Raw genomic sequence first — 54842 nt, 5'->3', positions numbered from 1 at the left:
CGTCTCCGGGACCGCCGTCGCGGCGATCTTGTCGTCGACCGGGGTGACGACGCGGCCGATGGCGGCCTTCACCCAGCGGGTCTCGACCCCAGGAGAGACCTCCAGGATGACATCCTCGTTGTCAATGGCGACCACGGTGGCGAACAGGCCGGTGGTGGTCATGACGCGGGCGCCAGGCGCGAGCGAGTTCTGCATCTGGAGCGCCTCCTGCTGCCGCTTGCGCTGCGGCCTGATGAGCAGGAAGTAGAACACCACCACCAACAGGATGAGCGGCAGGATGTTCATGAGCGTTGAGTTCACGAGGGCGACCTTCCATCTTCTATACAAGATGATGACACCGGCTTCGAGCCGGAAATTCCATACGTTGCGTCGAGGGCCGCGCCGCTCAGCCCGTCAGCTTACACAGCCAGCCAAGCCACGGAGTGTAGGCGGTTGTTGCGAAACCCGGCAACGAGGCAGCGTTTCGGCGCGCGGGGAAGTTCCCAATTTGCAACGCTTGCAACCGTTCTGTGACCGCCCTTTCGAGAGCGTGTGCGGACCGCGCCGTGACGGCGGGTCAGCGGTGAGCCCGGTGAGCGTCTCCCTGGACGGGCGCCCGCCGGTGACCGGGGTGGCGCTCGGCGGGCTTGCCGCCGGGGATCAGAACGGGGCGTCGGGCGGCGGGGTCAGCCCCAGGTGAAGCCAGGCGGCCGAGGTCGCCACCCGCCCGCGCGGAGTGCGGGCGAGCAGACCCTGGCGCACCAGGAAGGGCTCGGCCACCACCTCCACCGTCTCGGGCTCCTCCCCCACGGCGACGGCCAGCGTCGACAGGCCGACGGGCCCGCCGCCGAACTTGCGCAGCAGCACCCCGAGCACCGCCCTGTCGAGCCGGTCGAGCCCCTCGGCGTCGACCTCGTAGAGGTTGAGCGCGGCCGAGGCGATGTCGCGGGTGATGACGCCGTCGGAGCGGACGTCGGAGAAGTCGCGCACCCTGCGCAGCAGCCTGTTGGCGATACGGGGCGTTCCGCGCGAGCGCCTGGCGATCTCGTGGGCGCCCTCGTCGGGCAGCGAGAGGCCGAGCAGCCTGGAGGAGCGCCGCAGCACCTGCTCGAGCTCGGCGACCTCGTAGAAGTCCATGTGGGCGGTGAAGCCGAACCTGTCGCGCAGCGGCGCGGGCAGCAGGCCCGCCCTGGTCGTGGCGCCCACCAGGGTGAAGGGGGCGATCTCCAGCGGGATCGCGGTCGCGCCCGGCCCCTTGCCGACGATGATGTCGACCCTGAAGTCCTCCATGGCGAGGTAGAGCATCTCCTCGGCGGGGCGGGCCATCCGGTGGATCTCGTCGATGAACAGCACCTCGCCCTCGGTGAGGGTCGACAGGATCGCCGCCAGGTCGCCCGCCCGCTCGAGCGCGGGCCCGGAGGTGATGCGCAGCGGGGCGCCGAGCTCGGCTGCGACGATCATGGCGAGCGTGGTCTTCCCGAGCCCCGGCGAGCCGCTCATCAGCACGTGGTCGGGCGGCCTGTTGCGCCTGAGCGCGCTCTCCAGGACCAGCGAGAGCTGCTCGCGCACCCGCCCCTGCCCGATGAAGTCGGCCAGGCGCTTGGGCCGCAGGGCCGCCTCGATCTGCAGCTCGTCGCCCTCGGCGTCAGGCGACACCAGGTCTCGCTCGATGCTCACGCTCCTACCCTCTCTCGCCAGGCCCCGCGTGCAAGCCCCTGGCTCATCGGATGCTCAGCACCCGCAGCGCCGCCTTGAGCAGCACGGCGACCTGCGGCTCCCTGCCCGCCACCACCTCGGCGTCGGCCTGCGGCTCCACCAGCGCGATCGCCTCGTCGGCGTCTCTGGTGGAGTAGCCGAGCCCGACCAGGCCCGAGTGCACCTGATCGCGCCACAGTGGCTTGGCCGCGTGACCGTTGAGGGCGGCGTTGACCGCCTCCTCCGGCGTGCCGAGCTTGTCCTTCAGCTCCAGCACGATGCGCTGCGCGCCCTTCTGGCCGATGCCGGGGATCCTGGTCAGCGCCTTGAGGTCGGCGGAGGCGACGGCGACCCTCAGCGAGTTGGGAGTATGGACGGCCAGCATGGCGAGCGCCAGCTTCGGGCCCACCCCGCTGGCCGTCTGGACCAGCCCGAAGACCGTGCGCTCGTCGTCGGTCGCGAAGCCGTAGAGGGTCAGCGACTCCTCCCTGACGATCAGGGAGGTCGCGAGCCTTCCGTGCTCGCCCACTCGCAGGGTGGCCAGCGTGCCGGGTGTGCAGTGCACCAGCACGCCCACGCCGCCTACCTCGATCACGGCGGAGTCGGGCGCGATGGCCGCCACGACCCCGGAAACCGACGCGATCACGACGCACGTCCTCTCGATGCCTTGGCCAGCGCCTCCGCCAGCCGGTTCTGGCTGCCGCCCCGCCACACGTGACAGATGGCGAGCGCGAGAGCGTCGGCCGCGTCGGCCGGCTTGGGCATCTCGGCCAGCCGCAGCAGCCTGGTGACCATGGTGCCGATCTGCTTCTTGTCGGCGGTGCCGCTGCCGGTGATGGCCGCCTTGACCTCCGACGGCGTGTGCAGCGCGACGGGCAGCCCGCGGCGGGAGGCGCACAGCAGGGCGATGCCCGCCGCCTGGGCGGTGCCCATCACGGTGCGGACGTTGTGCTGGGCGAAGACCCTCTCGACGGCGACCGCGTCGGGCCGCACCTCGTCGAGCCACTGCTCGATGCCCCGCTCGATGCCGACCAGCCTGGCGCCGAGCTCGTCGTCGGCCGAGGTGCGGACCACGCCGACCGCGACGAGCTTGAGCGGAGCCCCCGGCCGGCCCTCGACGGCCCCGATGCCGCACCTGGTAAGCCCTGGGTCGACACCCAACACCCGCACGGCCGCCCTCCCGTTCGCCGAACATCTGTTCGGCAGGGAACTCTACCCTGGTTGGGCGGGGCCCGCACGGCGAACACGCCCCGGCAGGCGAGCGGGGCAGGGCGTCACGGTCAGAAGTAGTCGATCATGTGGGCGGGGCCCGCGAACGCCGCGGCCAGCGCCTCGTCGAACTCGTCGGTGCCGGAGAGCATGCCGGACAGGCGCAGCGTCGAGACCGGGACCCCCGCGTACAGCGCCGACAGTCCGTTGACGGTGAAGCGCGCCCCCTCCCCCTCGGCCGCGCCCGCCGTACCCGAACCGCCGGAGACCTCCAGCCGCCACGTGCCGGTGTTGGCGGGCCGCTCGGGATCGTCCACCGTGATCAGCGCGTCGGCGGAGAGCACCGAGGGGAAGCCGCGCCTGGCGACGGCGTCGGCCACGTCCACGATCCTGAACATCCATCTGATCTGCTTGAGCTCCTCCTTGGCGCGCTCGCGAAGCAGCCACAGCACGGGGTCGTCGGGAGCGACGACGGCCGAGACCTTCGTGGCGATCGAGGAGGAGGTGCCGACCAGCGACCACAGGGCGCGGGCGGTCGCCTCGGAGCCTGCGACCAGGTTGTCGACCGAGATGTCGCCGTCTTCCCAGCTATAGGCGACGAAGCCGTCGTCGGCCAGGTAGAGGAAGTCGTCCTTGGCGCCGAGGAAGCGCCGCCACGAGCTCTCGTCCCAGCAGATGGGGCCGCTGGCGCGGTTGGCGGCGTGGACGCGGCCCAGGATGGCGATGACCTCGGCGGCGTCGTCGGGGCCCATCCTGCGGATCTTGACGGGCTCGGTTGGCCTGATGGTGCGCAGCGCCTCTGGCGACAGCGTGACGGCGTTCTCGGCGCCCGCGTGCTCCCAGCCGAGCGAGCGGTAGATCTGGGTGGTGGCCGGATAGAGCGCCGAGACGGCCTCCCCCAGCTCGGCCGCCCTGGCAAGGACGGCGCGCATGAGCTGCCTGCCGACGCCGCGCCCCCTGTCCTCGGGGTTGACGACGACGCCCGCGACGCCCGCCATGGGCTGCGGCCTGCCGCGCCACCACTGGGTGAACCCGGGCAGCCTGGCGGCGGCGGCCAGCCTGGAGCCGTCGAAGACGCCGAGGAAGCGCCCCTGCTCGAGCGCCGCCCTCGCGAGGGCGAACCAGCTCTCGGGGTCGCCGTCGAGCGGGCCGAAGGAGCGGACGCGGGTGTCGAGGACGGCTTCTAGGTCGTCGGACGTCAGATCACGAATCTCCACAAGCCGACAACCTACAACGGCCGCAGGATCGCGCGCCTTTCGGTTTCCGTCCGCGGGCTCCGCCGGCGCGAACGAGAAGACCGGCCCGCGTGGCGGCGGACCGGTCGTCGGCTGAGCGGGTGCCGATCAGGCGTCGAGCTTCTCCATGACCTCGTCGGAGACGTCGAAGTTGGCGAAGACGTTCTGCACGTCGTCGCTGTCCTCGAGCGCGTCGATGAGCCTGAAGACCTTGCGCGCGCCGTCCTCGTCGAGCGGGACGTTCATGGTCGGCAGGAAGCTCGACTCGGCCGAGTCGTAGTCGATGCCCGCCTCCTGCAGCGCCTTGCGCACCGGCACCAGGTCGCCGGCCTCGGAGACGACCTCGAACGACTCGCCCAGGTCGTTGACCTCCTCGGCGCCCGCCTCGAGCACCGCGACCAGCACGTCGTCCTCGGACAGCCCGTTCTTGGGCACGATCACGACGCCCTTGCGGTTGAACATGTACGACACCGAGCCGGGGTCGGCCAGCGAGCCGCCGTTGCGGGTCAGGGCGACGCGCACCTCGGAGGCGGCGCGGTTGCGGTTGTCGGTGAGGCACTCGATGAGCACAGCGACGCCGCCGGGGGCGTAGCCCTCGTACATGATGGTCTGCCAGTCGGCGCCGCCGGCCTCGAGGCCGCCGCCGCGCTTGCGGGCCCGCTCGATGTTGTCGTTGGGCACGGAGTTCTTCTTCGCCTTGAAGATGGCGTCGAAGAGGGTGGGGTTGGCATCCGGATCAGGGCCACCGGTCCTGGCCGCCACCTCGATGTTCTTGATGAGCTTCGCGAACAGCTTGCCGCGCTTGGCGTCGAGTGCGGCCTTCTTGTGCTTCGTCGTCGCCCATTTGGAGTGGCCGGACATTACCTAGAGCTCCCTCACCATGTTTACGAAGTATTCGTGCACGCGAGTGTCCCCGGTCAGCTCGGGGTGGAACGATGTCGCGAGCAGCGGTCCCTGGCGGACCGCGACGATCCTATCGCCCGGGGGCGCGGTGGCCAGAACTTCGACCTCGGAACCCACCGATTCCACCCAGGGGGCGCGGATGAAGACGGCATGCACATCAGCGCCGGCGAAGGACAGATCGGACTCGAAGGAGTCGACCTGCCGACCGAAGGCGTTGCGCCTGACCACCATGTCGATGCCGCCGATCGTCTGCTGCCCGTCGATGCCGTCCTGGATGCGGTCGGCCAGCATGATCATGCCCGCGCAGGAGCCGTAGGCGGGCATGCCGTCCTTGATCCGCATGCGCAGCGGCTCGAGCATGTCGAAGATCTCGGCGAGCTTCCATATCGTGGTGGACTCCCCGCCGGGGATGACCAGTCCCTCCACGGCGTCGAGCTCGGCGGGCCTGCGCACGGCCGTGGCCTGCGCGCCCGCCTCCTCCAGCATGTGGACGTGCTCGCGCACGTCTCCCTGGAGCGCGAGTACACCGATCTTGGGCACGGTCGTCCTTCCTTCGTGGTCCGGGTTTCGCCTAGATTCAACACCAGGGCGGCCCGTGCTCTTCCTACAGGGCCACCCTGACCGCCATCGGCAGGTGGTCGGAGCCCCTGGCTTCCCTGCCGACCCAGCACCTCAGCACGCGGCCCTTCGGCGCGAAGAGGTAGTCGATCTTGCGCTTCTTCACGTAGGTCCACCGCATGCGCGGATCGCACTCGTCGTAGGAGCCGTAGGCGGCGACCCTGCCGGGCGTGAGGTTCAGATCACCGCCGAAGACGCTGGTGTGGCCCGCCTTCGGCGCGGCCGCCATCAGCTGCCTGACCTGCTTGTGCCGGTACGGCGCGCCGCGCTGGGCGTCGTCGTTGGCCATGCCGGACGACAGGTGGGTGCCGCAGGCCCGCACCTTGACGGCGGGGATCGTCGCGCACAGCGCGGCGCGCCTGGCGAACCAGGGCGGGGAGGTCAGCGGCACGGTCTCGAAGGCGGCCGCGTGGTCGGCGACCGCGACCGTGACGCTCTGCGCGCCGCGCGGGCGGCCGTTTGTGTCGGGATGGCAGTCGTACGACCTGCCCTGCGCCGTCGTCAAACCCCATGACCTGACGGTCCAGCTCCTTCCGGTCCGCCATTCGAGCCACTGCTCGAGCGTGCCGGTGGCGCCGGTGCAGAACTCCTGCAGGAAGATCACGTCGGGGTCGCCGAGGAGATGGTCGCTGATGTGCCACGCCAGTTCCTGCGGGCTTCTGCGGTACAGCTCGCAGGCGGCGTTGGTGCCGGTGCACACGTTCCAGGTCATCACCGTGATGACGGCTTGATCCAGCATGAACCGTTATGCAACCACTTCCTGGAAGGTGTGGTCCACATCCACGCGTGCCAGGGAGCGCAGATGGTTCAGCGCGGGCAGGGCGGCGGCGAGGGCCGCTCACTCGTCGTCGGTGAGGGCGTCGAGCTCGCGGGCGATGAAGGCGACCCAGGCCTCGCGGACGGCGCGCTGGCGGGCGCGGCCCTCCTCGGTGAGCTCGACGGTCCTGACCCTGGCGTCGGCGGGGTCGCTTCCCCTGGCGACCAGGCCCGGGTCCTCGAGGCGGTTGATCTGGACCGTCATGGTGGGCAGCCGGACGGCGTGCTCCTCCGCCAGCTCGGTCATCCTGCGGGGGCCGTGTTCCAGCGAGCCGAGAACGGCGTGGAAGGAAGGCGGCGCCCTCCGAGAGAGCGCCGCCTCCGCTGAGTCGGGATGGGCGTCAAGGACGCTCGGTCTCCAGGCGGACGGTCTCCTCGGCGGTGATGTCGGGCAGGGACCTGAGCGACGGGTCGAGGGGCCTGAGATAGGTCTGCTGGACGCCGGGCACCCTGTCCTCCACGACGAAGGTGGCCTTGGTGTGCACCGCGGCTCCCGGCGTCTGCACCTGGGGGACGACCCTGAAGTCGGCCGTCATCAGCTCCTTCTCGATCTTCGTCAGGACGTAGCCCCGCTGGTTGTTGTAGAACTTCAGGTGCGGGTTGATCTTCAGGAACGCGTGCTTGGCGGGGTCGGAGTCCGCGCCGTTCCCGCCGGTGCTGATCGAGGTGGCCACCAGCTCGGAGCCGACCGAGGGCCCCGTCGGGTCGTCGTAGTTCAGCTTCAGGTCGCTGGCCCAGTGGGCGTGCACGTCGCCGGTCAGCACGACGGGGTTGCGCACGCCCGCGTCGATCCAGCCCTGGGTGATGCGCTGGCGGGAGGCGACGTAGCCGTCCCACGCGTCCTGGCTGGTGACCTTCACCGGGCCCGCGTTGTTGTCACGCTGAGCGAAGAAGACCTGCTGGCCGATGATGTCCCACTGCGCCCGCGAGTGACGGAAGCCGTCCAGCAGCCACGCCTCCTGCTCGGCGCCGGTGATCGAGCGCGCGGGGTCGACCGCCGCGGGGCAGTCCCTGTAACCGTCGCCGCAGCCCTGGTCGTCGCGGTACTGACGGGTGTCGAGCATGTGGAAGGTCGCCATCCGCCCCCACCGGATCCGCCGGTAGAGCTGCATGTCGATGCCACGGGGAATGGAGGTACGGCGCAGCGGCATGTTCTCGTAGTAGGCGCGGAAGGCGGCCTCGCGACGCTGCAGGAAGTTCGGCTGCGGGATCTCCGGCTTCTCCGGCACCTCGTCGGCCCAGTTGTTGTCGATTTCGTGGTCGTCCCAGACGACCAGCCAGGGGGCGGCGGCGTGCGCGGCCTGGAGGTCGGGGTCGGCCTTGTACTGCGCGTGGCGCTGGCGGTAGTTGGCCAGCGTCTCGGTCTCGGGGCCGTCGTGGTGGCGGACGTTGCCGCCGGGGATGGTGTAGGTGTTCTTGGTGTACTCGTACTGGTAGTCGCCCAGGTGCAGGACCAGGTCGGGGTGCTCCTCCGCCAGGCGGCGGTAGCTGGTGAAGAAGCCGTGCTCGTACTGCGCGCACGAGACGAACGCCATCGCCAGCGCCCCGCCGTACGCCAGGGGGTGCGGGGCGGTGCGGGCGCGGCCCACCGGCGAGACGTAGGGGCCGACGCGGAAGCGGTACCAGTACTCCCTGTCGGAGGAGAGGTTCTCGACCTCGACGTGCACGCTGTGCCCCCACTCGGGAGCGGCCATCGCCACGCCCGCGCGGACCACCCTGCGGCAGCGCTCGTCGGCGTAGACCTGCCACAGAACGGGGAACGGGCGCTGCGGCATGCCGCCCATGCCGTCCTCGGCCAGGGGCTGCTGGGCCAGGCGGGTCCAGATCACGAAGCCGCCGTGGTCGGGGTCGCCCGAGGCCACGCCGAGCGTGAACGGGTCGGAACGCAGCCCGCGCGAGGCGAGCGTGGCCGCGCTCTCCGCGGAGGGGTCGGCGGCGGGGGCGGGCAGCGGGTCGGCGGAGGCGGCGGCAGGAAGCGCGGCGGTGGCACCTGCCGCGAGTCCGGTGACGAGGAAGGAGCGGCGGTTGAGCTTGGACACGGGTGCTCCCGGGGCGATCTAGGGGGGACGCCCGTAGCCTTGCGGAGGATCATGACTCCGCGGTTAACACCACCTGTCACACAAACGGCGAAATTTATCAGCAGTCACATCATCGGCGGAGATTTCCTACCAACCGCCCTTCGGTCACCCCTGGCCCAGCGGAGCCGGGACCCGGACCGACGGCGTGCGGGTGAGGGAGGACGCCTCCAGAGGCAACGAAAAAGCGGCACCCCTCACGGGATGCCGCTTGTTCCGGGAAACTTCCTACCAGCCGCGCTCAGCCAGGCGGTGGGGCTGGGGGATCTCGTCGACGTTGATGCCGACCATGGCCTCGCCCAGACCGCGGGAGACCTTGGCGAGGACGTCGGGGTCGTCGTGGAAGGTGGTCGCCTTCACGATCGCGGCCGCGCGCTTGGCGGGGTCGCCCGACTTGAAGATGCCGGAGCCGACGAACACGCCCTCGGCGCCGAGCTGCATCATCATCGCGGCGTCGGCCGGGGTGGCGATGCCGCCCGCGGTGAACAGCACGACGGGCAGCTTGCCGCTCTTGGCGACCTCGACGACCAGCTCGTACGGCGCCTGCAGCTCCTTGGCCGCCACGTAGAGCTCGTCCTCGGGCAGCGAGGCGAGACGCTTGAGCTCGCCCCTGATCGTGCGCATGTGGGTGACGGCGTTGGAGACGTCGCCGGTGCCGGCCTCACCCTTGGAGCGGATCATCGCCGCGCCCTCGGTGATGCGGCGCAGCGCCTCGCCCAGGTTCGTCGCGCCGCACACGAACGGCACGGTGAACTGGAACTTGTCGATGTGGTTGGCGTAGTCGGCGGGGGTGAGGACCTCCGACTCGTCGATGTAGTCGACGCCGAGCGACTGCAGGACCTGCGCCTCGACGAAGTGGCCGATGCGGGCCTTGGCCATGACGGGGATGGAGACGGCGCCGATGATGCCGTCGATCATGTCAGGGTCGCTCATCCTGGAGACGCCACCCTGGGCCCTGATGTCGGCGGGCACACGCTCAAGGGCCATGACGGCGACCGCCCCGGCGTCCTCGGCGATCTTCGCCTGCTCGGCGTTGACGACGTCCATGATGACGCCGCCCTTGAGCATCTCGGCCATGCCGCGCTTGACGCGCGCGGTTCCGGTGACGGGGCTGGTAGACACGGTCTTCCTCACAACGGCAGGTCGGTAAGTTCTCAAGCCCATCGTAGGTCCTTAACACTCCGTTTCCCGACACACCACCATGTCAGGGTCGAGCACGGGTTTTGTACGTTAAGGAATGACAGGCTTGCGGCTGGCGAGCGCGACCCAGACCTGGCCTGGGGCGAAGTTCATCGGCTCGCCGCTCGCAGTGGTGAACGTCGTGCCGTCCTCTTCCGATTCCCTCGACCACTTGGCCTTGTAGGCCTTGCCTTCGCGCAGCACGATCGCCGAGCCCTTGCCCACCGTGTGGACCAGCGGCGTGTAGCTCTGGTTCTTGTCGTGGAACTCCGAGCGCTCGGTCTTGGTGTACTGGATGACGATCGTCGGCGCGCCGAGCTGCCCGCCCTCGGCGGCCATGTTCTTCTTGCCGTCCTGCCAGATCAGCCACTGCTTCTTCGTCTCGGACCAGCCGAAGGTGAAGGTCGCGGCGGGCCACTTGACCGTCCACGTCTTCTTCTCCACCCCGCCCTCGGCAGGGGCCTCGCCGAAGGTGAAGCCGATGTCCTTGGCCTTGGTCGCCTTGGGCGCCTTGGCCAGCAGCTGCCTGGTGTTGGCGAACAGGTTGTAGGGGGCGTAGCGGCCCGGCTGGCGGAAGAACGCGCCGGGGTTGCGGGTGTCGCCGACGTCGAACAGCGAGGCCTCGGCCACGAACGGCAGCATCTTGGTCTGGACGCCCGAGTAGGCGAAGGCGGGCTTGCCGAACTGCGGCGTGATGTGCAGGTCGGAGATGCGGGCGCTGCGCACGGGGCCGACCTTGGCGGGCAGCTTGGAGGAGAAGACCGCCATCAGGCGGGTCAGTCCAGCCTCGACCTGCTCGACGTAGACGATGTCGGCGCTCTTCAGCCCGAGCTGGGGCTTGCCCGCCGCGGTGTTCTCGATCTTCACCGCCAGGACGGGCTTGAGCTCCTCGTACGGCAGGCCCGTGAACGGGTGCCCCTTCTCCTCGGGCGCCGCGGAGGGGTCGGCCGTGGCCGCCTGCGGAGCCTTCGAGGGCGTCGCCGCGCCGCCACCGCTGGAGCAGGCCACGACCGGGCCGAGCACCGCCAGCGTCACCGCGATCATTCGGGGTATCCGCACCCTGCCAACTCCTCCGTTTGACCAAGAAAACGGAACGAAGCTTACCGGGCTCCCCAAATCGGGTCATTCAGTTGCCATGGTCTCCGGCGGATTGTCATCAATCTCGAAGAATTGCGGGAACTCGGTGCGTCCTGCCAGGCGGAGGGTGCGGGCCAGCCAGCGGCGCTGGGCGGTGCGGGTGACGCCGACGGCGTTGTTGAAGAAGCTGCGAGCGTAGACGACCTTGGCGACGGCGGCGTCGAGCTCCTCCAGCAGGGAGCGTCCGCCGGGCGACTCGGAGAGCTTCTCCCTGAAGCGCTCCTGGTCGACCGCCGCGCGCAGCGCCCTGGAAAGGTCGCTCTCGGCGTGTTCGCGTTCGTCGGGGCCCGCCGTACGGGCCTCGTGGGCGGCGGCGGCCAGCACCAGCGAGGTGGCGGGGTCGAGCAGGCGCGAGCCCGCGAGCTCGAGGACGACGGCCGAACGCCTGACCAGCGCGACGTCGAGGGCCTCGCGAGCCAGCTCGAGCCTGATGTGCAGGCGGTCGAGACGGCCGGCCCGCCAGGAGACGTAGACGGCGGCCAGCACCACGAGGATGCCGACGATGAGGACGATGACGGTGGTGCTCATGTGAGGGAGTCTTCCTCCACCCTGCCCGCGCTGGCGGTGACGGTCTCGTAGACGCGGACGACGTCGCGGGCGACGGTGGACCAGTCGTACTTGCGCACCGCCACGCGCGCCTCGTCGGACAGCTTGGCCCTGCGCTCGGGGTCGGCGAGAAGCTTGCGGGCCTCGTCGGCGAGCGCTTCGGCGTCGCCGTTGGCGAACAGCGCGCCCGCCTGTCCCTCGCCCAGCACCCTGCGGAAGGCGGGGATGTCGCTGGCCAGCACGGTGGCCCCCGCCGACATGGCCTCGGCCAGCACGATGCCGAAGCTCTCGCCGCCGGTGTTGGGCGCGACGAAGACGTCGACGGAGTGGTAGGCGCGGATTTTGTCCTGCTCGCTCACCATGCCGAGCAGCGTGACCCTGTCGCGGATCGACTTGGGGATCTTGACCTCGCCCGGCCCCGCGATCAGCAGTCTGGCCTCGGGGATCAGCTCCATCGCCTCGAGCAGCACGGGCAGGCCCTTGCGCGGCTCGTCCATGCGGCCGAGGAAGCCGAGTGTCCTGCCGTCGGGGCCGAAGCCCTCCAGCGGCTCGGCCTCGGTGTAGCGGCTGACGGTCACCCCGTTGGGGATCAGCACGGTGTCGCCGCCGAACTGCTCGACCAGGCTCTTGCGCGCGGCGTCGGAGACGGCGATGCGCCCGCTGAGCTTCTCCAGCGCGCTGCGCAGCATCGGCTCGGCGATCGCGATGGCCCGCGAACGGGTGAAGGAGGCGTGGAAGGTCGCCACGATCGGACCCTTGGCGGCCCAGCAGGCCAGCACTCCCAGGCTGGGCACCAGCGGCTCGTGGATGTGCAGGACGTCGAAGTCGCCCTCCTGGATCCAGCGGCGCACCCGCGCGGCCGAGATGAAGCCGAACGACATCCTGGCCACCGACCCGTTGTAGGGCACGGGCACCGCCCTGCCCGCCCCCGTGACGTAGGGGGGAAGCTCGGCGTCGTCTCCGGCGGGCGCGATGACCGACACCTGGTGGCCCTGCGCGATGAGCGCCTGGGCCAGGTCGTCGATGTGCTGCTTGACCCCGCCCGGCACGTCCCACGAGTAGGGGCAGACGATGCCGACGTTCACTTGGGGTCCTCCAGCCACAGGCGCTGCAGCATGTGCCAGTCTTCGGGGTGCTCGGCGATGCCCTTCTCGAACACCGTCACCAGGCTCTGCGCCACAGCGGCCGTGCGCTCCTGGAGCGTGCCGTCGGTGGGGACCGGGACCTCCTCGTGGATGCGCAGCCCCCAGTCGTCGCCCTCGAACCACAGGATCGCGGGAAGCAGCGCCGCCCCCGTCTTGACCGCCAGCAGCGCGGGGCCGACGGGCACCTGGGTGGTGGCGCCGAAGAACTCCACCTTGACGCCGTTCTTGGTCAGGTCGCGCTCGGCGGGCAGGCAGACGATGCCGCCCTTACGCACGCGCTGGGCCAGGGTGCCGAAGTTGTGCCCCGCGCCGCCGGTCAGCGGAAGCACCTCCATGCCCAGGCTCTCGCGGAAGGCGACGTAGCGGCGGTAGAGCGACTCGGGCTTGAGCCGTTCGGCCACGGTGGTGAAGCCGTGACCGCTGCCCGTCAGCCACGCGCCCGACTGGTCCCAGTTGCCCATGTGCGGCAGCGCCAGCACGACGCCCCTGCCAGCGGCCACGGTGTCGAAGATGTTCTCGGCGCCCGTCACGTGCGTGCGCCGTACGACCTCGGCTCGGTCCATCTTCGGCAGCAGGAAGATCTCGTGGAAGTAGCGCAGGTAGGAGCGCATGCCCGCGCGGCTGAGCGCGCGCAGCTCGGCGCTGTCCTCGCCCAGGCCCGTGACCCTGGCCAGGTTGTGCTCGAGGCGGCGCACGCTCGGCCCCCGCCTGCGCCACGCGCTGTCGGCCACGGCCCTGAAGGCGGCCGCGGTCGGCTTCTTCGGCAGGTACGGCAGCAGCGTCCAGCCTGCCGCGAACCCCGCGGCCACCACGCGGTCCTGAAGGGAGGTCATCGCGCTCCAATCTGGCGATGGACATGTACTACCCGCTGCACGACCGTGATCGCGCTGGCGGCGGCTAGCAGCCACATGCCGAGGGGCAGGATGTACGGCACGCCCAGCCCCGAAAGCCCCGCGGCCACCAGGCCCACGACCAGCCGCTCAGGGCGCTCGGCCAGACCGACGTCGCAGGTGAGGCCGAGACCCTCGGCCCTGGCCTTGACGTAGGACACCAGCGCCCCCGCCACCAGGCAGAACAGGGCGACGGCCGCCATGAGCAGGTCGCGCTGGACGAAGAAGTAGATGATGAGCCCGGAGAAGATGGCCGCGTCGGCCAGGCGGTCGAGCGTGGAGTCGAGGAAGGCGCCCCACGTGGTGCCCCCGCCGCCGCCCATGCGGGCCACGACGCCGTCGAGCAGGTCGAACAGGACGAAGATCGTGATCGCCAGTGAGCCCCACCACAGCTGGCCCATGGGGTAGAACACCAGGGCGCAGATGACCGTGCCCAGTGTGCCGATCGCCGTGACGGCGTTGGGGCCGATCCCGCGCTGGACGAGTGCCCTGCCCAGCGGGGTGAGTATCCGGGTCATGGCCGGGCGCAGGAGTTTGAGCATCGCGCTCTGATCGTAGGCCATCTCGGCCCCTTGCACTTCTTTGCCTCACCCCCCTTGTGATATTCGCCACACGGGTATTTGGTGAACTAACCGCGTCCTATGCGGTGACTCCGCTGGATGCGACGCCGACAGACTCCAGATACCCATCCGAACGACGAACAGGACGGCGCGCGCCGTACCCCCGCGAGCCCGTCCCACGGAAGCGGAGGCGAAGTGGCTGAGAAGCACCACGGCGCGGCCATAGGAGCCGCGGGCAGGGCACCAGCGGCCGACAGGGCGGACGCGATACGCAACGTCGTACTGGTCGGCCATTCGGGAGCGGGCAAGACCACCCTCGTCGAGCAGTTGCTCGTGGCCACCGGCACCATCCAGCGCATGGGCCGCGTGGAGGACGGCACCACCGTCAGCGACTTCGACGAGATCGAGGTGCGCCAGCAGCGCTCGGTGAACCTGTCGGTCGCGCCCATGGTCCACAACGGAATCAAGATCAACCTTCTCGACACCCCTGGCTACGCCGACTTCGTGGGCGACCTGCGGGCCGGGCTGCGCGCCGCCGACGCCGCCCTGTTCGTGGTCTCCGCCACCGACGGCGTGGACGGGCTGACCCGGATGCTGTGGGAGGAGTGCAGCCAGGTCGGCATGCCGAGAGCGGTGGTCATCACCAAGATCGACCATCAGCGGGCCGACTTCGACCAGGCGCTCGCCGAGTGTCAGGACGTCTTCGGCGAGGGCGTCGCGCCCCTCTACCTTCCCGTCGTGACCAACGGGCACGTGGCGGGGCTGATCGGGCTGCTTTCGCAGAAGTTCTACAACTACGCCACGGGCACCCGCACGGAAAGGGAGCCCGGCGCCGAGTACGAGGACAGGATCGAGGAGTACAGGGGCGCCCTCATCGAGGGCATCATCCAGGAGAGCGAAGACGAGTCGCTCATGGACCGCTACCTGTCGGGCGAGGCGATCGACACCAAGGTGCTGATCGACGACCTGGAGAAGGCGGTCGCGCGGGGCAACTTCTACCCCGTGCTGGCCAGCGGCCTCGGAGTGGGCGCGCAGGAGATCCTGGAGGGCATCACCCAGGGCTTCCCCTCTCCGCTCGAGCACCCGCTGCCCGAGATCACCACGCTCGACGGCAAGCCGGTGACCGTCAAGGCCTGCGACCCCGACGGGCCGCTGGTGGCCGAGGTGGTCAAGACGACCAGCGATCCGTACGTGGGCAGGATCAGCCTGGTGCGCGTGTTCTCGGGAACGCTGCGTCCCGACATGACCGTCCACGTGTCGGGCCACGGCCTGGCCGACCGGGGCCACGAGGACCACGACGTCGACGAGCGCATCGGCACGCTGACCTGCCCGCTGGGCAAGCAGCAGCGCGCCATCGGCAAGGGCGCTCCAGGCGACATCGTGGCGGTGGCGAAGCTGGCCAGGGCCGAGACGGGCGACACGCTGTCGGAGCCCGAACGCCCGCTGCTCATGACGGCGTGGACCATGCCCGAGCCGCTGCTGCCCGTGGCGATCAGGGCCAGGTCGAAGGCCGACGAGGACAAGCTGTCACAGGGCCTGGCGCGGCTGGTCGCCGAGGACCCGACCCTGCGGCTGGAGAACAACGCCGAGACCAGGCAGCTGGTGCTGTGGTGCATGGGCGAGGCCCACACCGACGTCCTGCTCGACCGGCTGGCCAAGCGCCACGGCGTGGAGGTGGAGCGGGTGCCCCTGAGGGTGCCGCTGCGCGAGACCTTCGGAGGCAGATGCCAGGCGATGGGCCGCAACGTCAAGCAGACGGGCGGTCACGGCCAGTACGCCATCTGCCACCTGGAAGTCGAGCCCCTGCCGTCCGGCGGGGGTTTCGAGTTCGTGGACAAGATCGTCGGTGGCGTGGTGCCCAGGCAGTTCATCCCGTCGGTGGAGAAGGGCGTGCGCACCCAGATGGAGCGGGGCGTGCTGGCCGGATACCCGATGGTGGACGTGCGGGTCACGCTCTACGACGGCAAGGCGCACTCGGTCGACTCCTCCGACATGGCCTTCCAGATCGCGGGCTCGCTCGCGCTGAAGGAGGCCGCGGCCAAGGTGGCGACGCTGCTGCTCGAACCGGTCGACGAGATCGCGGTGCTGGTGGCCGACGACCACGTCGGCGCGGTGATGTCCGATCTGTCCAGCAGGAGAGGCAGGGTGCTCGGCACGGAGCCCGTTGGGACGGGCAGGACATTGGTGAAGGCCGAGGTGCCGCAGCTGGAGATCACCCGCTACTCGATAGACCTCAGGTCGATGTCGCACGGCACGGGAAGCTTCCAGCGGACGTTCCTGCGCTACGAACCACTGCCTTCCCACCTGACAGACAAGGTGACAGCGGAGGACTGACACCCCTCGACAGGGGGAGGGTAACGCCCTCCCCCTGAGTCACACTTGAATCACAAATCCATTTCGTTTTTTGGTCGAAGCACCCCAGAGGCGATGTCACACTGGGGGACTATGCGTAACGGACGACCTCTGCTAGCGGCCTCCGCCGTCGCGATCGCCGCCACCGCCGCCGCCTACGCCTTCGGCGGCCCCGGAGCCGAAGCCGCCGCTCCCAAGGGCAGGGTGGCCGCACCCGTCAAGGCCACGGAGAACTGCGTGGCCGACGCCCGCTACCCCAAGCGCCAGCTGCGCGGGGTCTGGATCGCCACGGTGAAGAACATCGACTGGCCCTCGGCCACCGGGCTGAGCCCTGCCAAGCAGCGGGCCGAGTACGTCCGCATCCTCGACAACGCGGTCAAGCGCAACCTCAACGCGGTCTTCGTGCAGATCAGGCCGGCCTCAGACGCGCTGTACAAGTCGCCGTACGAGCCGTGGTCGCAATACCTCACCGGCACGCCGGGCAAGGACCCCGGCTGGGACCCGCTGCCCTTCCTCACCGCCGAGGCGCATAAGAGGAACCTGGAGTTCCACGCCTGGTTCAACCCCTACAGGGCCGCCTACGACACCAACACCGCGAGGCTGCCCGCCTCCCACCCCGCCCGTCAGCACCCCGACTGGCTGGTGAAGTACGGCGACCTGCTCTACTACAACCCCGGCCTGCCGCAGGTGCGCGAGCACGTGGTGAAGGTCGTCACCGACGTCGTCAAGCGCTACGACATCGACGGCGTGCACTTCGACGACTACTTCTACCCCTACCCCGGCGGCGGCGGCGCGTTCAACGACACCGCGGCCTTCAGGCGCTACGGCGACGGCGCCAAGCTGGCCGACTGGCGCAGGTCCAACGTCAACAAGCTCGTCGCCCAGGTGCACAAGGCCGTCCACGCCACCAAGAACGACGTCAAGTTCGGCATCAGCCCCTTCGGCATCTGGCGCAACAAGGCCCAGGACCCGTCCGGCTCGGCCACCGCGGGCATGTCGGCCTACGACTCGGTCTACGCCGACGCGAGGGCCTGGATCAAGGCGGGCACCGTCGACTACGTGATGCCGCAGCTCTACTGGCCGCGCGGCTTCCAGGCCGCCGACTACAAGGCGCTGGTGCCGTGGTGGGCCAACGAGGTCAAGGGCACCGACGTGCGGCTGTACATCGGCCAGGCGCTCTACCGGGTCGGCGCCACGGACGTGCCCGCCTGGACCAAGGCCGGTGAGCTGCCCGCGCACCTGAAGCTCAACCGCTCCTACAAGCAGGTCGACGGCGACGTCTACTTCAGCGCCAAGCAGATCGGCGCCAACCCGCTGAAGGTGATGGACCGCCTGGTCAAGGAGCACTACGCGCGTCCCGCGCTGCTGCCCCTTCCCAAGGGCCAGAAGGGCGACGCCCCCGCCAAGCCGTCGGGCCTGAAGGCCCAGGGCTCGGTCCTGAAGTGGAACGCGGTGCCCGGCGCCCGCTCCTACGCCGTCTACAAGGTGCCCGCCTCCGGCGAGACCTGCTCGGCGACCGACTCGCGCAACCTGGTCGCCGTCGTCTCGGGTCCGTCCTTCGCCACCAAGGCGCCAGGGCAGTACCTGGTCACCTCGCTCGACCCGCTCACCCGCGAGAGCGCGCCCTCCGAGGCGACCGTCTCTCCCGTCTGATCCCTTTCGTACGGCAGGCGGCCCCACGCGCGTCCTTCTCAAGGTCGGCGCGTGGGGCCCGTCTCGTGATAGGGCTGGACGTATGCCTGCCGTACCTCAGCGCCTGTCATGGGCCGTCGAGACCCTGGCCGTCGCGCCCGGCGACCGCCTGCTGGAGATCGGCTGCGGTCCTGGAGTGGCGGTGTCCCTGGTCTGCGACCTGCTGACCACCGGCACGATCACCGCCGTCGACCGCTCGGCCACCGCCGTCGAACGGGCCGGCGCCCGCAACGCCCGCCACCTCGAGTCGGGCAGGGCCAGAATCCTGCGCGCCTCCCTGGAGGAGCTGCGGCTGGACGGCGAGCGGTTCGACAAGGTCTTCGCGGTCAACGTGAACCTCTTCTGGACCCGCGACCCCGCCCGCGAGCTGGCCCACATCTCCTCGCTGCTGGCCTACGGCGGGGAGCTCTCGCTGTTCTACGAGCCGCCCTCGGCCGAGCGCGCGAGCGCCCTCGCCGCCGACCTCACCCGGACACTGTCCTCGCACGGCCTCACCCCCACCGTCGTGCGCGGGGGCGAGCGACTGGTGTGCGTGCGCGCCTCGTAGGCTGGCCGGCGTGAACGTCGAGACCGTCGAGTGGGACGACCCCTCCGCCGAGGCCCTGCGCGCGGCGATGTCGCGAGAGATGGACGAGCGCTACGCCGACATGGCCGGCTTCGACTTCCCCGAGGACTTCTCCGTCGCGCGCGACAGCGTCGTCTACACCGGCCTCGCCCGCACCGAGGAGGGCCTGGCGGTCGGCCACATCGCCCTGCGCAGGCTCGGCGGCGAGCTGGAGATCAAGCGCATGTACGTCGCCCCAGGGCACCGCGGCAACGGCGTCGCCGTGGCGCTGCTTGAGGCGGTCGAGAGCGCCGCGGCGAGGGCGGGCGCCGGGCGGGTGGTGCTGCAGACGGGCGACAGGCAGCCCGACGCGGTGCGCCTGTACGAGCGCGAGGGTTACACGCGCATTCCCGTCTATCCGCCCTACCACCTGGTCCCCAACTCTCTCTGCTACCAAAAGCGCGTCACCTGACGACGACGACGCGGTGTAGCGTGCCCTGCGACGATGTCGAGCTAGTGGAGGAGTCGCGGGTGAGGCGGACCCTGGTGGTGCTGGCCGTACTGGTCAGCCAGATGCTGCTGGGCTGGGCCCCTGCGCACGCCGACGACAAGGAGCGCATCGCTCTGATCGGCGTCTCGGGCCTGCACTGGAGCGACCTGACCCAGGCCGACACCCCGAACCTGTGGGAGCTGGCGGGCGCGAGCGCCATCGGCTCGATGTCGGTGCGCACGGTCGGCAACATCACCTGCCCCTACGACGGCTGGCTGACGGTCTCCGCGGGCACCCGCTCCGCGGCCGGATACCGCTGCGGGCCTCCTCCGCTGCCCGAGCCGCAGGGCAAGGGCGCGGTCATCCCCGACTACGACTACCTGCTCAAGGTTGCCGACCAGCGCAACGCGGGCCTGCTGGGCGAGACCCTGGCCAAGGCGGGCGAGTGCTCGATCGCCATCGGGCCCGGCGCGGCGCTGGGGCTGGCCGACCGCAAGGGCGCGGTCGCCACCTACTACGCCTCCCCCATCCAGATGCGGGAGCAGGAGCTCGAGCGCTGCCGCGTCGTCGCCATGGACGTCGACGACCTGATCAGGCCGTACTTCACCGGCGAGGGCAAGCTGCCGACGGTGCCCGACAAGCTGTCGGCCCAGGACCGCAGGGCCGCGCTCCGGCTGGCGGACGCCAAGGCCGGCGCGCTGCTGGCCGTCCTGCCCGAGAGCACCACCGTCGTGCTGGCGGGCATGTCCGACCACGGCTCGGTGCCGCACCTGCGCGTCGCCGCGCTGCGCGAGCCTGGGGCCCACGGGCGCGAGCTGGGCGCGGCCTCCACCCGCCGCGACGACATCTCGATCCTGCCCGACCTCACCACGACCGTGCTGACCAGGCTCGGCGTGCCGGTGCCCGACGCCATGGTCGGCCAGCCGCTGCGGATCGGCGACCCCGGCGCGACGTTCGAGCGCATGGCCGAGTCCGACGAGACCGCCCAGACGATGCGGTCGGTCAAGGGTTTGTTCTTCATCGTCCTGGCGGTGCTGCAGGTCCTGTTCTACGCGGTCGCCTTCCTGCTGCTGCGCCGCCGCAGGGGCCTGCGTGCCGTACGGCTGGCCGCCGTGGCGCTGGCGGCGCTGCCCATCACCTCGATCCTGGTGAACCTGCTGCCGTGGTCGAGCGCGGCGGAGCTGTTCGGCGGCATGCTGGCCTGGCTGGTCGTCCTCACCGCCCTCGCCTTCGCAGGGCCGTGGCGGCGCAGCCCCCTCGGCCCCCTCGCGGTCGTGGCCGGCGCCAGCGCCGCCACGCTCGCCGCTGACCTGCTGACCGGCACCACATTGCAGCTCAACAGCTTCATGGGCTTCAGCGCCGAACAGGGCGCCCGCTACTACGGGCTGGGCAACATCCCGTTCGCGCTGCTGGCCACCGGCACGCTGCTGACCTCCACGGTGATCGCCCACCGGCTGTCACGGCCGTGGGGCGCCGCCGTGGTGGCCGTGCTGGGCACGTTCGCGATGGTGCTGGGCGGCTCCGGCATGGGCAGCGACTTCGGCGGTGTGATCGCCTTCGTGCCCGGCATCGCGGTGACGGCGCTGCTGATCCTCGGCAAGCGGATCTCGCTGGTACGGCTGGCCCTGTTCTGTGTGGCGGGCGGCGTCGCCGTGACCGGGTTCGCGGTCGCCAACTACCTCAGGCCCGCCTCTGAGCAGTCGCACCTGGGCAGGTTCGTCGGGCAGGTGCTCAGCGGCGAGGCGATCGACGTGATCGTGCGCAAGCTCGTCGCGATGCTCAGCACGCTGCTCAGCCCGACCCTCATGCCCGTGGTGATCGCCGCGGTGGCCTTCCTCGTCTACGCCGTCATGCGTCCCGAGCAGGCGACCGCAGGGGTGCTTCCCGCCGCCTTCACCTACTCACCGGCGCTCAAGGCCGGGCTCATCGGCACCCTGGTCAGCGGCGTGGTCGGCACGCTGGTCAACGACTCGGGCGCCGCGGTGCTGTCCATGGCCCTGGCGCTGGCCATCCCGCTGGTGCTCTCCGCGGGCATCGCCGCGCTCCCCGGCGAGGCCCCTGCCGAGGAGCGCCCGCTCGTCAAGGTGTGATCCACGCCTTGACGAGCTCGTGCGGCGGGTTCGTCAGGACGTGGGCCAGGCGTCGGCCAGCATCGTCCTGGTGTCGCGCAGGAGCTGCGGCAGGACCTTGGTGTGTGCCACCACCGGCATGAAGTTGGTGTCGCCGCCCCATCTGGGCACCACGTGCTGGTGGAGGTGGGCGGCGATGCCCGCGCCCGCGACGTGGCCGAGGTTCATGCCGACGTTGAAGCCCTGGGCGCCGCTGGCCTTGCGCAGCGAGCGCAGCGCCCGCCTGGTGAAGTCGCCCAGCTCGGCCATCTCGGCGTCGTCCAGCTCGTCGTAGTCGGAGACGTGGCGGTAGGGGCAGACCATCAGGTGGCCCGAGTTGTAGGGGTAGAGGTTCAGCACCGCGAACACGGCCGAGCCCCTGGCGACGATCAGCCCCTCCTCGTCGCTCATCTTCGGGATCTCGCAGAACGGGCAGCCGTCGCCCGCTCCCTCGCCGCTCGGCTTGTTCTCCCCCTTGATGTAGGCCATGCGATGCGGTGTCCACAGGCGCTGGAAGTTGTCCGGCGCCCCCGCCCCAGCCTGCTCCATCGGCTCACTCTCCTGCATGTTCAGCAAGCATAGGACCCCGAGTCACCGGACAAACGGGGAGGACATCCGGCACAATCCCAAACAGCCACAAAGGAGACGACGATGAGTGAAGCCATAGCTGAGGAGACCTCGGTTCCCGAGACGCCCTCACCCCTGCCGCCGAACCCGGCGTGGCGCGCCACGCCGTCCCTCGGGTCGGCCTGGACCGCAGCTCCACCGGCGGAAGACCACCCCACCCTCGACCCACCCTCCACCTCAGCCTCGGACTGGGACCCTGCCTCGAACTGGGACTCGTCTTCGAGCTGGGACTCGTCCCCGGCCTCGGTGCTCGACTCCGACTCGACGCTGGAATCGCCCCTCGAGTCCGGCTCAGGCGCGCAGTCCTCCTCCGACCTCGACGCCGGCTCGGACCTTGACACCGGCCCGGCCTTCACCTCGGACTCAGACGTCAGCGCGGCCTCGACCCCGGACGTGTCCACCGACTCCGACCCCGAATCAGGCTCGGACTCTGGCTTGGGCTCGGACTCAGGCTCGGGCTCGGACTCGGACTCGGGTGCAAGTTCGGGTTCGCACTCAGGCTTGGGCTCGGACTCTGGCTCTGGATCAGGGTTGGGCTCGGGATCAGGGTTGGGCTCGGGCTCGGGTGCAAGTTCGGACTTGGACCCGGGTTCGGGGTCGGGTTCAGCCTTCACCTCCGACTCTGACCTCAGCTCGGGCTCGATCCTGGCCATGGACACCGACTCCGGCCCCGACTCCGGCCCCGACTCGGGTTCCGGTACCGGTTCAGGCTCGGACTCGCGTTCAGGCTCGGGCTCGGGTTCGGGTCTCAGCATGGGCTCCCACGCGGAGGTGGACTCCGGCTCGGACCTCGGCTCCGGCTTCCGCTCGCGCTTCGGCTCCGGGTTGGACTTCGGTTCCGCCTCCCGCTCCCGTAGCCGTTCCGGTTCGGACCTCGAGTCCGGCTCCACTTCGCACAGGGGCTCAGGATCCGACCTCGGTTCCAGGTCCCCCTCGGGCATCGGCGCGGAGACGTCCGCCCGGTCGGCGCGCTCCGGTGGGGAGTCGACTTCTCGCCCGTCCAAGGCGACTGACGCCACCACCACCGCCGCCGTCGTGAAGGGACGCATCAAGGTCGCCGACGAGGTGGTCGAGAAGGTGGCCGCGCTCGCCGCCCTCTCCGTGCCCGGTGTGGCCGACATGGGAGGGGACCCGGCTCGGGCCCTCGAGTCCGTCCGAGACCAGGCGGGGAGCGGCGCCCGCCACCGCCACCAGGGCGTCAACGTGCAGATCCACGAACGGCAGGTCGCGGTCGACGTCGCGGTCGTCGTGGAGTACGGGCACGTGGTCATGGAGGTGGCCGCCGAGGTCAAGACCAACGTCGCCACGACCGTCAGCCGGATGCTGGGCATGCGGGTGACCGAGGTGAACGTCACCGTCGACGACGTCCGCCTCCCCGGCGAAACCCACCTGGAATCCGCCCCCGAAGGCGAGTCCGTGTAACCGCGCGCCCCTCAGAAGACGGCCCCCGTCTCTAACCACAGCCCCGGGCCTCCCCCTTGAGAGATCCGCCCAGCTCCGGTACGACGGCCCCGGCCGCCGGAGACGACGAGTCCCGGACACGGTACGCTCGCGCCCCCGCAGGGGGCTGCCCGCCTTCTCAGAGACCGGTCTCCTGAACCCGGCGCGGCGGGCGTGTCTCAGGTGGACGCCCCTCGCGGGCCGGTGCACCTTCCGGACGAGGGCTCTACTCGAGGCACAACTCCGCTCTCCAGGCGGTCTCTCACGAGGGGGCCGGGTCGGGCCCAGAGGCTGGGGCCGACCATCGGGCCTGAGCCCCGCCATCGGGCTGAGTCCGGCCAGGGCTGAGTCCGAGGGCTGAGTCCGAGGGCTGAGTCGGGCAGGGGGTGGATCCGAGGGGTGGATCCGGCAGAGGGTGAACCCGGCAGAGGGTTGGGGCCGAGGGGTCCCGAGGGTGGGTCCGGCCAGAACGGGTGGTCCGAGGGCAGCGTCCCAGGGGTGGGTCCTAGGTGGTCCAAGCAGGCGGGCTTCAGTTGGGCGGCTTCGGTTCTCAGGGCTGCCGCCTCGGTGTGAGCTGGTGCGGATGACCATGGGGGCGTCGTCCGGGAGTGGTTACGCTGGCCGTACCGAACCGAGATCATGGAGGACACGATGGCCGAGCAGCTGGAGCCCATGCCCACGGACTGGCGGCGGGCGCTGGCGATCGTCGCGCACCCCGACGACCTGGAGTACGGCTGCGCCTCGGCCGTCGCCAGGTGGACCGCCGAGGGCCGTGAGGTGGCGTACCTGATCGTCACACGCGGCGAGGCGGGCATCGACACGCTCGAACCCGCCAAGGCGGGGCCGCTGCGCGAGCAGGAGCAGCGCGCCTCCGCGAGCGTCGTCGGGGTGTCGGAGGTGGAGTTCCTCGACCACGCGGACGGGGTCATCGAGTACGGCACCGCCCTGCGCCGCGACCTGGCGGCGGCCATCCGCAGGCACCGTCCCGAGTTGCTGATCACCCTGAACTTCGCCGACACCTGGGGCGGCGTGCACTGGAACACGCCCGATCACCGCGCGGTGGGCAGGGCGGCGGTCGACGCGGCAGGGGACGCGGGCAACCGGTGGATCTTCCCCGAGGCGGGTGGCGAGCCATGGGACGGCGTGCGGTGGGTCGCGGTGGCGGGCGACCAGCACCCCACGCACGCCGTGGACGTCGCCGACACGCTGGAGCACGGCGTGCGCTCCCTCCTGGAGCACCGCAGCTACATCGAGGCGCTGACCGACGAGGACCCCGAGACCTACTGCAGGAGCTTCCTCGGGACCATCGCCCAAGGGGCGGCGGAGAGCTTCGGCGGCCGTCCAGCCGTCACCTTCCGCCTCTACGCCCGCTGACCCACCCCGCCCGCCTCGCCCGGTGAGGCGGGACCCCACGACCCCGCCAAAACCCAGCCGGACGGCCTGGCGCGAAGAGGCCCACGAGAGGCCGCGGCAGCCGACGTCCGCGTGGAGGAGCCGGCGACGCGAAGACCGTGGAGGTTGCGACCTGCGAGGACCTCGCAGGAACCTGGCAAAGCGCAGGCCGCGAGAGCAGTACCGCGCGGAGGCATCAAGGTTTCTGGAAGCCGGACGCAGGGCCGGTCGGGCGCTGAGGCCCGACCGGAAGAAAGCGGCGGGCCCCGGACGCCCGAGGAGCGCCGGGGCCCGCCGCTTCACTCAGACCTGGACGCGGCGCTCCACCGCGTTGACGATCTCGGCGATGGCGTCCTCGACGGGCACGCCGTTCTTCTGCTCGCCGCTGCGGTAGCGGAAGGAGACCGCGCCGTTGGCGATGTCGTCGTCACCGGCGAGCAGCATGAAGGGCACCTTGGCCTTCTGCGCGTTGCGGATCTTCTTCTGCATGCGGTCGTCGGCGGTGTCGACCTCGACCCTGATGCCGCGCTCGCGCAGCTTCTTGGCCACGTCGTGCAGGTAGGGCGTGTGCGCCTCGGCGATCGGGATGCCGACGACCTGCACAGGCGAGAGCCACGGAGGGAACGCGCCGGCGTAGTGCTCGACCAGCACGCCGAGGAAGCGCTCGATCGAGCCGAACAGCGCCCTGTGGATCATGACGGGCGTCTGCCTGCTGCCGTCGGCCGCCTGGTACTCGAGCCCGAAGCGCTTGGGCTGGTTGAAGTCGAGCTGGATGGTGGACAGCTGCCAGGTGCGCCCGATGGCGTCCTTGGCCTGGACCGAGATCTTCGGCCCGTAGAAGGCCGCGCCTCCCGGGTCGTCGACCAGCTGGAGCCCGGACTCCTCGGCCGCCTGGCGCAGCGCCGCGGTGGCTTCGTCCCAGTCGGCCTGCTCGCCGATGAACTTGTCGGAGTCGTCGCGGGTGGACAGCTCCAGGTAGAACTCCGACAGGCCGAAGTCGCGCAGCACGCTGAGCACGAAGGCCAGCAGGCTCTTGATCTCCCCGCCCATCTGCTCCTTGGTGCAGTAGATGTGGGAGTCGTCCTGCGTCATGCCGCGCACCCTGGTCAGGCCGTGGACCACGCCCGACTTCTCGTAGCGGTACACCGAGCCGAACTCGCACAGCCGCAGGGGCAGCTCGCGGTAGGAACGCCCGCGCGCCCTGAAGATCAGGTTGTGCATGGGGCAGTTCATCGGCTTGACGCGGTACTCGGTGTTGTCGAGCTCGAAGGGCGGGAACATGTCCTCGCCGTACCACGGCAGGTGACCCGAGGTCTCGAACAGCTGCGACTTGGTGATGTGCGGGGTGTTGACGAACTCGTAGCCCGACTCGCCCTGCCGCCTGCGCATGTAGTCCTCCATCTCCTTGCGGATGATTCCGCCCTTGGGATGGAAGACCGGCAGCCCGCTGCCCAGCTCCGGCGGGAAGCTGAACAGGTCGAGCTCGGCGCCGAGCTTGCGGTGGTCGCGCTTCTCGGCCTCCTCCAGCAGGTGGAGGTATTCGTCCTGCTTGTCGCGGCTCTCCCACGCGGTGCCGTAGATGCGCTGCAGCTGCGGGTTCTTCTCGCTGCCGCGCCAGTAGGCGCCGCCCGAGCGCATGAGCTTGAAGGCGGGGATGGCCCTGGTGGAGGGCAGGTGCGGCCCTCGGCACAGGTCCTTCCAGCACAGCTCGCCGCTCTTGGGGTCGAGGTTGTCGTAGATGGTCAGCTGGCCCTCGCCGACCTCGACGCCGGCGCCGTCGTCGGAGGAGGCGGCGCCGCCCTTGAGGCCGATCAGCTCCAGCTTGTACGGCTCGGCGGACAGCTCGGCGCGCGCCTCGTCGTCGGAGACCTCGCGCCTGGAGAACTGCTGGCCCTGCTTGACGATCTCGCGCATGCGCTTCTCGACGCGCTTGAGGTCGTCGGGGTGGAAGGCCTGCTCGACGTCGAAGTCGTAGTAGAAGCCGTTGTCGACAGGCGGCCCGATGCCCAGCTTGGCCTCGGGGAACAGCTCCTGCACCGCCTGCGCCATGACGTGCGCGGTGGAGTGGCGAAGGATGGCGCGCCCGTCGGGCGAGGAGACCTCGACCGGCTCGACCACGTCGCCGTCGGCGGCGTGGGAGGCCAGGTCGCGCAGTTCGCCGTTGACGCGGGCGGCCACGACGGTGCGGCCGTCGGCCTCCAGGGCCTCGCCGTACGTCGTGCCGGCCGCGACCACACGCTCGGCTCCGGCGAGGGTGATATGCAGCTCGGCTGACACGGTGACTCCTTGGATAGCGGCGTTGGTCGGTGGACAACGATGCTATCGCGGGTCGTAACCCAGCCTGGTCAGCTCCTCGCGGCTGCCGTGGAAGACGTTGCGGTCGAGCGGGCTGTTGTCGTACTGGTGGATCTTCCAGTCGCGCCATGGCGAAGGCACCAGGGGGTCGCCCTTGGGCCTGCCGGGAGAGGCGATCCAGAGCGGGTGTTCGCCCAGGCCCGCGCAGTTCCCCGCGCGGGCGAACCACGCGTGGGTGTAGATGAAGGGGCGCATGCCCGTGTGCCTCTCGACCATCCTGCACCAGCGCCTGGCGAACGCGGCCACCTCGTCGGCGGGCAGGCCGTCGTGGGACTCGAGGTCGAGCGCGACCAGGTCACCCCTGCGCAGCCCGCCCGTCTGCTGGATCGTGCGCAGGAAGTGCCTGGCCTGGTCGGCGGGGTTCCCCTTGGGTCTGGCGAAGTGGTAGGCCCCGCACACCAGCCAGTTCTCTCGCATGCGCTGCCAGTTGCGGTCGAACCACTTGTCGGTGTAGGTCACGCCCTCGGTCGCCTTGGCGAACGCGAAGGAGACGCCGTCGTCGGCATGGTCGCCCCAGTCGACGTTTCCCTGCCAGTTGGACACGTCTATGCCGTGCAACACCCGTTCCACCTTGCCGGAGTCTATGAAAGGGGCGTCCTGTCGGCCCCTCGCCGCGCCGTCTGCAGATCATTGAACAGCTCGAGCCACTTCGGGGCAACCGCCTGCGTGGAGTAGGCCTCGACGGTCCGCACCGCCTGCGCCCCCAGCCTCCTGCGTCTCGGCTCGTCCTCGATCAGTTCGGTGATCGCCCTGGTCAGGGCGTCCACGTCCTGGGGCGGGACCAGCACGCCGTCCACATCGTGGGTGATGACCTCGCCTGGGCCCGTCGGGCAGTCGAAGGCCACGACGGGCAGCCCGTGCGCCATGGCCTCGATCATGACCATGGGCAGCCCCTCGAACCTGGAGCTGAGCACGTAGAGCGCGGAGGCGGCCAGCTCCTCGTGGAAGGCGTCGGAGCGGCCCTTCAGCTCGACCCTGGGCGCGGCCGCCTCCGCCATCGCCGCCAGCTCGGCCCGCTTGACCCCGGTGCCGAAGATGCGCAGCCGCCAGTCCTGGTGGGCCTGCGTGGCCCGCTGGAAGGCGGGGATGAGCAGGTCGAAGCCCTTCTGCGGGACGAGCCTGCCCGCCGCGACCGCGGTGGCGGAGGTGTGGTCGGCGAGCGCGCGCTCCATGGGGTGCACGGCGTTGGGGACGCGCACGACTCTTGAGCCCGGCAGGATCCGCTCGTAGTCGGCCCTGTCGGTCTCGGTGAGGACGGTGACCGCGTCGAACCTGCCGTAGGCGCGCCTGATCGCCCGCTGCACGGCCTGCCGGTGGCTGGCGAAGTTCATGTGCTCCTGGGCGACCATGGCCACCCGGCCCGAGGCGTGCCGCGCGGCCAGCAGGTTGAGCGCGGGCCTGGTGGTGACGAGCACGCCCTCCGACAGGCCGCGCAGCCAGCGGGCCACGGCGGTCTCGACCTCGGGGGTGAAATAGGCGGCGGCGGGCTCTCCCCTGGGCACGACGTGGCCGCGCAGCTTGCGCAGCATCCTGGCGTGCAGGCGCGGCTCGGCGATGCCCGTGCGCTGGTCGACCAGGGCCCTGATCTTCACGCCCTTCGGGATCGCGAAGCCCGTCCCGGTACGGCGCCTGACCACGCTGACGACCTCGACGTCGTGGCCGGCCTCCGCCATCCAGCCCGCCTGGGTCAGGACGGTGCGGATGGTGCCGCCCGTGCCGTACGCGTGGAGGAGCAGGTAGCGGATCTTCATGTGTAGCCCCACCGGGTGGTGAGCGCCCGCAGCGGGGCGGGCACCTCGTCGATCGGCGGCAGCGGGCGGCCCCTCTGGACCGTTCCCGTGCGGATCTTGTCCTTCCAGTCGCCGAGGCCCTTGACCCATGGGGCGTCGCCGTAGTCGAGCATGTCCGGCTCGAAGGGGACGTCGAGGAAGGAGCAGATCTCGCGGGCCTTGCCCGCGGGGTCGGCGGTGAAGTCCTCGTAGCGGACGGTCAGCCCCGGCAGCGCCTTCCTGGCGCGCTCGACGGCCTTCATGTAGCGCAGCGAGTCGGTGACGGCGTCCTCGGGCGAGCGGCCCGAGGTCTCCTGCCACGAGCGGGCGATGGAGGCGGGGTGGCGCAGCAGGAAGACGTAGCGGGCGTCGGGCCAGCAGGCGGCGATGCGCTGGTAGGCGAAGGCGTTGGCGGGCGTCTTGTCGACGACGACGCGCTTGCCGCTCCTGACCAGCTCGCGGTGCAGGACCCGGTCCCACAGCAGGTGTTCCAGATCGGCCCTGTTGTGGCCGAGCGCCTCCATGGCCCGTTCGGCCAGCGTCGTGCCGTACCCGACGGTCAGCCTGCGCACGTGCAGCTCGTGCGGCGCGTGGATCATCGAGTGGGCGTTGAGCACGGCTCTCAGGAGCGTGGAGCCCGACCTGACAGGGCACAGGAGGAACACCGGCGCGCGCAGGAGCCGGTCGGAGGCGGGATCGGCGGGCGCTCTCACTTCGGGCTCAGGCTCGGGCGCGGCGACGGGCAGCCTGGTGAGCTGGAAGCCCGTCAGGTCTCCGAAGGTTTTGTTGACCCTTCGTCTCCAGTTCATGTCGAGGGAGGCTAACAACCCGACCTGAGGATTAGCTGGGCTTCCGCTCACCGGAAGCACATAGTGGCGTTGTCGGTAGCGGCTGAGACGGTGAGCCCATGAGGGTCGGCAAGGTGGTGGGGTCGGCGGCCGAGGCGGTCGCCGACGTCGGCGACGGCGCGTCGCTGGCGGTGGGCGGGTTCGGGTTGTGCGGAGTGCCTTCGGTGCTGATCGCCGCGTTGCACGAGAAGGGCTCGCGCGACCTGCGCGTGGTGTCGAACAACTGCGGCGTCGACGGGCGCGGCCTCGGGCTGCTGCTGGCCGAGGGCAGGATCGCCAGGGCGATGGGCTCCTACATCGGCGAGAACAAGGAGCTGGCCAGGCGCTATCTCAGCGGCGAGATCGAGGTGGAGCTGGTGCCGCAGGGCACGCTGGCCGAGCGGCTGCGGGCGGGCGGCTGCGGCATCCCCGCCTTCTACACGCCCGCGGGGGTCGGCACGCTGGTGGCCGAGGGCGGGCTGCCCTGGCGTTACGCGGCCGACGGGAGCGTGGCGGTGGCCTCCCCCGCCAAGGAGGTGAGGGAGTTCGGCGGCGTGCCCCACGTGCTCGAGGAGTCGATCACCACGGACTTCGCGCTGGTCAGGGCGGCCAAGGGCGACCGGTACGGCAACCTCGTCTTCGACAGGAGCGCGCGCAACTTCAACCCGCTGGCCGCGATGGCGGGCAGGGTGACGATCGCGGAGGTCGAGGAGCTGTGCGAGCTCGACCCCGACGAGGTCCACCTGCCAGGGGTGTTCGTGCGGCGGGTCGTGGCGCTCACCCCCGAGCAGGCCGCCGACAAGCACGTGGAGAAGAGGACGGTGCGCGCCTGATGGCATGGAGCAGGGAGCAGATCGCGGCGAGGGCGGCGGCCGAGCTGACCGACGGCGCCTACGTCAACCTGGGGATCGGGCTGCCGACGCTGATCCCCGCGTTCATCCCCCCGGACGTGCACGTGGTCGTCCACTCCGAGAACGGCGTGCTGGGCGTGGGCCCCTACCCGCTCGAGGACGAGGTCGACCCCGACCTGATCAACGCGGGCAAGGAGACGGTGACCGTCCTTCCCGGGGCGTCGTTCTTCGACTCCTCCCTGTCGTTCGGCATGATCCGCGGCGGCCACATCGACGTGGCGGTGCTCGGCGGGATGCAGGTCTCGGCCCGCGGCGACCTGGCCAACTGGGCGGTGCCCGGAAAGATGATCAAAGGCATGGGCGGCGCGATGGACCTGGTCCACGGCGCGCGCAGGGTCATCGTGGTCATGGAGCACCTCGCCCGCGACGGCTCTCCGAAGATCGTCAAGGAGTGCTCGCTGCCCCTCACGGGCGCGGCCTGCGTGCACCGGGTCATCACCGACCTGGCCGTGCTCGACGTGACCCCCGACGGCCTGGTGCTGGTGGAGACCGCGCCCGGGGTGAGCGTGGAGGAGGTCAGGGCGGCGACGGAGCCCGAGCTCCTGCTGGAGGGTTAGTATCCGGACATGCCGCCTCCCAGCGTCGCCGGCAAGGTGATGGCGATCCTCGACGCCTTCTCCCACGGGGAGATGCGGCTGACGCTGACCGAGATCTGCCGCAGGGCCGACCTGCCGCTGGCCACGGGTCACCGGCTGGTCGGCGAGCTGACCAGAGGCGGCTTCGTCGAGCGGATGCCCGACGGCGCCTACAGGGTCGGCATCAGGCTGTGGCGCATCGGCGCCCAGGCCGCGGCCGCGGCGGACCTGCGCGAGCTGGCGCTGCCGTACATGGAGGACCTGTACGAGGTCACGCACGCCAACGTGCAGCTGGCCGTACGGCGGGGCCTGAAGGCCCTCTACCTCGAACGGCTGCGCGGGCCCTCCTCCGTGCCGATCGTCAGCAGGGTGGGCGGCGAGCTGCCGCTGCACGCCACGGGGGTGGGCAGGGTGCTGCTGGCCTTCGCCCCCGAGCAGGTGACGGACGAGGTGGTCTCCTCGGGGCTGCCCGCCCTCACCAGGCACACGGTGACCGATCCCGTCAGGCTGAGGGCCGCGCTCGCCGAGGTGCGCAGGACGGGCGTGGCGGTCACCCGCGAGGAGATGACGCTCGGCACCTGCTCGGTCGCGGCGCCGGTGCGCGGAGCGGGTGGCGAGGTGATCGCCGCGCTGTCGATCGTGACCAGGCCGCGCGCCGATCTGCGGGCGGTCGTGCCCACGCTGATCACCACGGCGCGGGCGCTGTCGCGCGACGTGAGTGGTCATTACTGATGAGTTCCACTGACCGGAAGAGCGGCGGCTGAGCCGGCGCGCCCGAGCACGAGGATCAGGCCATGCGTACCCAGGTAGCGATCATCGGCGCCGGCCCCGCGGGCCTGCTGCTGTCCCGTCTGTTGGAGCGGCGCGGCATCGACGCCGTGGTGCTGGAGAGCCGCGACAGGGCCTACTGCGAGCGGCGGCAGCGCGCGGGCATGCTGGAGCAGGGCACCGTGGACTTGCTGAGGGCGTGCGGCGCGGCGGACAGGCTCGACCGCGAGGGCCTCACCCACCACGGGCTCGAGCTGCGCTTCGGCGGGCGGGGACACCGCATCGCGCTGAGCGAGCTCACCGGCGGCAAGGCGGTGACGATCTACGCCCAGACCGAGATCGTCAAGGACCTCATCGCCCTCGCGCCGGAGGGCAGGATCCGGTTCGGGGCCGAGGTCGTCGAGGTCGACCCCGTCACGCCGCGCGTCACCTACCGCGAGAACGGGCGGCTGCACACCCTCGACTGCGACCTGATCGCCGGGTGCGACGGCTTCCACGGGGTCTCGCGGACGGCGGTGCGGGGCTCGACGGTGTACGAGCGGGAGTACCCGTACGCGTGGCTCGGCGTGCTGGCCGATGTGCCGCCCTCCACCGAGGAGCTCATCTACTGCCATCACGAGCGCGGCTTCGCCCTGCACAGCCTGCGCTCCCCCCAGGTCAGCCGCCTCTACCTGCAGGTCGACCCGACCGACCAGCCGTCCGACTGGCCCGACGAGCGGATCTGGGCCGAGCTGCGCACCAGGTTCGCGACCAGCGACGGCTGGACGCTCAAGGACGGCCCGATCAGGGAGAAGGCCGTCACGCCGATGCGCAGCTTCGTCACCGAGCCGATGCGGCACGAGCGGCTGTTCCTGGCGGGGGACGCCGCCCACATCGTCCCTCCCACCGGCGCCAAGGGGCTCAACCTGGCCGTCTCCGACGTCACGGCGCTGGCGGGCGCGATCGCCGACGGAGGGCTCGACGGCTATTCGCAGTCGCGGCTGCGCCAGGTGTGGCGGGCCGAGCACTTCTCCTACTGGATGACCACGCTGCTGCACACCGACCCCACGGCCGACGCCTTCGCCAGGCGGCTCCAGCTCTCGCACCTGGAGTACGTTGTCTCCTCCGCCGCGGCCTCCACCACTCTCGCGGAGAACTACGTAGGCTTCGCCTATGACGGCCGCTGAACTGCTGCCCCACCTGCGCCGCGCCCGCGACCTGGCCGATCGCCGTTACGCCGAGCCGCTCGACCTCGACGCGCTGGCAGGGGCCGCGGGCTGCTCGCGCTTCCACTTCGCCCGCTCCTTCAGGCGGGTCTACGGCGAGACGCCGGCCCGCTACCTGACCTCGCGTCGCATCGAGCGCGCCAAGGACCTGCTGCGCGCCACGAACCTCACCGTCACCGAGGTCTGCGTGCTGGTCGGCTTCTCCAGCCTCGGCTCGTTCAGCTCCCGCTTCACCTCGCTGGTCGGCATGTCGCCGAGCGCCTTCAGGGAGGAGTCCGTACGGCTGGGCGGCCCTCCCCCGATCCCCGGCTGCTTCGTGCTGATGTGCACCCGCCCGCCGTTCGAGCAATCTGGAAGAAGCGGGGCCGCGGGACCGGCCCCTACTGTCGTTGGGGAGGACGACGACAGAGGAGCAGCGTCATGATCACTGGAATGTCCCACACCTGCGTCTACGTGCTGGACCAGGACGAGGCCAAGGCCTTCTACACCGGCTCTCTCGGCCTCGAGGAGCGCGAGGACGTGCGCCTCGGCGACTACCGCTGGCTGACCGTCGGGCCGAAGGGCCGGCCCGACGTCACCATCGTCCTGTCCGCGATCGGCGCGCCGCACTTCGACGAGGAGACCGCCGAGCAGATGCGCGCGGTCGTCTCGAAGGGGGCGATGGGCCCCGGCGTCATGGGTACCGACGACTGCCACAAGACCTTCGAAGAGCTGTCGGCCAAGGGCGTGGAGTTCGTGCAGGAGCCCGCCGACCGCCCCTACGGCATCGAGGCGGTCTTCCGCGACAACTCGGGCAACTGGTTCAGCCTGACGCAGCGCAGGAGCTAGCCGAGCAGGCCCTTGAGGAACGTCCTGGTGCGCTCCCTCCCGGAGAACTCCGCCGCCACGAAGTCGGTGACCCCGGCCTTGGCGAGGGCGTCGATCTGGGCCCGCACCGCCTCCTCGTCGCCCACGATCGCCACGTCGCCGGGGGTCGCCGCGCCCTCCTTGTCCAGCATGGCCCGGTAGGAGGGCAGCTCGCCGTACACCGAGAAGACCTCGGCGGCCCGCGCCTTCGCGGCGGCGGGGTCGTCGGTGACGCAGACCGGCAGCGCGCAGACCACGCGCGGCGCCGGACGGCCCGCCCCGCTCGCGGCGGCGGTGATCGCGGGCACGACGTGTTCGGCCACCGTCCTCGGCCCCGTCATCCACAGGACGGTGCCGTCGGCCACCGCGCCCGCCAGGGCGAGCATCCGGGGGGCGAGGGCGGCGATCAGCACGGGCAGGCCGGTGCCGGGCGTGCTGAGCTGGATGTTGGCCTTGAGCGTCTCGCCCGTGACCTCCGCCTTCTCCCCCCGGGCCAGCGGGAGCAGGATGTCCAGGTACTCCTTCATGTGCCTGGCGGGGCGCGAGAAGTCGTAGCCGAACATGTGTTCGATGACGATCTGGTGGGACAGCCCGATGCCGAGCGCGAGTCTGCCGCCGAGGGCGGTGTTGGTGGTCAGCGCCTGCTGGGCCAGGGCGGCCGGGTGGCGAGGATAGGTGGGCACGACCGCGGTGCCGAGCTCGATGCCCGGGACCTGGCTGCCCGCGACGGCCAGCGCGGTGAGCGCGTCCAGGCCGAAGATGTGGGACAGCCAGGCCGAGGCGAACCCGTCGTCGGCGGCTCGGGCGATGGTCTCCCTCAGCCCTCCTATCGGGTCGGGGCCTTGGGGATCGTTGAGGAACAGTCCGACTCGCATCGCAACCGAACTCCATTCTGTTTGGCTGCCGCGAGTCTAACCCCGCTAGATCTCGATGACCGCGTCCGCCACGGTGATCTTCTTGGAGATCAGTCCTGCGTCGTGGAAGAGGTCGGCGGCGCGCTGTTGCTCGGCGACGAATTCCGGGCTCACCGGCCGCACGCCCCACGGCCGCCTGCGCAGCGCGTGCTCCCACGCCTCGACGCTGCCGCCGTCGTCGGCGGCGAACAGCTCCGCCGCCTCGCGGTAGTTCTGGGTGATCCAGGCGTCGGACTCGTTGAGCGCCGCGACGATGGCCTTCAGCTGGTCGGGGTGGTCGGTGGCGAAGTCGCGCCTGGTGAACCAGAGCGAGCGGTGGCTGAACAGGCCCTCGGTCTGGACGAGCGTCCTGGTGTCCTCCTCGACCGCGCTGAGCGAGGGGTAGGAGCCGACCCATGCGTCGACGTCGCCGTCGATGAGGAGTCCGGCGGCGTCGACCCCCGCGTCGACAGGGACGATGTCGCTCCAGGCCAGCCCCGCGTCGTCGAGGGCGAACAGCAGCAGCGTGGTCTGCCAGGAGCCGTGGCCGAGCGCGACCTTCCTGCCCTTGAGGTCGGCGACGCTCTGGATGTCGGAGTCGGAGCGCACCACCAGCCGGCCGTTCTCGTGTCTCGAATCCGAGATGCCCGCGTAGACGATGTCGTGACCCTTGCCCTGCGCGGTGACAGGGGGCGTCGACCCGGTGCCGATGAAGTCGTAGCCGCCGTCGAACAGGTGGTCGCCATGGGCCGAGGGCAGCCCCTCGGTGGGCGAGGGCCTGTCGCCCGCGGGCAGGTCCCTGAGGTCCACCCACTCGACGTCGGGCAGGCTCCTTTCGAGGATGCCCCTGTGACGCAGCACCCAGAGGGAGTTGTTCGAGGGGAAGTAGCCGACACGCACGGTCATCAGGACAGTCCTTTCACCAGGGGAATCACGTTCTCGCCGACGCGGTAGGCCTCTTCCAGGTGAGGCACTCCCGCCAGGATGAATGAGTCGACGCCGAGCTCGATCAGTTCGTCGAGCCTGGCGGCGACCTGGGCGTAGCTGCCGACCAGCCCGAAGGCGGGGCCGCCGCGCAGCAGATGGAAGCCGCCCCAGACGTTCGGGGTGACCTCGAGGTCGCGGGGGCCGTCGACCGGCCCCGTGACGAAGGAGCGGCTGCGCTGCCACCCGATGGAGTCGCCGGTGGCGTCGGCAGGCACGGAGCTGTTGCTCCAGCCCTCCTCGATCTCCGCCCACGCCTCCTCCTCCGTCGGCCTGGCCAGCACGTCGAGCCGTACCGCGAACTTCGGCGGGGTGACGCTGTGCTCGCGCACCTGCGCGAACTTCTCCGCCAGAGCGTGGAAGGGCTCGAGCCACGACAGGTAGTAGTCGGCGTGCCGTCCCGCCGCCTCGATCGCCGCGGGCGAGGAGCCGGAGAAGTAGATCTCGGGGAAGGGCTGGCCGAGCAGCGCGGACGGCAGCCGCGCCCCCTCCACCCGGTAGAAGCGTCCCTCGAAGGAGTACGGCGACCCGCTCCACACGCCCCTGAGCACGTCGAGGAACTCCGAGGTGCGCGCGTATCGGTCGTCGTGGTCGACCTTGTCGCCCCACCACAGCTGGGCGGGGCCGCCCCCACCGGAGATCACGTTGTAGACGACCCGCCCTCCGGTGGCCCGCTGCAGCGTCGCGGTCATCCGCGCGGCCTGCACAGGGTGCAGGAAGCCCGGCTGGAAGGCGATCATGAAGCGGTAGGTGGAGGTCTCACGGCCCAGGGCGGCGGCGGCCGCCCACGGGTCGTCGGTGTTGGGGAAGGACGGCAGCAGCCCGCCGGCGAACCCCGCCCCCTCCGTGGCCCGCGCCACGTCGCCCATGTGCTCGAGGTAGCTGTAGTCGTCGCGTACGCCGGGCGCCAGGTTGCCGGGCGCGAGGGGCGCCCAGTCACCTCTCGTGGGGGTGCGGCGGCGCAGCGACGGCTGGTCGCCGTGGGTGCCGATCCTCCAGTAGAGCTCAACCGGCATGTGCGGCCTCCAGCAGCGGGAGGACCTGCTCGCCCAGGCGGTAGGTCTCCTCCAGGTACGGCGTGGCCTCCAGGTGGAAGACCTCCACGCCCTTGTCGATGTACGCCCTGATCACCTCGGGCTCCGGCGCGGCCAGCCGTACCCCGAAGGCGAGCCCCGGCAGCTCCTCCATGAGCGCGAGGTCGTCGCCCTGTTCGAAGACGTGCACGTCCGCGTGCCGCGCCGACAGCGCCAGCGCCTCGGGCGAGGTCCCCGACAGGTGGACGCGAGGGAAGGCCCGCCCCGTGAGCGGAGGGCCGAAACCGCCGGACAGCACCTCGTAGAAGCGGCCCTCGAAGGTGAGGTCGCTCTCGTGCCAGACCCCCTTGGCCACGGTCAGGAACTCGTCCGCGCGGGCGTAGCGGTCGCTGCCCACGACGAAGTCGCCGTGGGCCCTCGCGACGGCGGGGTCGAGGTCCACCTCGAGCCGCCAGTCGAGCCTGTCGCCTGAGAAGCGCTGCAGGGAGGCGCTGAGCTTGGCCGCGTAGACGGGGGTGGCGACGGCGGGATGGAACCCGGCCAGCAGCCTCAGGCGCCTGGTCGCCCTGAGCAGTCCCGCCGAGACGACGAGGGCCTCCTCCCCCTCTGGGTCGAAGGGGGCGTACGCGCCGGTGAATCCGGTCAGCTCGGCCGCCCTCGCCACCTGCAGGAGGTGGTCGCCGCTGCCGCGCCGCTCACCCCTGCTGGGCAGCGTGAGGAAGAACTCGGCCATCACAGCCCTACCTTCTTGCGGGCCTCGGCCAGCGGTTCGGGGGCCAGCCACGCGCCCAGGTCGACGTCGGAGGCGAGGAAGCCGTGCAGGCGCAGGAAGTCCTTCTGGACGCGCAGCAGGTCGAGCCGCTCGCCGGACAGGTCGGGGTGGAGCGCGGTGTGGAAGTCGTTCCTGTAGGCGGTGACCACGCCGTCGCTTCCCGAGCGCGTCTCCCTGCCGAGGATCGCCCGCACCTCGTCCAGGCTGGAGGCGGCCCACTCGGCGGCGCGCAGCGTCTGGACGAGGAAGCCGATGACCACCTCGGGCCGCTCGGCGAGCAGGTCCTCGTGCACGGTGATGGGCCTCGGCGTGCCGTTGTTCACGCGGGTGCGCGGGTCGGGGTGCGCGTCGAGGTCCACCGCCACGGCCAGGCCGAGCTGGGCGGCCTGCTCGGCGGCTCGGGCGCCCTTCACGTAGACGGCGTCCACCTCGCCCCGCCTGAGCGCCTCCAGCCCCGGCCACCAGCCGTCGGAGGGCACGTCCACGAACCGCACGTCGTCGAGCGTCAGCCCCGCGTGCGACAGCGCGCCCTTCGCGCCGTGCAGCGCCATCGCACGGGGGAAGCTCTCGGCCCTGCTCGCCGCCCACCCGGGCAGCGCGAACCTGGCGCCGCGCAGCCCTGCCGCGTCCCTGATGCCGGAGTCGGGCCTGACCAGGATCGACTGCCACTCCTCGATCCATGTCAGGCCGATCAGCCGCGTGCGGGCCCCCTCCGAGCGGGCGGCCAGCGCGGGCACGTTGCCGCCCTCGCGGAACAGGCCGAGCAGGTCGTGGTCGAAGTGGTGCCTGGCGATCTCGGGCGGCGCGTCCTGCAGCACGCCGACGTCGCCGAGCTCCTGTTCCAGCCAGCCGAGGTTGTAGGCGAGACCCGAGGCCGTGGGCACGGGGCAGCGGGTGTACCAGATCTTCATACGTGCACTCCAAGGTGAGAGAGGAACAGAGCGCGGTACTCCGCGCGGTCGCGCAGCTCGGGCGGTTCGAGGCGGCGGTCCACCGCCAGCCGGCCCTCCCGCAGGACGGCGACGCGGTCGGCCAGCCGTACGGCCTCGTCCACGTCGTGGGTGACGAGCACGACGGCGGGCCTGTGGCGGGCGCACAGCTCGGCGACCAGTTCCTGCATCTGGAGCCTGGTCAGCGCGTCGAGCGCGGCGAAGGGCTCATCGAGCAGGAGCAGCTCAGGCTGCCTGACCAGCGCCCTGGCCAGCGCGACGCGCTGCGCCTCGCCGCCCGACAGCGTCGAGGGCCAGACCTCGTCGTACCCTTCGAGGCCCACCTCGGCCAGCGCCGCCCTGCCCGCCTCACGGGCCGAGCGCGGCAGTCCGAGCGTCACGTTCGCCAGCACCCTGCGGGCCTGCACGAGGCGCGGCTCCTGATAGACGGTCGTACGGCGCGGCGGCGCCAGCACGGTGCCCGCGTCGGGCAGCTCCAGCCCCGCCAGGACCCTCAGCAGCGTCGTCTTGCCGGTGCCGCTCGGACCGAGCAGGGCGAAGAACTCTCCTCTGGCGATGTCGAGGTCGAGCTCCCTCAGCACGGTCTTGGCGCCGTAGGACTTGGTCAGGCCGTCGAGGCTCACCGCCGCCATGGCATGCTCGCCTTCTCCGCGCCGCGGATGGCCAGGTCGATGACCAGGCCGAGCACGGCGTAGACGACCACGCACAGGACCATGTAGTCGCTGCGGTAGTACTGCTGGGCGAGCGTGACGAGGTAGCCGATACCCTCGGTGGCGCCGATCTGCTCGGCGGCGATGAGGCCGGTCAGTGCGACCGACAGGGAGACGCGCAGCGCCATGAGGATGCTCGGCAGCGCGGTGGGGATGATGACGCCGAGCGCGAGCCTGGGGCCCCTGAGCCCGAAGCCCCTGGCGGCCTCGACCAGCTTGCGGTCCACACCGCGGACGCCGAGGTAGGTGTAGGCGTACATCGGGCCTGCCGCGGCCACCGCGATGAGCACCACCTTGAAGCTCTCCTCGACGCCGAACCACGAGATGAACAGCGGCACCAGCGCGAGGAAGGGCACGGCCCGCTTCATCTGCATGGTCGGGTCGACCAGCTCCTCGCCGAGCGCGGACAGCCCCGCGACCACGCCGAGGAGCAGGCCGGCCCCGCCGCCGAGCAGGACCCCGAGACCCGCTCGGTGGGCCGATGCCAGCAGGTAGTCGGTGAGCTGTCCCGTCGCGGCCAGCTCGCCGAGCGCCCCCACGACCTGGGAGGGGGCCGCCAGCACGTCGGAGGGGATGGCGCCGCTCGCCGAGCCGTACCACCAGGCGGCCAGCAGGAGCAGCGGCACCGACGCCCTGATCGCCAGGCTGAGGGCAGCGGGCCGGTGCCTGACACCGAGGAACCTCGGCTCCTCCAGGCCCGTCACCGGCTCGGCCGAGGTGAGGGTCGTCACGACGACGCTCGCAGGTCGAAGACGACGTCGGAGGGGTTCACCGAGGCGGGCAGCACGCCGTACCTGTGGAAGACGCCCGCCACGTCCTTGACGTAGGTCAGGTCGGCGGCCGTGGCGGGACGCGGCGGCAGCGCGTACCTCGACTTGTCCAGCTCCTCCTTCAGCCGCGCTCCCGACAGGGCGGTGGGCCCCTGGGCGAGGAAGACGTTCTGGAACTTGTCCGGCTCGGTCTTGGCCTGCGCGGTGAGCTCCCTCAGCACGTCGAGGTAGACCCGCACCGCCTCAGGGTGCTTCTCGAGCAGTTCGACCCTGGCGGCCTGGATGCTGAGGTCCTGGTCGGGCAGGTCGTTGCTGTGGACCAGCACGCGGGCGCCCTTGGCGACGGCCTCGGGGTAGGCCCGCACGATGGCCCACCAGGCGTCGACCTTGCCGGTGGCGAAGGCGGAGGCGGCCTGGTCGGGGTTGAGGTAGACCCGCGTCACCTGGTCGGGCCTGACGCCGGCCCGCTCCAGCGCGAGCAGCAGCAGGTACTCCCCTCGCCCGCCCTTGTTGACGGCGATCCGCTTGCCCGCCAGCTCCTTGACGTCCTTGACGGGGCTGTCGGCCGGCACGACCAGGCCGTCGGTCTTCGGCGCGGCCGGGTCGACGACCCTGTCGGTGATGGAGAAGATCTTGATGTCCTTGCCGTTGGCCAGGTAGCCGAGGGCGGGCGAGATCGCCCCCTCCAGCACGTTGACCGAGCCGGAGCGGACCGCGTCGATGGTGGCGGTGAAGGAGGCGTAGGTGCCGCCCCACTCGACCTTCGCACCGACCTGGGCCAGCCGCTTCTCCAGGATTCCGTTCTTCTTCGCGTACGCCAGGGGGCCGGCGTTTCCCGGATCCTTGATCTTCAGTACGGCTCCCGCCTGCGCTGTCGCGGTAGGCGAGGAGCAGGCGGACAGGGCGCAAAGCGTCGCGACCGCGAGGATCGCCAGGCGAGGACTCATATTCCCTATAATTCAGGTAGGTTTAGTCTGCGTCAAGTCGGATCTGTAGAGTGGATCTCATGACGCATGAGCGCGCCGGGCAGCCTGCCCAGCCATCCGACCTGGTCGACGTGGCCCGCCTGGTGACCGCGTACTACGCGCTGCACCCCGACCCCTCGGAGGTGTCGCAGCGCGTGGCGTTCGGCACCTCGGGGCACCGAGGCTCGTCCTTCAACACCGCCTTCAACGAGGACCACATCCTGGCCACGAGCCAGGCGATCGTGGAGTACCGCGCCGCGCGGGGCATCACGGGGCCGCTGTTCCTCGGCGCCGACACGCACGCGCTGTCGGAGCCCGCGAAGATCTCCGCGCTGGAGGTGTTCGCCGCCAACGACGTGACCGTCCTGGTCGACAGCCGCGACGGCTACACCCCCACGCCCGCCGTCTCGCACGCGATCCTCACCCACCCGGGCTCCGACGGCGTCGTGGTCACCCCGTCGCACAACCCGCCCGGCGACGGCGGCTTCAAGTACAACCCGCCCAACGGCGGCCCTGCCGACACCGACGCCACCTCCTGGATCCAGGACCGCGCCAACGCGCTGATCGCGGGCGGGCTCAAGGAGGTGCGCAGGGCTCCCTACACGCCGACCATGGGCGAGCGCTACGACTTCCTGGGCCACTACGTCGACGACCTGCCCAGCGTGGTCGACCTCGACGCGATCAGGTCGGCGGGCGTGCGCATCGGCGCCGACCCGCTCGGTGGGGCCAGCGTGGCCTACTGGGGCGAGATCGCCGACCGCCACCGCCTCGACCTCACGGTCGTGAACCCGCTCGTGGACCCGACCTGGCGCTTCATGACGCTCGACTGGGACGGCAAGATCCGCATGGACTGCTCCTCCCCCTACGCGATGGCCTCGCTGATCGACAACAAGGCCCGCTTCGACATCTCCACCGGCAACGACGCCGACTCCGACAGGCACGGCGTCGTCACGCCCGACGGCGGGCTGATGAACCCCAACCACTACCTGGCCGTGGCCATCTCCTACCTCTACGGCCACCGTCCCTCGTGGCCGGCGGGAGCGGGCGTCGGCAAGACGCTGGTCAGCAGCAGCATGATCGACAGGGTGGCCGCCGACCTCGGCCGCCCGCTGTACGAGGTGCCCGTCGGGTTCAAGTGGTTCGTCTCGGGCCTGCTCGACGGCTCTCTCGGGTTCGGCGGTGAGGAGAGCGCCGGTGCCTCCTTCCTGCGCCGCGACGGCTCGGCGTGGAGCACCGACAAGGACGGCATCATCCTGGCGCTGCTGGCCTCGGAGATCCTCGCCGTCACCGGCGCCTCGCCCAGCGCCCGCTACGAGGAGCTGACCTCGCGGTTCGGCGCCCCCGCCTACGCGCGCGTCGACGCGCCCGCCACGCGGGAGGAGAAGGCGGTGCTGGCCAAGCTGTCGGCCTCGCAGGTGACGGCCGACAACCTCGCGGGCGAGCCCATCACGGACGTGCTGACCAGCGCTCCAGGCAACGGGGCGGCCCTGGGCGGGGTGAAGGTGTGCACCGAGAGCGCCTGGTTCGCGGCCAGGCCCTCGGGAACCGAGGACGTCTACAAGATCTACGCCGAGTCGTTCAAGGGCGCCGACCACCTGGCCCAGGTCCAGGAGGAGGCCAGGGCGGTCGTCTCGGCCGCGCTGAGCTGACAGCGGGGAGAAGGCGAGCCGACGGCCGGAGCAGGGGCTAGCGCTAGCGCACCGCGGGGCGGGCCAGGTCGGCGCGGCGGGCGGCCGAGACCCCGTCGCGGTAGCCGTCGCCGCTCATCCTCGGCACGCTGCGCCGGATCTTCGGGTAGACCTCGGCCACCGCCTGCTCCACCTCGGCCCTGCGATCGGCCAGCACCAGCGCGGTGCCGGGCGTCCCCGTGGCCGCCGCCTTCGACTCGGCCGCCGACAGCAGCCGGTAGACCTCGTCGGTGAAGCCGAGCATCCACGAACGCCGGTAGGCCCGCACCCCTTCGGGCGGTGCGGGCACCCTGGCCAGGCCCGAGGCCATCTGCAGCAGCAGCGAGGTCGCCAGCAGGTCGGCGCGCTCCAGGTCGGCGGCGAAGCCGAAGACGTGCACCCGCTGCCCGCCGTCCCCCTTGCCGATGAGGACGGGACGGCAGCGCAGAGCCTCGGCCACCAGGTACACCAGGCGGGCCTTCTCCCTCGCCCACGGATCTCCGACCGTGACGACCCTGTTGCCGGGGCCCCTGGGCGACGGCTCGGCGACGGCCGAGATGCCGTACTTGGCCATCAGCGCCGTGGCCGCCGCCATGAACGTCTCGCGCTCGTGCTCGTTGTCGGTGCCCTCGGCCTTGGCCAGCAGCTTCCGCACCCTGTCGAGGGTGCGGCTCATCCCCGGGTCGCTCACCCGGTGAGGATACGGTCGCCGTCCGCGATGATGGGGAAGGTGCCGGTGTCGACGATGCCGTGTTCCTGGTAGAGGGCCTCGATCAGCGCGTGCGCCTGCGGTTCGAGCTTCCACAGCGCGCGGTACTCCCTCGCCGTCGCCAGCGAGATGCCGATCTCCTGCGCGATGTCGACGGTGCGGGGCACGATCCGCTTGGCGATCTGCCTGTCCCAGTACTCGCGGGCGGCCCGCATCAGGGCGGCGCGCTGGGCGGTGTCCATGACCTGCGGGGTGGTGTCGAGGACCTCGATGTCCTCGTCCTCGTCCTCCACCAGGCGGGCCAGCGCGGGCGGCAGCGCGGGCCTGGCGGGCACGTGGTGGTGGTCGGTCGCCAGCTGGTCCTCGCTTTCCCACGGCACGCGCGGGTCGGCGTCGATCAGCTTGGCGGTGTTGTAGAGCGCGCCGATCTGCTGCAGCAGCGCCTCCTGGCGGGCCGGGTCGACGGCCAGGCCCGTGTGCTCGACGGCCTGGTCCATCGCCCGGTCGAGGCGCGCCATGGCCACGCGCAGCTTGCGCTCCGAGGCGCCCTGCTCGCGCAGCGACCTGGCCTTCTTGGCGGCCAGCGCCACGCGGGTGAGCCTGCGGTGCGCGTCGACCTCGCTGGCCGTACGGTCCGACACCTCGGCGAGCCCCATCCGCACCAGCACCCGCTCGGGCGTGAAGCGCCAGTTGATGCGGCCCGTGCCGCGGATGCGGTGCCGTTCGATCGCCATGCCCCGCTCCCACAGCCAGGCGGCCACCAGCGGCGCGGCCAGCCTGAAGATCGCCTCGGCGAGGCTGCGCGCGTCCATGCTCGACAGCACAGCCGTCAGGCAGGTCAGCGCCCAGACGGCGATGCCGTCGATGCCCGCCGAGAAGTTCTCCCTCATGTTGCGCCGCGCCCGTACCGCCGAGGTCACGATGGCGACCTCGATGAAGGCGAACAGCAGCAGCCGCAGCGGCCCGTCTAGACCCAGCACGTCGCCGGAGAAACGCCACATGCCCTGTGCGGAGACGCCGGTGGCGATCGAGGCGGCGACGATCGTGAGGATGTCCTCGATCGGACGAGGAGCCACGACCTGCAGGTAGAAGCGCGTGCAGACGCGAAGGGCGACGCGAAGGATGAAGAAGGCAAGCGCCAGGGCGATCAGGGCCAGCAGACAGATGAACGCCGTGCCGACCGGGTGCTCCGACGCGAAAGTGGCGGCTTGCTCGAAGAGAGGCATCAGTCACTTTCCGTCAGTCTTGATGTCCGACTGTATATCAACGAGATCGTTGAGATTATCAGTCGGGCATACCTCCCTTTGGTCGGATCATCAAAGTCATGGCCGGAGAAATCGGCCGGACGACGCGGCGCTCGTCAGGACTGGGCGGCCTGGTGCAGCGCCCTCCACGCCGCGTGCCTGTCGTCGACGGCCGACCACCACGGGTGGCGGTTGATCTCCTCCACGAGGCGCAGGCGGTCGGACCTGGCCTCCACCAGTTCGGCCTGCCGCTCCACGTCGAACTCGGCCTTCCCCTCGAGGACGGCGACGTTGGACGGCAGGGCGGCGGAGATCTCCTCGCAGCGGGCGTCTATGACGTTGAAGGCTCTCTTGAGCTCGAGCAGATCGGTCGGCGGGTCGAAGTCAGCCATCGTTCCCCCAGGTCGGCGCGGTGATGAGCCGATCCTAAGACGGGGGATGAGCAGGGCAGGTGACCGCCCCGCCGCGCCGCCGATATCCCTTTTGCCATAGGGCATCCAGCCGACGCGTTCACTCGGAGATCTTGTTGACCAGCCTGATCCAGAAGGCCGTCAGATCCTCGCCCGTGTAGCGACGGAAGTGGATGCGCTCGTGGCCGCGATAGACGGCCACCTCCGTCAGAGGAGCGCCCTCCTCGTCGAAGGAGGTGTGGAGGCTCGTCCAGTCGTCGTCGCGCGGCTGCCACTCGGGAAAGGCCAGACCGGCCGCGCGGTCGCGCAGCGCGCTGAGCCACCGTTCCTCACCCGGCGTGTCCATACTCCACCGTGACAGGCCGGACACCAAAGGCGGGCAAAACCATGGGACGGACGGGGAGAGCCCGCGTCCGGGGGGTAGGGGCCTGCCATGTCGCAACTAGAGCCAGAGGAAGAGCCCGACTTCGCGGAGGAGTTCACACCCTCCGCGTCCGACCCGGCCAACCAGCCGGAGGAGGACCCTGACGAGGAGGAGGTGTACGGAGCCTCCGAGGGGTTCGACAGGCCGACTGATCTTCCGCCCTCAGGATGAGGCACATCTCATCCCACCGACTCTCATAACCGGCACCCCCTCCCCCTACGCTGACACTCGTGTCTGAAAACGAGTTTCCGCTCGTGCAGTTCATGCGCGAGGGCTTCGACCCGGTCGCCGAGCTTGCCCGCATCCGCACGGAGCAGCCGGTCTTCCCCATGCAGATCCCCGGCGGGCAGACCGTGTGGCTGGCCACCCGTTACGAGGACGTGCGGGCCGTCCTCGGAGACACGGGACGCTTCAGCAACGACTTCGGCAACGTGATCGGCATGGGCGCCACGCAGGACGACCCAGGCGGGCTCGGCTTCCGCGACCCGCCCGAGCACACCAGGCTGCGGCGCTACCTGACACCCGAGTTCACGATGCGGCGGCTGCGCAGGCTGGAACCGCGCATCGAGGCGATCGTCGAGGAGCACCTCGACGCGATGGAGCGCAAGGGCTCCCCCGTCGACCTGGTCGAGATGTTCGCGCTGCCGATCCCCTCGCTCGTGGTGTGCGAACTGCTCGGCGTGCCGTACGACGAGCGCTCGGCCTTCCTGCGCCTCAGCACCGACAGGTTCGACTTCTCCGCGGGGCCCGAGGCCTCGCTGGACGCGGTGAACGAGTCGATGGCCTTCCTGACCGAGCTGGCCGCCAGGGAGCGCAAGAACCCCGGCGAGGGCCTGCTCGGCCAGCTGGTGCGCGACCACGGCGACGAGATCTCCGACAAGGAGCTGGCCGGGTTCGCCGACGGGCTGCTGACCGGCGGGCACGACACCAGCACCAGCATGCTCGCCCTCGGCACGCTGTGGCTGCTGGAGAACCCCGACGAGCTGGCGAAGGTCCGCGAGGGCGGCGAGCACGTCTCAAAGGTGGTGGAGGAGCTGCTGCGCTACATGACCGTGGTGCAGGTGGCCTTCCCCCGCTTCGCCCGCGAGGATCTGGAGCTGGGCGGCCAGCAGATCGCCAAGGGCGAGATGGTGCTGTGCTCGCTCACCGCGGCCAACCGCGACCCCTCGCTCGGCGCCGACATGGACAGCGTCGACCCCCTCCGTGACGCGCCCTCCCACCTGGCCTTCGGGCACGGCATCCACCGCTGCATCGGCGCTCCGCTCGCGCAGATGGAGATGCGGATCGCCTACCCCGCGCTGCTGCGGCGCTTCCCCTCGCTGCGGCTGGCCGTGCCATACGACGAGGTGCCCTTCAGGGAGCTGGCGATCGTCTACGGCGTGAAGGAGCTCCAGGTCGCCTTCTAGGGTCCGCCCGCGCACGGATCTCGGACCGCCGCCTCGCAGGAGGTGGCGGTCTTGTCGTGTCGTCGGGCGACAGCTTGCTGCGTCTATCGAATTTCGATACATTTCCATCGCTGCTCGATCGAAGGAGAGACGATGGGAAAGCTGACAGTGCTTGCGCTGCGAGCCGTCCTCGTGGCGCTGCTCGCCGGCTCGGTGTTCGTGCAGACGGTGATGGTGCCGCTGCTTGCCATCGACATGGAGGAGCTCAGCGCGGACTACGCCTACCTGCGCACCCCGTTTCTCGTGATCGCGGTCCTGGGCGTCGTGACGGCCCAGGTCGTCCTGGTCTGCGTGTGGCGACTGGTGACGATGGTGCGGCGCGGAACCGTTTTCTCCGAGGCCGCCTTCCGGTACGTGCACATCGTGATCGGCGCGGTCGTGGCGGCCGCCCTCCTGATGTTCGCGCTCGCGGTGCTCCTGGCGCCGGGCGAGCCCGTCGCCCCTGGCATCGTCCTTCTGATCTGCGGGGCCGCCCTGGCGATCCTGGGGGTTGCGCTGGTCGTGCTCGTGCTGCGGATGCTGCTGGCACAGGCCGTCGCCCGCGACGTCGAGGCGGCGCAGATGCAGGCCGAGCTCGAAGAGGTGATCTGATGCCGATCGCCGTCGACATCGACGTGATGCTGGCCAAGCGGAAGATGTCCGTGGGCGAGCTCGCCGACCGCGTCGGGATCACGCCCGCCAACCTGGCGGTGCTCAAGAACGGCCGCGCCAAGGCGGTGCGCTTCACGACGCTCGCCGCGCTCTGCGAGGTGCTCGAGTGCCAGCCGGGAGACCTGCTGCGCTGGGAGGCCGAGGACGCCGAGGACGGGTGACGCCGCCGCCCCCGTTCCGCTCCGGGCGTCGTGGCGGGACGTGCCGGAGCGCCACGGCTCCCGGCGGGCTGTTCACAGCCTGTTCCGCCGCCGGCGGCGGACTGGCGTCCGGCAGCGCGCGCGGCATGGCGCCAATCCGCTGATGGTTGGCAGTTTTTCCGCTTAATAAACTTCGCCCCCCTCTTTAGGCTTTCCCACAGCAACGGGGACTCGGGGGGATTCCACATGTCCATGCCACGGGCATTCTGTGTCCTATTAGGCGCGGCCGTACTGTCGGGATGTGCGGGCGCGCCGGTGGAAACGGATGTTCTGCACCGGGCGGAGCAGATTCTCGTCGGCTCCTGCATGGCGCGGCAGAATATGAAGTACTGGCATCAGCCGAAAAGCTGGACGCCGGACATGGAATTGTTCCCCTACGTCGTCGACGACGTGGAATGGGCGCGGGAGAACGGGTACGGAAGGGCTCGCAGGGAGGAGCTCGGCAGGGCCGCCGCCCCGTCGGAGAACTACTTCCGCGGCCTGCCCGAGGACCGGCGGCAAGCCTGGCTCACCGCCTTCCACGGCGACCGCGCCGCCGCGCTGGAGGCGGAGCTGCCCATCGGCGGCGTGGTGGGCCACAGCGCCAACGGATGCGCGGCGCAGGCCTGGCAGGAGCTCTACGGCGACAAGGGCCGGTGGTTCAGGGCCAGCAGAGTCATCCAGACACTCGACAACATGCGCATCGGCCAGACCCAGGCGGACCCTGCCTACAGGGCCGCGCTGAAACGCTGGTCGGAGTGCATGAGCCGAACGGGATTCGCCGCCACCACTCCGCTCGCCCTCCGCAAACAGCGGCTCGCCCAGCAGGGAGCCGACGCGGAGAGCCATGACAAGAACGCCGCGACGGCGGAAGCGCGCTGCGCGGTGGACACCGGATTGTCCAAGACGGCACGCGACCTGGACGCCGCCAACGCGGCGGCGCTGAAAAAGCGCTATCCCAGGGAATTCGAGAGCGCGGCGCGGCTGCGTGAATCGGCGCTGCCCAAGGCGCGTGCCCTCGTCAGTGAACAGGGAAAGGGAAACACAACGTGAAGATTCTGAGAGATGTCTTGCTCGGCGTCATGACCGCCACCGCCGTGATAACCGGCACGCAGGCGGCCGCGTACGCCGACCCCGCACCCGTGCCCACCAGCGAAGCGGAAAGGCCCGTCAGCACTGCGGCGAAGCCGGAGCGCCCGGACGGCGTGGCGAAGATCCAGTCGGGGCTGCCCGTGCGAACCCTCAACGCGGACGGCAACTTCTACGTCTGGTCCGACGACCAGAACAAGGCCCTGTTGTACGACGGTGACGCCTACGGCGGCTGGCCCGAAGGCTGGAACAACAGGGTCGACGTGATCTGGAACAACGGCTTCCCTGGCCGCTACGACGACGTGAACGTCTACGACTACGCCACCTGGTCGGGCAGCGCCTACGCCTGCGTCGGCAACGGCGACTACTGGGACCTGCGCCGCGGCGACTACGTCTTCTCGTGGGTCAACGACGGCGCCGACGCCTGGCAGCGCAGCCCCTTGGGCAGGCGTGTCCACGACAACGGCAGCGGCCACATCTGGGTCGACTGGTGCGGTAACAACAACAGGTAGGGGCCAAGGCCTGTATCGACGTCCGTCGGGCGTCCTGGCTGGGCTGGTTGTCTTACGAGGTCTCCGGTAGGTGGTTGCTCGACCGGAGACCTCGGGGACACCTCAACGGCGACCGACCTGACCGATGCGCGGTGGGCGGCGCTGGAACCTTTGTGGACGCCGCCGGTAATCCGGGCCTTAGGTCAGGATGAGCAGGGTCAGCACGGCTACCGCGACCACGCCGAGCGTCATCACGACCACGGTGGCCAGCAACACGCGCACCTTCAAGACATGGCCACTCCCCGCGCGGCATGTCAAGGCGTAGCGTCTATGGTGTGCCAGCAATCGACCTGAGCGGGATCAGGGCCGTCGTGTTCGACACCGACGGCGTCGTCACGGACACCGCCCGTGTGCACGCGGCAGCGTGGAAGAGCGCCCTCGACCCCTTCCTGCGCGGGCGTTCGGCCCCTTTCGACGTGCGCGAGGACTACCTCTGCCACGTCGACGGCCGCACGCGCCTCGACGGGGCGCGCACCTTCCTCGCCTCTCGGGGGCTCGACCCCTCCGAGGAGGAGGTGGCCGCTCTCGGCGAGGCCAAGGACCGCGTCTTCGTCGCCCAGATCGAGCGGTACGGCGTGGCCGCCTTCCCCGCCGCCGTCCGGCTCCTGCACGAGCTTCGGCACCGCGGCAGCCGTACGGCCGCGGTCTCCGCCAGCACGCACTGCCACAAGGTGGTGACGGCGGCCGGCCTCATGCACCTGTTCGACGCCGTCGTCGCCGGCCGCCACGACCAGCCGGGGCCCGCCTCCTTCGAGGAGGGCGCCAGGCTGCTGGACGTCCCGCCCGCCGAGATCGCGGTGGTGGGCGACACGCTGCCGGGCATCGAGGCCGCGGGTCAGGGCGGGTTCGGACTGATCGTCGCGGTCGACAGGGCCGGGCTCGCCTTCAAGGAGCTCGGCGCGCACGTGGTCATCTCCGATCTCGCGGAGCTGGACGTCACAGGGCGTGTTCGTCTATAACGTGCGGACTATGACCGACAATCTCGAGCTCGCCGCCCGCGCCCAGGAACTCGCCGACAACGCCCCTGCCGGATCGCTCAGCCGTACGGCCGCCCACTCGGTGGCGATCACGCTCGCGACCACCAGGGACACCGACCACGCCAGGAGCGTCCTGGACGGCCTCGACCCCGTGGAGGTACGGCGGGCCGCCCTCGAACTGTTCGGCGAACTCACCACCGCCTGACGCCCGCGCTCCCCTCGTCCCCGCCGCCGCGACCTCGCCAGACCCGCGTGACGATTCGGCCGCACCCGAGCATTCCGCCACGGCGGGGCGGGATGTCCCGGTGCCGCACAGCCGGCTGCTCTCCACGCTTGAGCAGCGTTCCCTGCCGCCCAAGACGGACGTGTCCCCGCTGGCGCGGTCTCCGCCACCGGAACACGGCAGGAACGGGCCACACGGGCGTTTTCGGTCCCAGCGATCACCAAGCACGTGGGGCGTCGGGCGATGGATGTTTCCCCGGCGCCTGAATGGCAGCGATCCGCAAGCCCGGCCTACCGCGCCTACGGCACGTTCGAGACGGTCTCGCAGCGGGCTGCGGCGTCGATCCCTGCCTCCCCATCGCAGTCGTCCGGGATACCGGCGCCGCCGTCGAGGAGGTCGTTGCGGGGGCCCGCCCTGAGCGTGTCGCCGCCGTCGCCGCCGTCGAGGAGGTCGTTGCCGCCTGCCGTGCCGACGCTCCTGGTGACATCGAAGTCGGTGTTGTCGCCGAACAGCGCGTCGTTGCCCCCACGGCCGGAGATCACATCGTGGCCGGCGCTGGTGACGGTGGCATCCACCACGGCGCTGTCGCCAACGAGAAAGTCGTCCGCGCTACCGCCGATGATCCTGTCTCCGCCGGAGCCGGTGGCCCTCCCGCCTGCCGGGTCATTGATGTTGTGGTCCCCGATCGCCGCGAATCCGCCGTCAGTGCCCAAGTCCAGGAGGTCGTTCCCGCCGTTTCCGGTCGCGTTCCGGGCGGCGTTGCTGTCACCGATGAGCAGTTCGCTGCCGGGCCCGCCCAGGAGTAGGTCGTCCCCGGCGCCCGAGGCGTCGCGGGCGGTTGAGCCGGAGTCGCCGACCAGGTGTTCCTCGCCGGTGCCGCCGTCGGCGCCGCCGTCCATGCGGTCGTTCCCGCCACCGGATGCGCTGAGTCCCCGGCTGTCGCCGGTCATGAGGTCATTGCCGTCGCCGCCGAACATCTGGTCGTTGCCGCCACCGGTGGCGGTGCCGTTGGGAGCGAAGCTGTCGCCGTTCATGAGGTCATTGCCGTCGCCGCCGAACAGGCGGTCATTTCCGCCGCCGGAGGCATGTCCCCTCGGGCTGAAGATGTCGCCGTGCAGGCCGTCCTCGCCGGTGCCGCCGTCGATCTTGTCGTTGCCGAGCCCGCCGGCGAGGATGTCGTCTCCGGCCAGGCCGCAGATCAGGTCGTTGCCCTGCCGGCCGTCGATGACGTCCGGGCCGGCGGTTCCGACGATCACATCCCGGGCCGCGGTCCCGTTGGTAGGTGAGTCGGGCGCGGCGATGATCGTGGCCGGCACGCCGAAGCACGTCGGTGGTTGCGTCCTGGCGTCGGCAATCCCGGACGAGGCGATCATCCCCGCCATGAGGACGCCGACGGACCCGGCCGCGGCGATCCGCCTGGCCGGTTTTCTCGGTCCGGTGGTTCCCGCTGCCTTCGGATGGTCAGCGCCGTCTATGTGGTGTTGCGTGAGCGTTGCCGCATTCCCTTTAGTCACATTTAGTAGTCGTATCATCGCTCAACGAATTCGGATTCGCACCACACCGGCGGTCGTGACCAGCCGCAGGGGAACCACTGGAGGAGGCCGCCCAAGGCGAGCGGGCCGAGGTCGATGGCGGCCCAAGTTCAACGAGCTGCTGGCCAACTTTTACTCGACCGCCCTGCACATCACTGACGCGGCCGACGCCATCGCCGCCGACGGCCACCCCGTCGACCTTGATGACCTGGCCACCATCTCGCCCTACATCACCCACGTCATCCGCCGGTTCGGCAACTGGATCCTCAACCTGACCCCGCCGGCCGCCAACCCCACCACCCGACTCGACCTCGAGTCCCAAGTCCTCTTCGCCCATTACCGGCGGCTCGCTCGCCGCTGCGGGTGTTCTTCGGCACCGAAGGGCTGCGGATGACTCAGCAGGCCTACGCCGAGCGGCTCAAGACGTGGGCCGGCTGGGAGGAACTGTCAGCGGCGGCTCACTGACTGCTTGGCCTCCTGACTGTTCGGCCGGACGCCCCTCGGCGTCCGGGCCGCGGTCAGCCACAGGCCGGCGACTACGGCGCAGGCCAGCGTCACGGCACCCGCCGCGAGGAAGGCGCTGTTGAGGCCGGATTCGAAGGAGGCGCCGCCGGACCCCCGCGTGTGGACGATCGCCCCGAGCACCGCCACGCCGAGCACCGCGCCGATCTGCCGGGTGGTGCTGCTGACGCCCGAGGCGAGGCCGCCCTCGTGCGGGCTGACCGCCTGGATGGCGGCCCCGGTCAGCGGCGACATGGTGAGAGCGAACCCGATGCCGACGACCGCCAGCCGCCACCACACGTTCCCGTAGCCGGTATCGGCGTGGACGAAGCCCAGCCCCAGAAGCCCCAGCCCGGCCAGCGCCAGGCCGATGCTGACGACGACGCGGAAGCCGTACCTTGCCGCGAACCGGCCCGCGTACGGGCTGACGATCACCATGGCCAGCGAGACGGGCAGGGTCCGCAGCCCGGCGACCAGGATCGAAGTGCCCTGGACGTAGACGAAGAACTGGGAGAAGAAGAACGACGACCCCATCAGCGCGAACCCGACCACGACCATCGCCGTGTTGGACACCGTGAACAGCCGCTGACGGAACAGCCTGAGCGGCAGCATCGGCCTCGACACACGACCCTCGACCACGACGAACGCGGCCAGGAGCACCAGTCCGGCGGCGAAGCTGCCCAGGATCAGCGGCGAGGTCCAGCCACGGGAACCGCCCTCGATCAGGCCGTAGGTCACAGCGCCCACGCCCGCGACGGACAGGACCGTGCCGGGGACGTCGATCGGCGGCGCGCTCGGGTTGCGGGACTCCCCCAGCACGCGCAGCCCGGCCAGCAGCAGGACCGCCCCGATGGGCACGTTGACCAGGAAGATGGCGGGCCAGCCGAAGGACTCCACCAGGATCCCGCCCGCCAGCGGTCCGGCGGCCAGGCCGATGCCGCTGAACCCGGCCCACAACCCGATCGCTCTGACGCGCTCCCTCGGGGCGGGATACGCGGCGGCGAGCAGCGCCAGCGAGGCGGGGCTCAGCGCCGCGGCCCCGACGCCCTGCAGCACCCGCCCGGCGATCAGCCAGCCGATCGAGGGCGCGAGCGAACACGCCACCGACGCGGCCGTGAACACCACCACCCCGGCCAGGAACACCCGCCTGCGGCCGAACCGGTCGGCGAAGACGCCGCCCGACAGCAGCAGCATGGCCACCAGCAGCACGTAGGCGTCGACGATCCACTGCAGGCCGGTCAGCCCGGTGTGGAGCCGCTGCTGCATGTCGGGCAGGGCGGCGCCGACGATCGTGTTGTCGAGCAGCACCATGAACTGACCTGCGCAGGTCAGGGTGAGCAACCCTTTCACGCACATCCCTCCTAAAAGCAGTTGATGACTGCGTTAATGGGAGACTCTAACGCAAGTCTCGACTGCGTTAAGGTGAGGGTATGGATGAGCAGGGGCGGGCCAGGCGGCCCGGCGGGCGCAGCGCCCGGGTCCGCGCGGCCGTACACCAGGCCGTTACCGACCTGGTCAGCGAGCGCGGCTACGGAAACTTCACCGTCGGCGACATCGCGGCCCGCGCGGGCGTGGCCGACACCAGCCTCTACCGCCGGTGGGGCACCCTCCAAGCCCTGCTCAGCGATGTGCTGCTGACCCGGCTCAACGCGCAGGCGCCGATGCCTGACACCGGCAGCCTGGCCGGCGACCTGCGGACCTACGCCGCCATCGTGGCCCGCGAGGTCACCGGACCCGACGGCCTGGCGGTGGTGCGGCTGACCATCGCGCTGTCAGGCGAGGGTCAGCAGGGCCTTCAGGCGCGCGACGAGCTCCTGGCCGACCGCTCCAGGCAGTTGCAGGCCATGCTCGACCGCGCCCGCGACCGCGGCGAGGACCCGCCCGACGCACTGGAGGTGCTGGACCATCTCCTGGCGCCGATCTACATGCGCGTCCTGTTCGGTGCGGGCCCGCTCACCCCTGACTACCTCGATGGGTTGGTCGACCGGTTGCTCGCCTGATCCAGTCCGTCGCGCTGTGGAACAGCCGCTACCTGTCGACCGCCGTCCCGGTCAGGGACGAGGACGTCGCCCGGCTCAGCCCCCTCGCCACGCCCACCTCGACTGCCTGGGCCGCTACGCCACCGCCGCAGGGCTGGCGACCATTTTCTGCGTTCCGACGGCGACCATGGCGGCGATCGCCGGCAGCATGAAGTCGTACGGACCAAGCGCCGCCACGCCGCCCCGGCCGTGATCACCTGGCTGTTCGAAATCGCGCATGGTCGAGGCTTGCGCC

The 54842-nt window shown here is 70.5% G+C and carries 61 protein-coding genes (1 of these 61 only partly in view); 24 read left to right on the top strand and 37 right to left on the bottom strand.

The genetic code is table 11. The features are described 5' to 3' along the window. The 16 genes from yajC to pgsA all read right to left on the bottom strand — a co-directional run. Positions 1-300: the 5' portion of a preprotein translocase subunit YajC gene (yajC, locus tag ABFX55_RS16410; RefSeq protein WP_346121889.1), read on the bottom strand. 66 nt of this gene lie to the left of the window's left edge; the window shows 300 of its 366 coding nt (coding positions 1-300); the start codon lies at positions 298-300; the stop codon falls past the left edge of the window. A 339-nt stretch (positions 301-639) separates the two neighbouring features. Then, positions 640-1656 carry a Holliday junction branch migration DNA helicase RuvB gene (gene ruvB, locus ABFX55_RS16405; protein ID WP_346121887.1) on the bottom strand — a complete coding sequence of 339 codons (1017 nt, stop codon included), beginning with the start codon at positions 1654-1656 and terminating at the stop codon, positions 640-642. A 43-nt stretch (positions 1657-1699) separates the two neighbouring features. Then, a complete protein-coding gene (gene ruvA / locus ABFX55_RS16400) occupies positions 1700-2320 on the bottom strand; it encodes a Holliday junction branch migration protein RuvA (protein ID WP_346121885.1) in 621 nt (206 codons plus the stop codon). Beyond that, the gene (gene ruvC / locus ABFX55_RS16395; protein ID WP_183662176.1) at positions 2317-2844 is read right to left on the bottom strand and encodes a crossover junction endodeoxyribonuclease RuvC; all 528 of its coding nucleotides are present in this window, start codon (positions 2842-2844) and stop codon (positions 2317-2319) included. The genes ruvA and ruvC overlap by 4 nt, the downstream gene beginning before the upstream one ends. A gap of 110 nt (positions 2845-2954) precedes the next feature. Next, a complete protein-coding gene (locus ABFX55_RS16390) occupies positions 2955-4100 on the bottom strand; it encodes a GNAT family N-acetyltransferase (RefSeq protein ID WP_346121883.1) in 1146 nt (381 codons plus the stop codon). Positions 4101-4226: 126 nt separating this feature from the next. Then, on the bottom strand, positions 4227-4979 hold the full coding sequence (locus tag ABFX55_RS16385; RefSeq protein WP_183662180.1) for a YebC/PmpR family DNA-binding transcriptional regulator: 753 nt from the start codon (positions 4977-4979) through the stop codon (positions 4227-4229). Between the two features lie 3 nt (positions 4980-4982). Then, positions 4983-5507: a pyridoxal 5'-phosphate synthase glutaminase subunit PdxT gene (gene pdxT, locus ABFX55_RS16380; protein WP_428834768.1), complete on the bottom strand. Its 525-nt coding sequence runs from the start codon at positions 5505-5507 to the stop codon at positions 4983-4985. A 118-nt stretch (positions 5508-5625) separates the two neighbouring features. Further along, on the bottom strand, positions 5626-6378 hold the full coding sequence (locus tag ABFX55_RS16375) for an endonuclease/exonuclease/phosphatase family protein (protein WP_346121879.1): 753 nt from the start codon (positions 6376-6378) through the stop codon (positions 5626-5628). A gap of 99 nt (positions 6379-6477) precedes the next feature. Continuing rightward, positions 6478-6882 (bottom strand): MarR family winged helix-turn-helix transcriptional regulator, encoded by a 405-nt coding sequence (locus ABFX55_RS16370; RefSeq protein ID WP_346122009.1) that lies wholly within the window; start codon positions 6880-6882, stop codon positions 6478-6480. Continuing rightward, positions 6797-8494 carry an alkaline phosphatase D family protein gene (locus ABFX55_RS16365; RefSeq protein WP_346121877.1) on the bottom strand — a complete coding sequence of 566 codons (1698 nt, stop codon included), beginning with the start codon at positions 8492-8494 and terminating at the stop codon, positions 6797-6799. The genes ABFX55_RS16370 and ABFX55_RS16365 overlap by 86 nt, the downstream gene beginning before the upstream one ends. Positions 8495-8758: 264 nt before the next feature. Continuing rightward, positions 8759-9694 carry a pyridoxal 5'-phosphate synthase lyase subunit PdxS gene (gene pdxS / locus ABFX55_RS16360; RefSeq protein ID WP_346121875.1) on the bottom strand — a complete coding sequence of 312 codons (936 nt, stop codon included), beginning with the start codon at positions 9692-9694 and terminating at the stop codon, positions 8759-8761. 66 nt (positions 9695-9760) lie between these two features. Then, positions 9761-10768 carry a DUF3048 domain-containing protein gene (locus ABFX55_RS16355; protein ID WP_346121873.1) on the bottom strand — a complete coding sequence of 336 codons (1008 nt, stop codon included), beginning with the start codon at positions 10766-10768 and terminating at the stop codon, positions 9761-9763. Between the two features lie 63 nt (positions 10769-10831). Next, positions 10832-11374, bottom strand: a complete 543-nt coding sequence (locus tag ABFX55_RS16350) for a hypothetical protein (protein WP_183662190.1) — start codon at positions 11372-11374, stop codon at positions 10832-10834. After that, positions 11371-12477 (bottom strand): glycosyltransferase family 4 protein, encoded by a 1107-nt coding sequence (locus ABFX55_RS16345; RefSeq protein ID WP_346121871.1) that lies wholly within the window; start codon positions 12475-12477, stop codon positions 11371-11373. Before ABFX55_RS16345 ends, ABFX55_RS16350 begins: the two co-directional genes overlap by 4 nt. Next, positions 12474-13370: a phosphatidylinositol mannoside acyltransferase gene (locus ABFX55_RS16340; RefSeq protein WP_346121870.1), complete on the bottom strand. Its 897-nt coding sequence runs from the start codon at positions 13368-13370 to the stop codon at positions 12474-12476. Before ABFX55_RS16340 ends, ABFX55_RS16345 begins: the two co-directional genes overlap by 4 nt. Continuing rightward, positions 13367-13990 (bottom strand): phosphatidylinositol phosphate synthase, encoded by a 624-nt coding sequence (pgsA, locus tag ABFX55_RS16335; RefSeq protein ID WP_346121868.1) that lies wholly within the window; start codon positions 13988-13990, stop codon positions 13367-13369. The genes ABFX55_RS16340 and pgsA overlap by 4 nt, the downstream gene beginning before the upstream one ends. Positions 13991-14182: 192 nt before the next feature. Between pgsA and ABFX55_RS16330 the strand changes: the two genes are divergently transcribed. From ABFX55_RS16330 to ABFX55_RS16310, 5 genes are all read left to right on the top strand, one after another. Continuing rightward, the gene (locus ABFX55_RS16330) at positions 14183-16321 is read left to right on the top strand and encodes an elongation factor G-like protein EF-G2 (RefSeq protein WP_346121866.1); all 2139 of its coding nucleotides are present in this window, start codon (positions 14183-14185) and stop codon (positions 16319-16321) included. A 111-nt stretch (positions 16322-16432) separates the two neighbouring features. Then, positions 16433-17992 (top strand): glycoside hydrolase family 10-like protein, encoded by a 1560-nt coding sequence (locus tag ABFX55_RS16325; protein ID WP_346121864.1) that lies wholly within the window; start codon positions 16433-16435, stop codon positions 17990-17992. Positions 17993-18074: 82 nt separating this feature from the next. After that, entirely contained in the window at positions 18075-18578 is a 504-nt protein-coding gene (locus ABFX55_RS16320) for a class I SAM-dependent methyltransferase (RefSeq protein ID WP_346121862.1), read from the top strand. A 10-nt stretch (positions 18579-18588) separates the two neighbouring features. Then, complete coding sequence (locus ABFX55_RS16315; protein WP_346121860.1) at positions 18589-19047, top strand: GNAT family N-acetyltransferase; 459 nt, start codon at positions 18589-18591, stop codon at positions 19045-19047. A gap of 59 nt (positions 19048-19106) precedes the next feature. Then, complete coding sequence (locus ABFX55_RS16310; RefSeq protein WP_346121858.1) at positions 19107-21155, top strand: hypothetical protein; 2049 nt, start codon at positions 19107-19109, stop codon at positions 21153-21155. A gap of 33 nt (positions 21156-21188) precedes the next feature. Here ABFX55_RS16310 and ABFX55_RS16305 read toward each other — a convergent pair whose 3' ends face one another. Both ABFX55_RS16305 and ABFX55_RS16300 read right to left on the bottom strand, forming a co-directional pair. Beyond that, entirely contained in the window at positions 21189-21740 is a 552-nt protein-coding gene (locus tag ABFX55_RS16305; protein WP_183662204.1) for an HIT family protein, read from the bottom strand. 2 nt (positions 21741-21742) lie between these two features. Then, on the bottom strand, positions 21743-22555 hold the full coding sequence (locus tag ABFX55_RS16300) for a hypothetical protein (protein ID WP_346121856.1): 813 nt from the start codon (positions 22553-22555) through the stop codon (positions 21743-21745). 280 nt (positions 22556-22835) lie between these two features. On the opposite strand from ABFX55_RS16300, the gene ABFX55_RS16295 reads away from it, so the two are divergent. Continuing rightward, complete coding sequence (locus ABFX55_RS16295) at positions 22836-23222, top strand: Asp23/Gls24 family envelope stress response protein (protein ID WP_346121854.1); 387 nt, start codon at positions 22836-22838, stop codon at positions 23220-23222. 669 nt (positions 23223-23891) lie between these two features. Further along, positions 23892-24614: a PIG-L deacetylase family protein gene (locus ABFX55_RS16290; RefSeq protein ID WP_346121852.1), complete on the top strand. Its 723-nt coding sequence runs from the start codon at positions 23892-23894 to the stop codon at positions 24612-24614. A gap of 321 nt (positions 24615-24935) precedes the next feature. On the opposite strand, the gene thrS is transcribed toward ABFX55_RS16290, so the two are convergent. Genes thrS through ABFX55_RS16270 form a run of 4 tightly spaced genes read right to left on the bottom strand, consistent with a single transcriptional unit; the run spans position 24936 to position 29565 of the window. Beyond that, complete coding sequence (gene thrS, locus ABFX55_RS16285) at positions 24936-26909, bottom strand: threonine--tRNA ligase (protein WP_379479262.1); 1974 nt, start codon at positions 26907-26909, stop codon at positions 24936-24938. A 42-nt stretch (positions 26910-26951) separates the two neighbouring features. Next, positions 26952-27548, bottom strand: a complete 597-nt coding sequence (locus ABFX55_RS16280) for a glycoside hydrolase family 25 protein (RefSeq protein ID WP_346121850.1) — start codon at positions 27546-27548, stop codon at positions 26952-26954. 20 nt (positions 27549-27568) lie between these two features. Next, complete coding sequence (locus ABFX55_RS16275) at positions 27569-28738, bottom strand: glycosyltransferase (protein ID WP_346121848.1); 1170 nt, start codon at positions 28736-28738, stop codon at positions 27569-27571. Next, positions 28735-29565 (bottom strand): sulfotransferase family protein, encoded by an 831-nt coding sequence (locus tag ABFX55_RS16270; RefSeq protein WP_346121846.1) that lies wholly within the window; start codon positions 29563-29565, stop codon positions 28735-28737. The genes ABFX55_RS16275 and ABFX55_RS16270 overlap by 4 nt, the downstream gene beginning before the upstream one ends. 98 nt (positions 29566-29663) lie before the next feature. Between ABFX55_RS16270 and ABFX55_RS16265 the strand changes: the two genes are divergently transcribed. The 6 genes from ABFX55_RS16265 to ABFX55_RS16240 all read left to right on the top strand — a co-directional run bounded on the left by ABFX55_RS16265 (position 29664) and on the right by ABFX55_RS16240 (position 33870). After that, entirely contained in the window at positions 29664-30416 is a 753-nt protein-coding gene (locus ABFX55_RS16265) for a CoA transferase subunit A (protein WP_346121845.1), read from the top strand. Then, positions 30416-31051, top strand: a complete 636-nt coding sequence (locus tag ABFX55_RS16260) for a CoA transferase subunit B (protein ID WP_346121843.1) — start codon at positions 30416-30418, stop codon at positions 31049-31051. Before ABFX55_RS16265 ends, ABFX55_RS16260 begins: the two co-directional genes overlap by 1 nt. 9 nt (positions 31052-31060) lie before the next feature. After that, on the top strand, positions 31061-31801 hold the full coding sequence (locus tag ABFX55_RS16255; protein ID WP_346121841.1) for an IclR family transcriptional regulator: 741 nt from the start codon (positions 31061-31063) through the stop codon (positions 31799-31801). Positions 31802-31863: 62 nt separating this feature from the next. Further along, entirely contained in the window at positions 31864-33003 is a 1140-nt protein-coding gene (locus tag ABFX55_RS16250) for a 4-hydroxybenzoate 3-monooxygenase (RefSeq protein WP_346121839.1), read from the top strand. Next, a complete protein-coding gene (locus tag ABFX55_RS16245) occupies positions 32990-33466 on the top strand; it encodes a helix-turn-helix transcriptional regulator (RefSeq protein ID WP_346121837.1) in 477 nt (158 codons plus the stop codon). Before ABFX55_RS16250 ends, ABFX55_RS16245 begins: the two co-directional genes overlap by 14 nt. Next, positions 33463-33870, top strand: a complete 408-nt coding sequence (locus tag ABFX55_RS16240; protein WP_346121835.1) for a VOC family protein — start codon at positions 33463-33465, stop codon at positions 33868-33870. Before ABFX55_RS16245 ends, ABFX55_RS16240 begins: the two co-directional genes overlap by 4 nt. Here the strand turns inward: ABFX55_RS16240 and ABFX55_RS16235 are convergent. Genes ABFX55_RS16235 through ABFX55_RS16200 form a run of 8 tightly spaced genes read right to left on the bottom strand, consistent with a single transcriptional unit; the run spans position 33867 to position 40948 of the window. Then, the gene (locus ABFX55_RS16235) at positions 33867-34763 is read right to left on the bottom strand and encodes an LLM class F420-dependent oxidoreductase (protein WP_346121833.1); all 897 of its coding nucleotides are present in this window, start codon (positions 34761-34763) and stop codon (positions 33867-33869) included. The genes ABFX55_RS16240 and ABFX55_RS16235 overlap by 4 nt on opposite strands. Before the next feature lie 45 nt (positions 34764-34808). Then, the gene (locus ABFX55_RS16230; protein ID WP_346121831.1) at positions 34809-35687 is read right to left on the bottom strand and encodes an ABC transporter substrate-binding protein; all 879 of its coding nucleotides are present in this window, start codon (positions 35685-35687) and stop codon (positions 34809-34811) included. Further along, positions 35687-36781: an LLM class flavin-dependent oxidoreductase gene (locus ABFX55_RS16225; protein ID WP_346121830.1), complete on the bottom strand. Its 1095-nt coding sequence runs from the start codon at positions 36779-36781 to the stop codon at positions 35687-35689. Before ABFX55_RS16225 ends, ABFX55_RS16230 begins: the two co-directional genes overlap by 1 nt. Beyond that, positions 36771-37532 (bottom strand): LLM class flavin-dependent oxidoreductase, encoded by a 762-nt coding sequence (locus ABFX55_RS16220; protein WP_346122005.1) that lies wholly within the window; start codon positions 37530-37532, stop codon positions 36771-36773. The genes ABFX55_RS16225 and ABFX55_RS16220 overlap by 11 nt, the downstream gene beginning before the upstream one ends. Then, the gene (locus ABFX55_RS16215) at positions 37532-38482 is read right to left on the bottom strand and encodes an ABC transporter substrate-binding protein (RefSeq protein ID WP_346121828.1); all 951 of its coding nucleotides are present in this window, start codon (positions 38480-38482) and stop codon (positions 37532-37534) included. The genes ABFX55_RS16220 and ABFX55_RS16215 overlap by 1 nt, the downstream gene beginning before the upstream one ends. Continuing rightward, positions 38479-39153, bottom strand: coding sequence for an ABC transporter ATP-binding protein (locus ABFX55_RS16210; protein WP_346121827.1), 675 nt, complete (start codon positions 39151-39153; stop codon positions 38479-38481). Before ABFX55_RS16210 ends, ABFX55_RS16215 begins: the two co-directional genes overlap by 4 nt. Beyond that, entirely contained in the window at positions 39141-39962 is an 822-nt protein-coding gene (locus ABFX55_RS16205; RefSeq protein ID WP_346121825.1) for an ABC transporter permease, read from the bottom strand. The genes ABFX55_RS16210 and ABFX55_RS16205 overlap by 13 nt, the downstream gene beginning before the upstream one ends. Then, positions 39959-40948 (bottom strand): ABC transporter substrate-binding protein, encoded by a 990-nt coding sequence (locus ABFX55_RS16200; protein ID WP_346121823.1) that lies wholly within the window; start codon positions 40946-40948, stop codon positions 39959-39961. The genes ABFX55_RS16205 and ABFX55_RS16200 overlap by 4 nt, the downstream gene beginning before the upstream one ends. A gap of 59 nt (positions 40949-41007) precedes the next feature. Here ABFX55_RS16200 and pgm point away from each other — a divergent pair, with 59 nt between their 5' ends. Then, complete coding sequence (gene pgm / locus ABFX55_RS16195; RefSeq protein ID WP_346121821.1) at positions 41008-42615, top strand: phosphoglucomutase (alpha-D-glucose-1,6-bisphosphate-dependent); 1608 nt, start codon at positions 41008-41010, stop codon at positions 42613-42615. 43 nt (positions 42616-42658) lie between these two features. On the opposite strand, the gene ABFX55_RS16190 is transcribed toward pgm, so the two are convergent. The 4 genes from ABFX55_RS16190 to ABFX55_RS16175 all read right to left on the bottom strand — a co-directional run bounded on the left by ABFX55_RS16190 (position 42659) and on the right by ABFX55_RS16175 (position 45342). Next, complete coding sequence (locus ABFX55_RS16190) at positions 42659-43324, bottom strand: DUF2786 domain-containing protein (protein WP_346121819.1); 666 nt, start codon at positions 43322-43324, stop codon at positions 42659-42661. Continuing rightward, positions 43321-44568 carry a hypothetical protein gene (locus tag ABFX55_RS16185; RefSeq protein ID WP_183659790.1) on the bottom strand — a complete coding sequence of 416 codons (1248 nt, stop codon included), beginning with the start codon at positions 44566-44568 and terminating at the stop codon, positions 43321-43323. The genes ABFX55_RS16190 and ABFX55_RS16185 overlap by 4 nt, the downstream gene beginning before the upstream one ends. Before the next feature lie 134 nt (positions 44569-44702). Then, positions 44703-44978 carry a hypothetical protein gene (locus ABFX55_RS16180; RefSeq protein WP_183659789.1) on the bottom strand — a complete coding sequence of 92 codons (276 nt, stop codon included), beginning with the start codon at positions 44976-44978 and terminating at the stop codon, positions 44703-44705. Between the two features lie 118 nt (positions 44979-45096). Beyond that, complete coding sequence (locus ABFX55_RS16175) at positions 45097-45342, bottom strand: protein kinase family protein (protein ID WP_346121817.1); 246 nt, start codon at positions 45340-45342, stop codon at positions 45097-45099. A gap of 87 nt (positions 45343-45429) precedes the next feature. Here ABFX55_RS16175 and ABFX55_RS16170 point away from each other — a divergent pair, with 87 nt between their 5' ends. From ABFX55_RS16170 to ABFX55_RS16135, 8 genes are all read left to right on the top strand, one after another. Then, positions 45430-45591, top strand: coding sequence for a hypothetical protein (locus tag ABFX55_RS16170; protein ID WP_346121815.1), 162 nt, complete (start codon positions 45430-45432; stop codon positions 45589-45591). Positions 45592-45650: 59 nt separating this feature from the next. After that, complete coding sequence (locus tag ABFX55_RS16165) at positions 45651-46826, top strand: cytochrome P450 (protein ID WP_346121814.1); 1176 nt, start codon at positions 45651-45653, stop codon at positions 46824-46826. Between the two features lie 132 nt (positions 46827-46958). Then, complete coding sequence (locus ABFX55_RS16160) at positions 46959-47456, top strand: DUF2975 domain-containing protein (RefSeq protein ID WP_346121812.1); 498 nt, start codon at positions 46959-46961, stop codon at positions 47454-47456. Beyond that, positions 47456-47677: a helix-turn-helix domain-containing protein gene (locus tag ABFX55_RS16155; RefSeq protein ID WP_346121811.1), complete on the top strand. Its 222-nt coding sequence runs from the start codon at positions 47456-47458 to the stop codon at positions 47675-47677. Before ABFX55_RS16160 ends, ABFX55_RS16155 begins: the two co-directional genes overlap by 1 nt. Before the next feature lie 294 nt (positions 47678-47971). After that, a complete protein-coding gene (locus ABFX55_RS16150; RefSeq protein ID WP_346121809.1) occupies positions 47972-48748 on the top strand; it encodes a hypothetical protein in 777 nt (258 codons plus the stop codon). Beyond that, positions 48745-49296, top strand: a complete 552-nt coding sequence (locus ABFX55_RS16145; RefSeq protein ID WP_346121807.1) for a hypothetical protein — start codon at positions 48745-48747, stop codon at positions 49294-49296. Before ABFX55_RS16150 ends, ABFX55_RS16145 begins: the two co-directional genes overlap by 4 nt. 314 nt (positions 49297-49610) lie before the next feature. Next, complete coding sequence (locus ABFX55_RS16140; protein ID WP_346121805.1) at positions 49611-50294, top strand: HAD family hydrolase; 684 nt, start codon at positions 49611-49613, stop codon at positions 50292-50294. Positions 50295-50304: 10 nt separating this feature from the next. After that, entirely contained in the window at positions 50305-50517 is a 213-nt protein-coding gene (locus ABFX55_RS16135; RefSeq protein WP_183659781.1) for a hypothetical protein, read from the top strand. 317 nt (positions 50518-50834) lie between these two features. Here the strand turns inward: ABFX55_RS16135 and ABFX55_RS16130 are convergent, their stop codons facing one another. Beyond that, complete coding sequence (locus ABFX55_RS16130; protein WP_346121803.1) at positions 50835-51917, bottom strand: calcium-binding protein; 1083 nt, start codon at positions 51915-51917, stop codon at positions 50835-50837. Between ABFX55_RS16130 and ABFX55_RS16125 the strand changes: the two genes are divergently transcribed. Then, the gene (locus ABFX55_RS16125) at positions 51916-52461 is read left to right on the top strand and encodes a hypothetical protein (protein ID WP_346121801.1); all 546 of its coding nucleotides are present in this window, start codon (positions 51916-51918) and stop codon (positions 52459-52461) included. The genes ABFX55_RS16130 and ABFX55_RS16125 overlap by 2 nt on opposite strands. A 53-nt stretch (positions 52462-52514) precedes the next feature. Here ABFX55_RS16125 and ABFX55_RS16120 read toward each other — a convergent pair whose 3' ends face one another. Beyond that, positions 52515-53918 carry an MFS transporter gene (locus ABFX55_RS16120; RefSeq protein ID WP_346121799.1) on the bottom strand — a complete coding sequence of 468 codons (1404 nt, stop codon included), beginning with the start codon at positions 53916-53918 and terminating at the stop codon, positions 52515-52517. An 80-nt stretch (positions 53919-53998) separates the two neighbouring features. On the opposite strand from ABFX55_RS16120, the gene ABFX55_RS16115 reads away from it, so the two are divergent. After that, the gene (locus ABFX55_RS16115; protein ID WP_346121797.1) at positions 53999-54568 is read left to right on the top strand and encodes a TetR/AcrR family transcriptional regulator; all 570 of its coding nucleotides are present in this window, start codon (positions 53999-54001) and stop codon (positions 54566-54568) included. Positions 54569-54682: 114 nt separating this feature from the next. Here ABFX55_RS16115 and ABFX55_RS16110 read toward each other — a convergent pair whose 3' ends face one another. Beyond that, positions 54683-54826: a hypothetical protein gene (locus ABFX55_RS16110; RefSeq protein WP_346121795.1), complete on the bottom strand. Its 144-nt coding sequence runs from the start codon at positions 54824-54826 to the stop codon at positions 54683-54685. Positions 54827-54842 lie beyond the last annotated feature (16 nt).

Origin of the sequence: Nonomuraea roseola (assembly GCF_039535395.1) — a bacterium.
In the GTDB taxonomy this organism is placed as follows: Bacteria; Actinomycetota; Actinomycetes; order Streptosporangiales; family Streptosporangiaceae; genus Nonomuraea; species Nonomuraea roseola.
This window is presented reverse-complemented; position numbering and strand designations above follow the sequence as displayed.

Coding starts and splice junctions, on each gene's coding strand:
- ABFX55_RS16385 (WP_183662180.1), bottom strand. CDS start 4,979: ATGTCCGGCCACTCCAAATGGGCGACGACGAAGCACAAGAAGGCCGCA.
- pdxT (WP_428834768.1), bottom strand. CDS start 5,507: ATGCTGGAGGAGGCGGGCGCGCAGGCCACGGCCGTGCGCAGGCCCGCC.
- ABFX55_RS16375 (WP_346121879.1), bottom strand. CDS start 6,378: ATGCTGGATCAAGCCGTCATCACGGTGATGACCTGGAACGTGTGCACC.
- pdxS (WP_346121875.1), bottom strand. CDS start 9,694: ATGGGCTTGAGAACTTACCGACCTGCCGTTGTGAGGAAGACCGTGTCT.
- ABFX55_RS16350 (WP_183662190.1), bottom strand. CDS start 11,374: ATGAGCACCACCGTCATCGTCCTCATCGTCGGCATCCTCGTGGTGCTG.
- ABFX55_RS16340 (WP_346121870.1), bottom strand. CDS start 13,370: ATGACCTCCCTTCAGGACCGCGTGGTGGCCGCGGGGTTCGCGGCAGGC.
- pgsA (WP_346121868.1), bottom strand. CDS start 13,990: ATGGCCTACGATCAGAGCGCGATGCTCAAACTCCTGCGCCCGGCCATG.
- ABFX55_RS16325 (WP_346121864.1), top strand. CDS start 16,433: ATGCGTAACGGACGACCTCTGCTAGCGGCCTCCGCCGTCGCGATCGCC.
- ABFX55_RS16320 (WP_346121862.1), top strand. CDS start 18,075: ATGCCTGCCGTACCTCAGCGCCTGTCATGGGCCGTCGAGACCCTGGCC.
- ABFX55_RS16305 (WP_183662204.1), bottom strand. CDS start 21,740: ATGCAGGAGAGTGAGCCGATGGAGCAGGCTGGGGCGGGGGCGCCGGAC.
- ABFX55_RS16300 (WP_346121856.1), bottom strand. CDS start 22,555: ATGCTGAGACCCGAACCCGAGCCCGAGCCTGAACGCGAGTCCGAGCCT.
- ABFX55_RS16290 (WP_346121852.1), top strand. CDS start 23,892: ATGGCCGAGCAGCTGGAGCCCATGCCCACGGACTGGCGGCGGGCGCTG.
- ABFX55_RS16275 (WP_346121848.1), bottom strand. CDS start 28,738: ATGAAGATCCGCTACCTGCTCCTCCACGCGTACGGCACGGGCGGCACC.
- ABFX55_RS16270 (WP_346121846.1), bottom strand. CDS start 29,565: ATGAACTGGAGACGAAGGGTCAACAAAACCTTCGGAGACCTGACGGGC.
- ABFX55_RS16265 (WP_346121845.1), top strand. CDS start 29,664: ATGAGGGTCGGCAAGGTGGTGGGGTCGGCGGCCGAGGCGGTCGCCGAC.
- ABFX55_RS16260 (WP_346121843.1), top strand. CDS start 30,416: ATGGCATGGAGCAGGGAGCAGATCGCGGCGAGGGCGGCGGCCGAGCTG.
- ABFX55_RS16255 (WP_346121841.1), top strand. CDS start 31,061: ATGCCGCCTCCCAGCGTCGCCGGCAAGGTGATGGCGATCCTCGACGCC.
- ABFX55_RS16250 (WP_346121839.1), top strand. CDS start 31,864: ATGCGTACCCAGGTAGCGATCATCGGCGCCGGCCCCGCGGGCCTGCTG.
- ABFX55_RS16245 (WP_346121837.1), top strand. CDS start 32,990: ATGACGGCCGCTGAACTGCTGCCCCACCTGCGCCGCGCCCGCGACCTG.
- ABFX55_RS16240 (WP_346121835.1), top strand. CDS start 33,463: ATGATCACTGGAATGTCCCACACCTGCGTCTACGTGCTGGACCAGGAC.
- ABFX55_RS16235 (WP_346121833.1), bottom strand. CDS start 34,763: ATGCGAGTCGGACTGTTCCTCAACGATCCCCAAGGCCCCGACCCGATA.
- ABFX55_RS16230 (WP_346121831.1), bottom strand. CDS start 35,687: ATGACCGTGCGTGTCGGCTACTTCCCCTCGAACAACTCCCTCTGGGTG.
- ABFX55_RS16225 (WP_346121830.1), bottom strand. CDS start 36,781: ATGCCGGTTGAGCTCTACTGGAGGATCGGCACCCACGGCGACCAGCCG.
- ABFX55_RS16220 (WP_346122005.1), bottom strand. CDS start 37,532: ATGGCCGAGTTCTTCCTCACGCTGCCCAGCAGGGGTGAGCGGCGCGGC.
- ABFX55_RS16215 (WP_346121828.1), bottom strand. CDS start 38,482: ATGAAGATCTGGTACACCCGCTGCCCCGTGCCCACGGCCTCGGGTCTC.
- ABFX55_RS16210 (WP_346121827.1), bottom strand. CDS start 39,153: ATGGCGGCGGTGAGCCTCGACGGCCTGACCAAGTCCTACGGCGCCAAG.
- ABFX55_RS16200 (WP_346121823.1), bottom strand. CDS start 40,948: ATGAGTCCTCGCCTGGCGATCCTCGCGGTCGCGACGCTTTGCGCCCTG.
- pgm (WP_346121821.1), top strand. CDS start 41,008: ATGACGCATGAGCGCGCCGGGCAGCCTGCCCAGCCATCCGACCTGGTC.
- ABFX55_RS16185 (WP_183659790.1), bottom strand. CDS start 44,568: ATGCCTCTCTTCGAGCAAGCCGCCACTTTCGCGTCGGAGCACCCGGTC.
- ABFX55_RS16180 (WP_183659789.1), bottom strand. CDS start 44,978: ATGGCTGACTTCGACCCGCCGACCGATCTGCTCGAGCTCAAGAGAGCC.
- ABFX55_RS16175 (WP_346121817.1), bottom strand. CDS start 45,342: ATGGACACGCCGGGTGAGGAACGGTGGCTCAGCGCGCTGCGCGACCGC.
- ABFX55_RS16170 (WP_346121815.1), top strand. CDS start 45,430: ATGTCGCAACTAGAGCCAGAGGAAGAGCCCGACTTCGCGGAGGAGTTC.
- ABFX55_RS16160 (WP_346121812.1), top strand. CDS start 46,959: ATGGGAAAGCTGACAGTGCTTGCGCTGCGAGCCGTCCTCGTGGCGCTG.
- ABFX55_RS16155 (WP_346121811.1), top strand. CDS start 47,456: ATGCCGATCGCCGTCGACATCGACGTGATGCTGGCCAAGCGGAAGATG.
- ABFX55_RS16135 (WP_183659781.1), top strand. CDS start 50,305: ATGACCGACAATCTCGAGCTCGCCGCCCGCGCCCAGGAACTCGCCGAC.
- ABFX55_RS16125 (WP_346121801.1), top strand. CDS start 51,916: ATGAGGACGCCGACGGACCCGGCCGCGGCGATCCGCCTGGCCGGTTTT.
- ABFX55_RS16130 (WP_346121803.1), bottom strand. CDS start 51,917: ATGGCGGGGATGATCGCCTCGTCCGGGATTGCCGACGCCAGGACGCAA.
- ABFX55_RS16115 (WP_346121797.1), top strand. CDS start 53,999: ATGGATGAGCAGGGGCGGGCCAGGCGGCCCGGCGGGCGCAGCGCCCGG.
- ABFX55_RS16110 (WP_346121795.1), bottom strand. CDS start 54,826: ATGCGCGATTTCGAACAGCCAGGTGATCACGGCCGGGGCGGCGTGGCG.